This is a genomic window from Emticicia sp. W12TSBA100-4 (assembly GCF_040253585.1).
Lineage (GTDB): Bacteria > Bacteroidota > Bacteroidia > Cytophagales > Spirosomataceae > Emticicia.
This window is the reverse complement of record NZ_JBELAU010000010.1, coordinates 288,358-329,566: the sequence shown is the minus strand read 5'-3', so window position 1 is coordinate 329,566 and position 41,209 is coordinate 288,358. Positions and strand designations below refer to the sequence as shown.

The window sequence follows — 41,209 nt, the reverse complement described above, 5'->3', positions numbered from 1 at the left end:
TAACCCTTGAATACCCTGAATACCTTGTATTCCTTGTATTCCTTGGTCTCCTTTGTCCCCTTTGTCTCCTTTTATGCTTGAGCCGTCATTACCTCTCAATATTTTTTGAAGGTTTTTATCTCCACTAATCGCCTCCTTGATTAATTGTTTTACTTCATCTGTGGGTTTGTTTTCGCCCAAAAAACCTAATGTATTTTGTTGTGTATCAGATTTTTGGGGTTCTTTGCCCAATAATGAAAGGCCTGCATAACCTAAGCCACCAATAATTCCAAGTTTTAAAAGTTTCTTTGCCATATCTATTTTTTTGATAAAATTGCCCCTAAAAATAATGCTCCAAATAGCCAAGTACTGGCCGATGCTGTTTGCGATGCCGAACCACCAGTAAAATACAACTCCGCTTCAAGTTTTCTTCGATTGATTAAGGCTGTTTTGAATTTCGTTGCTGTTCCCCATTCAATCTCGAATTGTTTTCTAATATTGGGGTTGTTTGGGTTCGCTATTACCATATCAAGCAATTTGGTATTTGCGAAACGATACGAGCCACGATTGTACGAATAAGAAACCAGCGAATTAAATTGATTTTGCGTAAGTTGTGCAGGTATAACCAGTTTTGAAACGTCATTTTCAAACTCGACTAATATGTCATTGAAAAGTGTTTCGGCCTGTGCCTGTGTGATTTTATCACCACGCTTTACGGGTGTGCCGTCCTTGTAGTATGTATTGCCATAGCCAATAGTCCACTTATCACCATTGTTGTAGGCTGTTAATCGAAGACCTTCACGGTCTTGTAGGAACTTACGGCCTACGCTGTCCAGTCTTTTGATTGCCATTATGATTTGATAGTTTTAAGTACTGTTACACCTGCCCAAATTCCGACACCAATCAATGCGATGTTTGCAATATCTTTCGCTTTGTCGAAACCATCCTTTTTGCTGTCTTCTTCTTTTTTCTTGTCGAGTTCAATTTGTTCTTTTACAGATATTGCACCTTGTTCTATTAACTTTGAAAGGCTGAATAAATTCGATTCCATTGGTACGTAAAAAGGTATTCCGTAAACATCATCGAACTCTAACCAGTATTTATCACGGTTTGCATTGGGTGAAACCCAAGATTGCAAACGTCCTATTGGCTGCCCTTTCTTTGCTGTATAAAAAACACGTCCGTTGTCGTTTGAAGAACGTCTGAGAACCACGTCTTTTGTTACAAAAAAAGCCTTTCCTAAAAGTTGGTCTAATCTGTATAAAGCCATTATAAAATCATTTTTAACATGGAGGTCATTTTCAGCTTTGGTACGATACTTTCGGGTTTGTTTTTCAACTTATCTATCAAAATATCAAGTACTTCAATGCTTTTTTCTTCTCCTATGTGTTTTAGTAAAAGTTCTTGTAATTCCTGTGTTTTAGTCTGGATTTCCATCTTTCAAATTGTTTTTAAAATATTGCTCTGTTGCCTGCATAATACCTTGCTGTACGGTTTCGTTTGCGGCTACTTTTTCAAGTAAATTTCTAAAACTTACACTTGTATTTGCAAGGTCGAAAACGCCCTTAATCATGTTGGGTAAAATCTGTTTAACGACTTCGGGTGCTGCTTCTTTAAATGCTGCACCGATTAGTTTTCCAAAACCTAAGCCTTCATCTTCTACTGGCTTTTTCTTTAAGTCTTCCAGTTCCTTTTCTTTTTGCAATAACTGCATCTGTAAAGGTTGAATTGCCAATTCGGTTTGGGTTTTGCCAAGTAACATTGCCATTTCAAAACCGTATAAACTTGGGTTGGTTGCCTTGGGAGTAGAAAACGCCTGCATTGTTGGGGTTGTGTCGGGGTTGCCTACCGTAAAAGTTTGCACGTTGTATGCTGTCCCATTTTTTGGGGCTGCATGAATAGTGTAAACTCCGTTAGATTTCATTGTTTCAAGCCTTGTTAGTTCTTTCAACAATCTTTCTCCGTTCGGGTCTGTGTTTTTTCCATCTGATTGTACTGGCATCGAGGCGATGGACTTTAAGTTAGAATTTTCAATTTTCCAATAATTAAAGCCCATCGACTTATACCAGTCTAAAATTTGTTCTTTCATTTGAAAGTGATTTTAGCGTTTTTTCTTCATCAAACTTTCGGGAGTAGCATTGTACAACATTTCTGCTGCCTGCTTCAATTCCTCTTTTTCAACCTTATCTTTCAGTTGTTTACTGCGTTTTTTTACGTATGTTTCAAGCTGTTTTTTGGTTGCGTTTGCCTTTGGCTTTTTGAGGTTTTTTTTGCGTCCTTTTTTGGGTTCGCTTCCAAAACCTAAGCCTTTTGCGATGTCATTTAAAAGTCCCATTGTATAAAAATTAAAGTGTTTTTAGAATCAATTTTGGTTGAAAAAGAAGGTGGTTAAAACACCTTTTTTAACGCTTTGAATAACTTGCCACCAGTTATCACATTGCCAAGTACGCCAACTCCTACAACTTTGACTGCAATATCTGCATTAGGGTTTTCGGCTGCCCAGTCGGTGTAAGCCTTTGGCAAGATACCATCTAAGAAAGGCAAGAAACCGTTTGCTTGTGGTGCAGGTGTATCAAGTTTGTTGTTGATTTTGGTCAACGCTCCAATGATACCATCATCATTGATGTCATAATTGAGCAAACCTTCTACTTCGTTAGCTGTTACGCCACCGCCCAAAATTTCTCCAAATCCTTTTTGTTGGAAACCTACAACTTTAAAAGCTGTAATGTCGTTTGCCCAAACCTCTGCTTTCAGTTGTGCAAATGTTTCAATGATACCCAAAGAATTTGCTTCTTCAAGTGTCAAGATTTCAGAAAGAAGCTCTTCCGGGAACGTTGAAGTTTTTGAAATCAAAACTGCATCACTCAAATACTTTTGAGGTTGCAAATTGATTTTATACACTTCATTTGGTGCAGTTCCTGTTTTGCTGTCGATTGCAAAGGCTGCCAAACGGCCGTTAAGGCTTGGTACGCTTGCTTCTTGCACAATTGCAATATGAATGTTATTCAAAGACGGGTTGTGCGTCCCGATGTTTGTCAAGGCTCTTAATTTTGTTGCCATTGTTATTTGATTGATTTATGAATACAAAAATTTATTACTTTTTGAAAAGTGCGTAACCGAGTGCGGCCAAACCTAAACCACCTACAAAAGTGTTTTGAGATATGCCTAAGATTTTTTTATCCTTTTCGGGGTCAGTTGGTGGTGGCGATTCGGGTGGTAAATCACCTGTGCCGTCCCATTGGTCGGTATATAAATCAGAATCATCAGGAACGTCCAAACCGCTATTTTGCATGGTTGCAATAATTTGAGGTAAGTTTGTATATACACCTTCCCAAAGTTTCTTTAGGAATGTTTTCACCTGTGGAGATTTACTGGCGGGTTGTGAAGCTACGATTTGGGCAATTTCTGCGGCTGAATCTTGTGGAATTCCCTTTGCTTCAGCTATTTCAGTTGTTACTTGTCCCCAGCCGTCATATTCCAGTTCGTAGTTTTCTCCGTTTTCGGTTTTAATTTCGGCTTTTCCTGCTGTCTTAAATCCTAATACAGATTTTAATACGCCCTGTTCGCCAAGTATTCTCAACCCGTTTTTTTGGTCATTTGTAAGTGGTTTTTTGAAGTTTAAAAGGTTTGCTCCTTTTGCTTTCAAGGCTGCGAAACTGCCTGCAAAATTGGTTGGGTCAATTTTAGTAACTGCACCACTTACACCGATTGCAGTCACTACTGCACCGAGTTTGCGAAATTGAGGGTCTTTTGATAGTACGCTTGCACCCAAAGAACCGCCCAAAAGTGCAGGTACAACGTTTCGTTTGAAAAGCTGAAAAGATGCTTTTGTTCTTTCTTTTCGTGATAAGGCTCTCCATTGCTCTTTGGTGTAGCCCATTGCATTTAGTCCTGCCATTAATTTTTATTTTTGAAAAGATTTAAGACTGTTTTAATTGCTGCCACGACTGGCGTAGGTAGCGAAAATTGCAAAGGTTGGTCGTATGGAATCGGGATTGCCAAAAAAGACACATTTCCGACTATGCGAAAATTTAAAGGTTTGGCTATTACTGGCAACATTGCACGCAAGCAACTGATAGTATCGGGCAAATAGGTGTTAAACTGTGCCGTGTAAACGTCCGAATTGTTAGGCTTTACCGTTATTGGTTGAGCGATACTGTACGAGCCAAATTCATAAACACCTGCTTTTCCTGCATCGTAGTTGATTCGACCGCCCAATGATTGCACTGTGTAGGCGGTTGTATCGGTGTTTACGATTCTGAAAGGCATATCAAACGACAAAAACCAATTCTTAATTTTGAAGTTTCGAGGAAACAAGAATTTCGGTACGGCCTTCGATGCTGCAACGCCCTTTCTGACGGCCTGTACTGCCACCAGTGCCACCGTGCCACCTATTAGATATTTCCCTGCCTTATTCATAGATACTTCGATACGTTTTTAAGATTTAATTCAATGGCCGAAACCTCTTGCGTAATTGTGTACTTTCGACTTTTGAAATAGCTGCTTAGGTAGCTGCGTTTCTGCATAAGCGAATTTTTAAAGACGTTTTGCAGTTCGGTTTGAATGAGTTGCATTTTTTCAAATGTCAAATCTGTACCGAGTTGGTTTTCAATTTCAATCTGTACTACATTTAGCCAAGACCGAGTAAATAGGCTTTCATAGGGCTTTGTAGATTGTTGAATCTGAATAGCTACTTTTTGAGCCTGTAAATCTGATAGAACCGATGTAAAAGTATTTTCGATTGTATCAGAAAGGTTGTCCACGTCTTTCGTTACTGATTCTTTAGTAAAACTGCCAACACTGGCAGAACTATTGAGCCAATATAGTGACAAGCCTGCACCGATTAAAAAAGCTATTTTGTTGGGTTTTGCCATTGTTTTACATGATACTGAATGTTTAATTGTTTAGGTTTTTGCCTGCACTTGTTGATACAAATCTATGCTAACTGATAGTATATTACCTATTTTCTTTGTATATTTGGTTAATAAATGTTAATCCAGTACTAAAATGATAACATACATATCTGCAAAAGACTTGGTTCGTGTTCGGTCTATTGGTTCGCAAACGGCTGCAAGACGTATTCAAAAAGTGAAGAAAGAAAAGAAACTTACCAATACTAATTTGGTTTCACTGGCTGATTACTGTGAAGTTTTGGGAGAAAACTATATAGAATTACTCGCACTAATAAACACGAATAGCATAGTAGAATTTGTTAAGCTATATCGTACCCTAAATAGTGCGGTTTAATCGGTGGTTTTATTGTGGTTTAAAATTGGTTATTTCGGTGGTTTTTTAGGTAGTTTTTCTGATTTCAATTTTTATCTGCACAAATAAGCATCTATCTACGCATATATATACAGACAGACGGACGGATATTTATATATAAGGGATTTCATCCGTCCGTCCGTCCTTAAATACTAATTTTTTAGTGCCTAAATATCCGTCCGTCCGATGCCTAAAAAACAAAAACAAGAAATTTGGTTTTTAGGTGAAAAACACAAGAAAAACAAAATATTATTTGGTGAGAACGACGGACGGACGGACGAAAACCCATATATAGGGATATATCTATCCGTCCGTCCGTACGTCTGCATACAAAATATTCTTTGGTTTGTTGTTTACGAGAGTAGGTTTATTTGACTGGCCTTTCGGGAGGGTTCTACGTGTACGTAAATCATGGTTGTTTCTATCTTTTCATGTCCCATAATTTCTTGTAAAGTTTCCACGCTCCCACCATGAGCGAGAAACCTTGTAGCGAATGTGTGACGGGAGTAATGAAAGGTAATATCTTTAGCGATATTCAACTTTTTTGCAATTTGCTTTAATCGTACATTTATTTTTTGTTCGGCTGGCAAATCGAAGAAAATAAGAGTATCTTTCTTTACGTCACCGATTAAATTTAAAGCTACTTCGTGAATAGGTATGATTAAACGCTTTATATTCTTAGTTTCTGAAAACTTTCCTTTGATTGGCTCAAAGTCAATGTTACCATTTTTTATGTTTTTGCCACGTATGGCCGTAATATCCGAAATCCTTAGCGAAGTATAACAAGCAAACAAAAAAGCCCTTAAAACAACCTTTTCGGGGTTTGTCGGTAGGTCGGAGAAATAATAGTTTTTGATTGCTTGAAATTCATTTTCAAACAAAAACTCAATCCTGTTTTCTACTTTGGGCATTTTGAACTGGCCACCGAAAGGATACTCAAAAACTATCTTTTCTTTACGAGCCAAATTCATGTACGTTCTAATATCTTTCAGTCTCGACCAAACGGTGTTTCTTTCATGTCCGAGACCTATCAAGAACGCTTTCCAACCTTCAAGCCATTCAACTGATATTTTGTTGAACGGCAAAACCTTGCAATACTCCTGCACCTTATTGATTGATGCTATTTGTGTTTGATAGGTGCTATAAGTTATTTCTTTGGTCTGCTGTCTTGAAAATGCCTTGTTGATTGAATATTTTATGAAATCAGTAGTTGCGTTTTTTTCTTCGAGTTTATGTTTAACCTCCTTCGCCTGTGTGTTTGGGTCACGCTCAAATACTTTATTGATTTTTGATAGTAGATTATTTATTTTTTCGGTGGCTTCGTTGTGCTGTTTCTGACTGGCCGAACCACGAATAAGTACACAATTTTCGGTGTCTATATCTTCAACGCTCCAAGATACACCAGTATTTATGTAGTCATGGCCACCGTTTGCCGAAACATAAAATCTGATTGATGCCACACCGTTACGGATACGTTGATTATTTGGCAATAATTTTAGTTTATATTTCATAGCAAAAGTTTGAGAATGTTTGAAACAATAAACGGACGTAATTAGCTGATACATAGCTAAGTACATCCGTCTTGGTGTTCCCGAAGGGATTCGAACCCCCATCGTCAGAACCGGAATCTAAAATTCTATCCATTGAACTACGGGAACCTTTGTGCAAAGTTACAAAAAATTTCTGCTTCATTTTAAACCTTTTCGACTCTTATTCATCCAAACAATACAAAGCCAGAAAAACTATTCATCTTAAAACAAAGTTTAGCCATGAAAACCTCAATCAAATTACTCGGATTCGCTCTTGCATTAATTACTTTTTCACATATTGATGCCAATGCACAAGGTCGCCGTGACCGTCGTGAAGATATTCGTGACCGTCGTGAAGATGTGCGTGATAAACGAGAAGACCGAAAAGACAAAGCAGAAGACCGCCGTGACCGTGCCGAAGATATACGAGATGCCAAAGAAGACATCAGAGATGCTCGCCATAATGGTGGAAGAAAAGATAGACTGGAGGATATTCGTGATGCAAAAGAAGACGTACGTGACGCAAAGGAGGATGTAAGAGATAGACGTGAAGACCGAAAAGATAAGGCTGAAAACGTACGAGACCGAAAAGAAGATCGCCGTGACCGTCGTCGTGGCACTTATTGATATATTTAAGTTTTAGGGTTTGTAACGCAAAAAAGACGAGCATTTCTACTCGTCTTTTTCTTTTTAAATAACTGCTCAAAAGGCATTTATACCATAAATATCTCTTTCAACTCTACGGCCTCTTCTGGCTTCATTCTCCCAGCAAGCACAAGTCTCAATTGGCGACGACGCAACGCTCCTGCATAAAATTCCTTTTCTTCATCAGTTTCTGGCTCAACTGGTGGTACCTCAATTGGGCGACCAGTTTGGTCAACTGCCACAAATGTCAAAAAAGCTTTATTTGTATTTACCTTTGTTCCCGCAGGAATATTTTCAGCCCAAACCTCGACCACAACTTCCATTGAAGAATTGAAAGCACGTGTGACTTTTGACTGTAACGTAACGACACTTCCGAGAGGAATGGCTTCTTTAAATTGGACATTATCAACCGAAGCAGTCACTACTATTCGGTTACAATGTTTTTGGGCAGCTATTGCCCCCGCAATGTCGAGTAATCTCATTAAATTTCCTCCCATCAGATTTCCAAGTGTGTTGGTATCATTCGGGAAAATCATTTCGGTCATTACCGTCAATGATTCGTTTGCTTTCTTTGGTTTTGGCATTTTATTGTTAATGAATAATTAAAAATGGATAATTGAGAATGAAACTCAACCCGATTTTTTAGTATTTTTTAAGATTGATAAATAGCTCACTGCCAGCCCGTGGCGGTATTGAATTGGTGCATCTTTCGATAGTTTTTAAATCAAAATATGGACTGAAATAAGGAATATATTCTTCTTTTGTTCCACCAAATGGAGGTCCACCCACAAATTCACGGTCGAACAATAAACCAACTAAATGTCCAGTCGGTTTGAGTAACTCGCTCATTTTTTCTGCGTATTTGGGGCGTAAGGTTGGGTCAATGGCACAGAAAAATGTTTGTTCAACTATTAAATCATAGCTACCCGAATGTTCAAAAAAATCTTGATGAATGACTCGACAAACTCCTTTCTCAATATAATCTTTGAGTTTTTCTTGCAAATTCAGCACTAAAACGCCCGAAATATCTATCAGTATAACATCTGTAAACCCCTGTTGAAGCAAATATTCAGCCTCATAAGCGTTTCCGCAGCCTGGAATCAAAATTGAAATTGATTGAGTGCTTAGCTGGTCGAAGTAAGCTTTCAGAGCTGGGCTAACATTGCCTACATCCCAACCTGTTTGTGATTTTGCGTAGCGTTCGCTCCAATATTGGTCGTTGAGCATAGATTTTTGATTTTTCTGCAAAACAACTAAATATTTCGCAAAAAAACGCCTTTTGCTCAGTTTTGAAGCACTTAATTATGCAATGCTATATAAAAGAAGTCTTTTACTCATAAACTTTTTCACCCTTGTTGCACCAGACGCCCCATTTCCAGTTATAGCCGTGAATTTTATTGGTGGGTTTTCCTGCCATGTCATAAACTGGGTTTCCTTGATTGACCCATTCGAAGATGCTTCCATAAAAATTATGGACGTTTTTATAGCCTGCCTGTATTAATTTTTCACCAATTTTGCCACTTCTCACTCCAATCGAGCAGTAAACTACAATATTAGCGTCTTTCGGAATCGAGGAAACATTTTTCATATCAAACTTATCAAAACCCACCCAACGAGCATCTTTTAGGTGGCTCACTTCATATTCTCGTTTTTCACGGGTATCAAGCAGCACCACGTTTTTCATTTTCTTAATATCTTCACAACCAACCATCGGAACCGATTTTGTGACCATTACATTCAATAAGCTATCAAAAGCTTTACTTTTTACTTGTGCATTGGTTGTTTTCGATAAAAACATAATAAAAATCAAGAAAAGGAATCGATTCATTAGTATAATTTTTTTGATAGATAACAGACTTTTTCACAAAAAAGTCCTAAAAACTCATTAAAAAATAAAATATTCATGCTTTTTTTCTACTTTCGCAATCGTTAAACTTCTAAACATCCTTAACCAATTCAATGAAATTCGTAAAATTTATCATAAGTCTCTTAGCTGCGGCTGGTTTGACTTATGCGTTAAACCGTCCACTCGGAGCAGTTCCCGCTCTTGGCAGGCTATTTAGTCCATTCGAGGGTTTTTGGCAAAACGGAGAATCAAAACTCGACCTCCCTCCGACCGACCTCCAACTCGATGGCGTGCAAGACGAAGTAAATGTAGTGTTCGACGATAACCGAGTACCGCACGTTTTTGCCAAAAATGACCACGACGTTTATTTTACACAAGGCTACCTCATGGCTCGTGACCGACTCTGGCAAATGGAGTTCTACACACTCGCTGCCTCTGGTCGATTAGCCGAAGTTGTAGGCGAGCGTGCCTTAGAACTCGACCGCTATAGCCGCCGAATGGGCATGGCTGATGCCGCAAAAAAAGTCTATGAAAACGGCAAAACCAATAAAATTTTTGATGAAGTGCTAAATGCTTACGCTGCGGGCGTAAATGCGTATATCAAGCAACTCAAATACAAAAACCTTCCTGTCGAATACAAAATCATTGGGTATCAACCTGAAGAATGGTCGCCGTACAAAACCATTCTTATGATGATGAATATGCGTAATGTGCTAAACGGTGGCAGCGATGATTTCCGTATGTCGAATGCTCTTTCAAAATACGGAATGGAAGTTGTGAAAGATTTATTTCCGAATTACCCGAGCAACGAATCTCCAATAATTCCGACTGGCACAAAATGGAATTTTACGCCTGTACCAGTGCCAGCAGTACCTGCTCAAACAACTGCCACCTTATCTACCAGCAAAACTGTGGCGTTTGATGTGCCGCAACATTCGCCCGAAATTGGTAGTAATAACTGGGCTGTTGGTGGCGAAAAATCGGCTACTGGCTTGCCTATTTTGGCCAATGACCCACATTTGCAGCTTACTTTACCTTCGATTTGGTATCAAATGCAACTTTGTACCCCAACCATGAATGTTTACGGTGCTTGCTTGCCTGGAGCTCCTGGAGTTGTGATTGGTTTCAATAAAGACGTGGCTTGGGGCGTAACCAATGTTGGCTCTGATGTAATGGATTTTTACCAAATTAAGTTTAAAGACAATACTAAAAAAGAATATTGGTACAATGGTGCATGGAAACATACTACAATGCGAATCGAAGAATTTGTGGTAAAAGGTCGCCCCGAATCTCTGAAAGATACGGTTTATAGCACGCATCATGGCCCAATTGTTTATAATGCAGCTTCTGATAAAAACTTCAATCAAAACGTACCTGTCGGACACGCCATGCGTTGGGTTGCACACGAAAAAGAAGGCACTGATTTGATGGCCTTTTATTACCTAAATCGTGCAAAAAACTACGATGATTATCGCAAAGCATTGACTTATTACGTTGCCCCTGCCCAAAATTTTGTTTTTGCGAGTAACCAAAATGATATTTCGATTACACCAAACGGAAAATTGCCTTTGAAATGGAAAGAACAAGGCAAGTTTATCATGGATGGCTCAAATCCTGCCCACGATTGGCAAGGTTGGATTCCTGTTGACCAAAATCCGACCGTGAAAAATCCTCCGAGAGGTTTTGTGAGTTCGGCTAATCAGTTTTCGGCTGACCCAACTTATCCTTATTATTTAGGTTGGAGATTTGCCCCGAGCGAGCGTGCGATTAGAATCAATGAACGTCTCGAAAGAATGCAAAAAGCCACCATTGATAGCCTAAGAATGCTACAAAATGATAACTTTAATGTAGAAGCTCGTAGAATTTTACCAGTTTTGATGAAAATTTTGAATGCCGATTCATCAGAAAACAAAAATCCTGCTTACCAAACCTTGGCAAAATGGAATATGAAAAATGATGCCAACGAAGTAGGTGCAACCATTTTTGAGCGTTGGATAAAAGAGCTTCGGTACACAGTTTTTGATGATGAGTTCCCGATGAAAGACCTCAAAGCTCCGATGACTTACCCTTCACGCAACCGAATGTGGGATATGGTTGTGAAAGAGCCAACTGCAAAGTGGTTTGATAACGTTTCGACTAAAAACAAACAAGAAACACTTCAAGATGTGGTAAAACTAAGTTTCAAAGCAAGTATCGACTCTTTGACACAGAAACTTGGCCCGATGAACCCAGAAACTTGGGCATGGAATAAAGTAAAAAGTACGGACATCAATCATTTAGGACGTTTGCCGGGTTTTGGCCGCCAAGATATTCCGAATGGTGGTGGTGCAGGAATCGTGAATGCCACGACCGAACTCAACGGTCCATCGTGGAGAATGGTTGTTCAACTTGACAAAGGCTGGCCAAAAGCTTACGGACTTTACCCAGGTGGACAGTCGGGCAACCCTGCAAGTCCATTCTACGACAACATGATTGATAAATGGGCTAAAGGCGAACTCAATGAGCTACTTTTCATGAAATCGAAAGATGAAAAAAGCAACCGTATTTCGGGAACAGTTAAAATAAGTAAAAAATAGTTCTGAATTCTGAGTTTAGAGTTCTGAGTTGTGTTCGTCTCAGAATTCTGAACTCAGCACTCAGCACTCTAAACTCAGAACTCTAATGAACTACATTATCATATTAATCGTCAGTGCAGTTGCACAATATTTTTTACCGTGGTGGGTGATTGCACCCATTGCGTTTGCCATCGGTGCTTGGAAATCAGAAACCGCTTTCGGAGCGTATGCCGCTGCCGCTGGGGCTATTGCCACACTTTGGGTGGGTTATGCTACTTTTTTAAATTCCAATAACGACGGAATCATCGTGCAAAAAATTGGTGGCTTATTCTCTGAAAACATCAAATTCTTGAAAAATCTACCTGTTGTTCCAACATTTTTTACGATTATGGCTATCATTGGCTCACAAGTAGCAGGCCTATCGGCTACGGCTGGCTACCATTTTAGGCAGCTTTTCAAATAAAACTCTTGAAAATCCCTCCGAATCGGGGGGATTTTTTTATATTTGCGAACTTTATTTATTCAAAAACCATTAAAAAAACATCACGAATAGCTTTCTGAGTCAAAGATTCAACTGTCATTTACTCCTTAGCTTGTTTACTAATTTAATTTCTCATGAAAAATCTTTCTATTGTAGTTCTTTTACTTTCAGTAATTATCTGGGGTTGTGACAAATCTGCTTCTACAGCAACATCTGGTGGCAAGCAAGTGGCCGGTCGTATTGTTTATGTAAATACTGACACACTTTTAAACCAATACGATTACTATAAAGACGTCGTGAAATCTTCTGAAAATAAGCGTTTCCGCCTTGAAACTGATATTTCAAACAAAGCCAAAAATTTCCAAAATAAAGTAGCTTTCTTCCAACAAAAAGTACAACAAGGTGGCATGACGCAAGAGCAAGGACAAACAGCTCAGGCTCAATTACAACAAGAAGAGCAATCAATCATGGCATACCGTGATAAAGCAGCTCAAGATTTAGCAAAAGAAGATGCGAAGAAAACTGAAGATGTATTAAACAACATTCAATCATTCTTGAAAGAATTCAACGCTGGTGATAAGTACGATATGGTAATCGGCTACTCGAAAGGTGGTGGTGTATTATTTGCCAAAGAAGATTTAGACATCACGAAAGCCGTTTTGGAAGGTTTGAACAAAAAATACGCAGACGATAAAAAATCAGGCAAAGTAAAAGTTGATACAACTGCAAGTAAATAATTATTAATTAGTCCACAGTCGATAGACCACAGTCCACAGTTTTTAGATATAATATTATTGTTGACAGTAGTCTATCGACTTCATTTCTAAGCAAAATGCCTTTAGACCAAACACCCTATTTTGATTACGACGACGAAGAAAAGGAATCAGAAGGCAAAGAAATGGGTTTTCTTGACCACCTCGAAGAACTTCGTTGGCATTTAATCCGTGCGGCAATTTCAATAGCTTTATTTATGGTTATTGCCTTTGTTTTCATCGGCGATATTTATAATAAAGTCATTTTGGGTCCCGCAAAAGTTGATTTCTGGACTTACAGAATGATGTGTAAACTGGCCGACTTAGTTGGAGCTCCAGGGCTTTGTGTGAGCGAACTCAAATTTGAACTAATGAGTCGTGAAGTTTCGGGACAGTTTGTAATGGCTCTTACTTCAGCGGCAATCATCGGTTTAGTTTTTGCATTTCCTTATGTATTCTGGGAGATTTGGCGATTTGTAAAGCCTGGCTTAAAACCTACAGAAAGTAAATCTGCCCGTGGAGCTGTTTTTTATGTAACATTCTTATTCTTTTCGGGAGTATTTTTTGGTTACTTTATTGTTTCACCGCTGGCTATCAACTTTTTAGTTAATTTCCAGATTGACCCAAGTATCAAAAATCAGTTTGATATTGGTTCGTATATCTCAATCTTGGCAACCCTTACATTGGCTTGTGGTGTGGCATTTCAGCTACCAGTAGCCATTTTTGTTCTGACAAAAATCGGAGTAATCGGGCCAGAGTTTATGCGTACTTACCGCAAACACGCAGTGGTGGTTATCTTAGTTGTGGCGGCCATTATCACACCATCACCTGACGTAACAAGTCAGATTTTGGTAGCTTTCCCACTCTATATTTTGTATGAAATAAGTATTGTTATTTCAGCAAGAGAAGAAAAACGAAAATTAGCTGAAGAGAAGGCGGCAGGAATTAAGGATTGATTATTTGAAGATACATACCTCCTTAAAAAACATATAATTTGAAGAAGTGAAAATAATATTAAAACAGTAGTAGCGTGAGTTACTACTGTTTTTTTTGCGAGTACATTTGAGAAAGAGAGTTTTATAAATTTGGTCTTTTATTACTGTAAGCTTAAATTGATTTTAGACTTTGTCCAAACCTATCAAACCATTTACTCTACAACTCCGTAATAGCCTAAGATATAAGCGGTTTGGCAATACTTTAAAGTAAGTAAAATTTGCTCCAGAGGAGCTTGAGAGGTAGAGTAGTCATATTTTCTACAGCAGCGGCCGACCGTCGATACTTAACTCCTACTTAGTATTTCTCTATTTTCAAGTCATTGATTATAAATATTTTATGAAAACTTCATAATCCCAAACTCAAATTAAACAACAAACAAGTGTCACCAATGAAAAACTTGATGATACTTGTTTATTGATATAACTTACTGACTATCAAGCAATAACCGTTTGTATTTTTGAAAAATAAAAATTAGAAACGAGTAAAACCACCAACATAACAAGCGGAGGTATAATAGCCGAAGTTGGATCGCCGATATTGATATGGGCAATTGCAGCCGAAATAAAAGTAATGATAAAGCCAGCATAAGCCCATTCTTTGACCTTGCTTGGAATTTGTGGAATAAGTAGCACTAATGCACCAATAATCTTAGCTGTTCCAAGTTCAACTCTAAAGAAATCTGGAAAACCAATGTGTTTGAAAGAATCTGCAATTTGAGGATTTGTAAAATAAGCATATCCGCTAAAAATCATCATCGCTCCGATAATTCCAGTACTAACCCAATAAATAATTTTGTCTTTTTTCATTTTTAACTTTAATTTAGAATATTTCTGCAAACTTATTTATATTTGCTTTACAAAAGATAGTACTATACTAAAGGATAGTGCTATCGTTGAGGATAGCAATAGCAAAATGATAGAATTATGACAGAATCTAAGCAAATACACAACCCAGAAGAATGTACAAAAATGATTGTACCTGTGCGGGATGCTTTAGAAATATTGAATGGAAAATGGAAGTTGCCAATTATTCTTTCATTAACTTTCGGAGCGAAACGATTTAAACAAATCTCGAAAGACATCAACGGCATTACCGATAAAATGCTTTCTAAAGAATTGAAAGATTTAGAAATGAATCAGTTGGTCAAACGAACTGTGCATGATACTTTTCCACCGACGGTTGAGTATGCGATTACAGAGCATGGGAAATCGCTCGAAAAAATGATAAGCGAACTTCGAAATTGGGGTCTTGAACACCGTAAACAAATAATGGGACATTAAAATGAACTTCTTCGATATAAATAATATACTTTTTGATTTTTTGGGCGTAAAAATGAGTCACCTCGAATTCTACGCAACGCTTACGGGTTTGGTGGCGGTCATTTTGTCGGTACGTGAAAATGTGTGGAGTTGGGTGTTAGGCTTGATAAATGTCATGTTGGCGTTTATGATGTTTTATCAGATTCAGCTTTACCCAGATATGTTTTTACAAATTTTCTTTTTCATTACAAATATCATTGGTTTTTGGCAATGGAAATTTCCGAAAGCACAAAAAGCCAATCTGAAGAATGAATTAAAAATCAGTCAGTTATCTCTGAAACAATTCGGCATATATTCATTAACTGGCTTAATTTGCACTTATTTACTTGGTACTTTTGCCAAGAATTTGAGCGAACTAATTCCGCAACTTTTTAGTAAACCAAGTGCATTTCCGTACATGGATTCTTTCACGACTGTCATGAGTATTTTTGCTACATTTTTACTCATCAGAAAAAAAGTAGAAGCATGGTGGATGTGGCTGGCCATTGACATCATAAGTACTTACATGTATTTTGTGAAAGAGGTGAAGTTATATTCATTATTGTATGCTATTTTCTGCGTAATTGCACTTTTCGGAGCAATTAACTGGACAAAAGAGTATAGAAAAACTATGTAAGATCAACAGGCAAGTACAGGATAGTTTTATAATTTTTTAAATAGAAAATTGCATCTGTTTTTTTAAAGAATTAGTAAAACGTAGCACCGAATTAAACATTTATCATTCAACATTAATCATTGACTAAGATGCTCAGTAGCGATATTATTCAACAACATAACGAAAAATTACAGGCCGACCACCAGTTTAGATTGGCATATTTGACCGAACTCCTCGACCGTAAAGGCATTGATATTCAAATAGTTATTGATAAAATTAAAGCTTTTCAAGTAGCCATTCCAAGTTGGGCTTTGGGTACGGGCGGAACTCGCTTCGGGCGTTTCCCTAATGGTGGTGAACCAAGAAATTTAGAAGAAAAAATTGAAGATGTAGGTCTGATTCACCAGTTAAATCGTTCATCAAACTCGATTTCGTTGCATATTCCGTGGGATATTCCATCGGATGCCAATGCTATCAAACAATTATTGAAAGCTAATGATTTGACGATTGACTCGGTAAACTCTAATACTTTTCAAGACCAAAAAGACCAACCATATTCTTATAAATTTGGCTCGCTTTCGCACACCAAAAGCGAAGTGCGTGATTTGGCCATCGAACACAATATTCAGTGCGTTGAATACGGCAAAATGCTTGATTCTAAAGTACTTACAGTTTGGTTGGCCGATGGCTCAAACTTCCCTGGACAATCTCACATGAGAAGTGCCTACCAACGCACAAGCGATTCATTATCGAGTATTTATAAATCAATGCCCGACGATTGGACGATGTTAATTGAATACAAGCCTTACGAACCGCATTTCTACTCAATGGTGATTCCTGATTGGGGAACTTCGTATTCGCTTTGCCAAACGGTGGGAAAAAATGCTCAAGTTTTGGTAGATTTAGGCCACCATTTGCCAAACACTAACATCGAACAAATTGTTGGACGCTTGATGCATTTCGGTCGTCTCGGTGGGTTCCACTTCAATGGTTCAATGTACGGCGATGATGATTTGACAACGGGAAGCATCAAACCTTACCAATTCTTCTTGATTTTCAATGAATTGGTTGATGGAATGCAAGACCCAAGCGTAAAAAATCCGCCATTGGCATGGATGATTGATGCGAGTCACAACACAAAAGACCCAATCGAAGATTTATTGCAGTCGGTAAATGCAATTCTGACGACTTACACAAAAGCACTTTTAGTTGATAGAGTAGCACTGGCCGATGCCCAAGAAAACAACGATGTGTTGCGTGCCGAAGAGTTATTGCGTGATACTTTCTTGACTGATGCAAGAGCTTTGGTAGCAGAGGCAAGTCGCCAAGCAGGTGGAGCAATCGACCCAATTGCCACTTTTCGTGGAGCACAAATTAGAAGTGGTTTAGTTAATAAAAGAGGCTTTAGCGTGGCTACGGGGCTGTAAGTTTCGGTCTGTACCGAAGGTCTGACCGTATTGTTATAGAGATAAATTTCAACATGAAATAAAAAGGTCAGACCTTCGGTACAGACCTTTAGACCTTAAAAATATGAAAGTAGCCCTATTTATACCTTGTTACGTTGACCAATTTTATCCGAATGTGGGTGTAGCAACCTTGCAATTATTGGAAAAATTGGGTGTGGATGTAGTGTTTCCGATGAAACAAACGTGCTGTGGACAACCGATGGCCAATGGTGGTTGCGAGCAAGATTCTAAAGATGTTTACGAACATTTTGTTAATACATTTTCAGAGTTTGATTATATCGTTACACCTTCGGGAAGCTGCACTTATCATATCAAAAAACATTATGATATAATAGAGCAAACGCCCGCCGTTCAGAGAGTCAGAAAGTCGGTGTATGAATTAGTCGATTTTATTGAAAATGTGCTAAAAATAGAAGAAATTCCTGTCAATTTCCCACATAAAGTTGGTTTGCATTTGAGTTGTCACGGTCAGCGTGGACTTCGCCAGGCCAATGCTTCCGAAATTACAAGTGTGAGAGATGGACAAATTTCAAAATTACTTCGTAAACTAAAAAGCATCGAGCTCACAGAGCTCGACCGAAACGACGAATGTTGTGGCTTTGGCGGAATGTTTTGTGTAACCGAAGAAGCAGTTTCGGCACGTATGGGAAAAGACCGAATCGCTGACCACCTTCGCAACGGAACGAAGGTTTTGACAGGGGGTGATGTATCATGTTTAATGCACCTCGAAGGCATTGTAAAACGCCAAAACGCACCAATAAAAGTAATGCACATAGCCGAAATTTTGAACGGAAATCAACCATGAACCACCAAAATCACCCAAAATTAGCCGAAGCTTTCAATAAAGATTTTGAGCGTACGACTTGGCACGATGAAACGCTTTGGTTTGTGCGTCAGAAACGAGATAAAGCGGTTTATCCAATTCCCGAATTTCAAGATTTACGCACTCTTGCGTCCGAAATCAAAGACCATACACTGAGCAATCTTGATAATTACCTCATCGAATTTGAGCAGAATGCCATAAAAAATGGCGTAAAAGTGCATTGGGCTGCAGATGCCGCCGAGCACAATCAAATTGTGATGGAGATTATCAAAAACTCGTGCAAAGTTGAAGGAAGAAATCCTCGTTTGGTGAAAAGCAAATCAATGCTTACCGAAGAATGCCATTTGAATGGTTTTCTCGAAAAAAATAATATTGATGTAGTAGATACAGACTTGGGCGAACGCATCGTACAGTTTAGAAACGAGCCACCAAGCCATATTGTATTGCCCGCTATTCACCTAAAAAAAGAAGATGTTGGCGAAACTTTCCATGAACATCTTGGTACAACTAAAGGCGAAAAAGACCCTCAAGTTCTGACCGAAGCGGCTCGTCAGCATCTAAGAGAAAAATTTGTAGCGGCCGACGTGGCTCTTACAGGCGTAAACTTTGCAATTGCCGAAACTGGTAGTTTTGTGGTTTGTACCAACGAAGGGAATGCCGATTTAGGCGTAAATTTGGCAAAAGTTCACATTGCTTGCATGGGTATAGAAAAGATTATTCCAAAGCTTCTTCATTTATCAGTTTATACTCGATTGCTTGCCAGAAGTGCTACTGGTCAACCGATTACAACTTATACTTCGCATTTCACAAAGCCAGCCGAAGGCAAAGAAATGCACATCGTGATTGTGGATAATGGCCGAACCCAACAACTCGGCAGAGCCGATTTCAGAAATTCATTGAAGTGTATCCGTTGTGGGGCTTGTATGAATACTTGTCCAGTTTATCGCCGAAGTGGCGGGCATAGTTATGATTTTACCGTTCCTGGCCCAATTGGTGCAATTCTTTCTCCTAATATTGATTTACACAAACATAAAAGTTTGCCTTTTGCCTCTACGCTTTGTGGTTCGTGTTCATATGTTTGCCCTGTAAAGATTGATATTCACGTTCAACTTTATAAATGGCGACAAATTGTTGGTCAAGCAAATGAACTTTCTACGACAAAAAAATGGGGTATGAAAGGTATGGCAAAAGTGCTTTCGATGCCGAAAGTGTATGATTTGAGTGGAAAATTGGCTCGTGGAGCTTTGCGGATTTTACCGCATGGACTCACGCATAATCAAAGCATGAATCCATGGGCAAAAGCAAGAGAATTACCCGACGCTCCAAAGCAGAGTTTTAAGGAATGGTATGAGGAAAATAGGAAATAAAACCTCATAAAATACCAATAACTAATTACCAAATAACTAATATCTACTTGTGACCAGCAGAGAAAAAATATTAAATAGCATCGCCAGCAATAAACCAGCCTTGACTACATTGCCAAATGTGCCAATCTTTGAAGGTGATGGAAGCATTGAGCGATTCAAAACTGTATTGGAAGGTATCGGTGGTAGAGCCATAGAAGTGGCTTCAAAAACTGATTGTCAAGCAGCTATCGACAAGTATTACAGCGATTTAAAAAATGTGGCCTCTGATATTGTCAAAGCAAACGTTGCCGTAAATCTTGATACAACTAAAGAGATTTTAGAACAAGTCGATTTAGCAGTAATTCAAGGAGAAATTGGTGTTGCCGAAAACGGTACCATTTGGGTGCCTGAGAGCAACATGCTCAACCGTGCCTTGCCGTTTATTACCCAACATTTGGTTTTAGTGCTTGACAAAAACAATATCGTTGCCAACATGCAGCAAGCCTACAATAAACTTGAAGATGTAGGTAACTATGGCGTTTTTATAGCTGGGCCATCAAAAACTGCCGATATTGAACAATCTTTAGTTATTGGGGCTCACGGAGCAAGAAGTATGATGGTGTTGATTTATTGAAGCCAATCGACTTTCAAACACTACCGCTTACTAAGTTTATGACTCGCATCATGATTTGGACTCTTATTTGTAGGTATATTAGATTTACTTTACTGATAACATTAAAGAATCCTTCAAATGAGCGAAAGGTTTACCCGCATGTTCTTTACATCGGTTCTTTTAGTCAATATCTACTTTTTTATAAAGATTGAGCCTAACGAACTAAAAAATCAAATGGATAGATTGCTGGCTCTATTCCTATTTCAATTCGACTACTTTTTTTTATTTGTATATATTTTCTCCAAGATTTTAAAAAACTTTCATAAACCTTTAGTGTTATTGGCTGTTTGCTACGGAGGACTTTTCTGTATCGGACTTTCTTCGTTTATTATTGTTGATGAAAAAGAATTTGATGTCGTTTATTCTTATGTCCAACCGATTTTAAGATTTATATTGGTTTGGGTTTTCTTTGAAATGGGCGTTAAAAAATTTGCTTTATCCTACACCAAGAACGCACTTCTACCCATTTTAGGCCTAACTGGGGGAGTATTTTTCTTGTATCTTCTGAATCTTCACCCGAGAACGTCCATGTTTTCTTTTAATTTCTATTGGGTAGGAATAATGGTCTTTCTTCTTGTTGGAATTCAACTTAGGATTCATCAATTCAAAATTAGAATATTCTTTCTTGTGGGCTTGTTTTTTACGGTTACAGCCGATTTATATTATATTCTGCCACCAGAAGCACGAGTTTATGAACTCACCTATATGTTCATAAGAGTCATCAATACTTTCGGTGAGTTTCTAATCGTAAATCACATTCTACGATTCTATGCTTTTAAAGGAAAAGAACACCTTTAGGATTTATTTCACCATCCAAATTTTCTTCAAAACTTCCATCAAATCATCACGATAATTGGCGGCGATTGGAACTGCTTCTGTGCCTACCCAAACTTGATGACGCTCGATTTTTTTGACGTGGTTGAGATTAATCACAAATGATTTATGTACTCTGAAAAAGTCAGACTTTGGAAGCATTTCAATGGCTTCGGTCATAGTCATGCGAGTGACGGTCTTTTTATCCGATTCCTTAAAAGTCAGATAATTACCTTCAGATTCGACAAAAAGTAAGTTTTCGATGCTAATTCTCACCAAATCATAGCCATCTTTTACAAATAAATATGGGATTTTTGGAGCTTCTTCGTTGATATTCTCATACGCTTTCTGGCAGGCTTTCATAAATCTACTAAAATCAATCGGCTTGAGCAGATAATCAAGTGCATTGATATTGAAGGCATCTACTGCATATTGAGAATATGCCGTTGTGAAAATAACCGATGTATTTTGTGGTAAAAGCTGCGAGAAATCAAGGCCAGTAATATCTGGCATATTGATGTCGAGAAAAACCAAATCACAAGGATTCTTCTTCAAGAAATCAAGTGCTTCCATAGCACTAACGAAGGTTTCTTGCAAATCAAGAAACGTTACTTTTTTGGCATGGGCTTTGATTACTTCCAGAGCCATTGGCTCGTCATCGATGGCAATTGCTTTTAGCATTTTAGGTGGTTGGTTGCGTGTAAAACTACTTCAAATTCACTTCCAAAGCTACTTCAAAAATATTATTTTCATTAGAAATTTTCAATGAATGTTTGTGCGGATAGTTTAACATAAGGCGGCGTTTGGTGTTTTCCAAACCTGTTGAAGTACCAACTTCGAGTTTATCAAATTGCTTAATGATGCTATTTCGGCACGAAAAACTGAGTTTCTGGTCTTTTATCTTAAAATTGAGGTCGATAAAACTTTCCTGTGTAATACTGATGCCATATTTGAAGGCATTTTCGATGTACGGTATCACCAAAAGCGGAGCAATTTGGGTTGGTTGCTCATCCCAGTCGATGTTGATATTGATTCTAATATTGTCTCGTTTCGGAATCCTCATTTTATTCAATTCCACAAAATCGTACAGAAACTGTACTTCTTTTTCAGCAGAGATTCGTTCGTTTTTTGTTCCTTCAACTACGTGTCGCATGATGCTCGAAAGCTGTTGGATTCCTTCGGCGGTTTTTGGGCTATCTTCTACGATAGCCGTTCCGTAGAGATTATTTAGCACATTAAACAAAAAATGCGGGTTTATTTGAGCTTTTAAGGCCGAAAGCTCAACTTTTGTTTTCTGAATCGCCATTTCTCGCAATCTTTTATGCGACTCTGAAACGTATTGAATAACTGAATAAATGACCGAAAAGCCAATCCAGACATTCGTAATAAATGTATGTAAACCAAGAGGTTCTGCTTTTACTCCAAAAGTGCTAAGCAAGATTATTAGAATAAAAAAATAGAAAAATAGCAATACTAAGAAGTAAAAAAACTTGCCTTTACGACCTTCGTCAACGAATAGGTTTTTGAATAAAAATTGAAAGTTGAATTCGGCAATTAGGATAGTGGTACCTACTAAACTAAAAATAAAACTTTTAGATTTTAGAATGGCTCCATACAGATACCCTAATTTGTACCAAAAAGCATTTACCTTGAGTTTAGTCCCTTTTCTTGCTAATTCTAATGATTGAAATTTAGTAACAAGTTCGGGTAGGGTCTTAACAGTAGTGAAATACCAAATCGTATGAGCCACACTTATTGCTGTCAGAACTGCCAAGATGATTATCCAATGTTTTTTTGCGAAAGGAATAATTGTTTCTTTCCAGTATGCTTTAGTAAAAATATGTCCAAACGAAAACTCCATTGGTCGATTAATTGGTTTTGAGGCGAAATTAAGGCTTTTTTCCATGTCATAGTGTGGATTTAGTAGCTTATTTATCAGATTTTCTAAAAAAGCCTACCCAATTGATAATGGCAACAATTGTAAATAATGAAGCGATAACCCAGTCGAAAGTATCTTTATTGAAATACTTTACCCATTTCATTATTGCCAAAGTACTCCAAATAATGCCTGAAATTAGATTCGGATTGATGCTTTTATACTTTGACGATATTTTAGTAAAGTCATATTTCAAAAAAGTAATGATGCCTGCCATCAAGGCGGCCAAAAGAAAAATGTATATTAATCCAAAACCTGTAATCGGATTTACGTAATTGATAATGAATATAAAAGCCGCCAGTGCAGCAAACGTGATTCCGAAGAAAAGTAGTTTATCTTGTTTTGTAGTGGTTTCCATATTCTAAAATTTGATATTTATGAAATTATCAATGTAAGAGTATCTACGGTGTTTTCTTCGGCAATAGGCTTGAAAATGTACCAACAAATAGCTAATAGATAAGGGTTTATCGGATTTCCGATAAGTGTGTCCCCTAAATTTATTACTGTTTCGGTCATACCTTTTTTATCGGGTTTTAAGCCACAAGAAAGCAGTAGATTTTCTTCGGCTTCAGTAAAAAATACTATTTCTGTTAATGGATTATTTCGAAACTTGAACTTGATTTTTTGTCCATTTATTTCCAAAGTGCTGAGGCTGCTGTACCATTTATCTGTCGTAGTTTTGGCAATAATGATTTCATTTTCTTTAATGAGAATATTGCTTTTCCAAAAACTTTCAGTTTCAATAACAAATGTGTTAGAAATACTTTGGCACTTTGCTTTTAATCCTTTTTTGTCATAGTCAAAGTGCATTTTTAGAATAACCTCGTCGTTATGTTTTAGTACATAATTTGTTTCCGAATTGTCTTTAAGCCATTTCATAGTATGCTTAATTTAAAAGAATTGCTTGATTATTTCTAAAAATATCGAAAGTCACGCCCTTAAACATATTCAGGCCTACACGAACTTCATATTTTGCTAATTCTCCATTTTCGGACTTTTCAAAGTTATGAATTGCCCCCAGAATGAACTTTTCTCTGAAACTATCTCGTCATTATATTTGATTGTTTCTTTTCCCCAAATACTATTGTCGATGTCGATTCGGGTGTTTGGATTGATGTTGAGTGTTAAATATCTCATTACAGTAAATTTTTTAATGATTCAAATTTGTTTAAAATAGCTTTTTCATAAAAAACGTTGTGATGAACTCCCCGAAATGTGGGATGAACTACCACGGCTTTGTGATGGTGATGTAGGCTGATACTTTCATCCAAACACTAAAGCCAAATGAAATACTGACGATTTCGTAGCCTTCTTGGCTTTTTTGGTTAGCTACATTTTCTGCTTTTTCGATTAACGAATCAGTTGACCACCAATCTGATACTCTGATAATTTCAAACTTTTTCATGTCTTTTGTTTATTTAGGTAAGTGTCCAAATTTTACTTTACATCATCGCTATCAATTTGCATGATATTGGTCGGTATAGTAGATTTTGGTTGATTCGATTTTGCTACATTTTCATGATTCTGTGTTTCTAAAATTACATTCCCTTCTGCATCTGTCTCTTTGCCATCAATACTTATGGTTGTACTTGGATTTTTATTACTTGAATAATAACCAACATTGGGCATAATATTTTCTTCTTTTTGGCAAGAAGCAGTGGCGAATGAGATTGAAACTAAAGCGGCAAATAAAAGTGATTTCGTTTTCATAATTTTGTTGGGCGGTGAACCGCATTTTTTGAGTTGTTTAATAATTGTTTCTGTTTTGATGATTCAAAGATATAGCACCAAAAACAGTGTAGAAAACAGATGTGACCAACTCACAGAACCGTGTGATGAAATATTGAAACCATGGGAAATAAAAAAACTCATGATTGCTGAATCATGAGTTTTGAAAATGTTTTTGTATTACTTTTCTTATAAAAACGCCAAATCTTCATCTTCGTCGGGGCGTTTCCATACAATCGGATTAGTGTTTTTTCGGATTAAATAAAGACCGATTACGATGATTAATACTGCCACCAAAAGCCCAATTTGATAGAGAACTGGATTCGGAACAAAGTATATGCGAATATAGTTCTGGGTAGTGATATTATGCCCCCATGTGAGTTTACAAGCGTATTCTACCAGACTAAATGAAAGAGTCATGAGCAATGGCAATTGGAATGAAGCCGTACGATAGTAAATATAAAACATAATAGCTGTCTGGAAGATAAGCCCAATGACGGCTTGTGGAATCACCATGACGATACTGACGGCAACTACGGTGAAAATCACTTGTTTGAATAAATAATTTTTGAGCAACCCATGTCCGATAACTCCAATTTGCAGAATCGTAAAAAGCAATGATAATATTATTCCTAATAAAAGTTCAATCTCGACTCGTTCAAGGCTTTCTGCTTCTACGGTATTGAACGGCAGAAAATCAAGTACTAAAGGGCTGATATAAGACCATGATAAGGCAATAAATAAGCAAAGCAGATAAATTAGCAGAGATGTTTTATGAAATAAAGGCGATGTTTTTTTATTAATAAAATAGCCCCAAATACTTGAGAGACTAATAATGAGTAACATTATCAGGAAGATGCCATTTTCTAAATATGTTGCAGGTTCAATATTATTCATACTTGCCACTGCCCCTAAAATGCCTCCACCTAAAAATAATACCACAACACAAATAATCATCAGCATCCAAGCTTTGGCAATCGTCATTCCTGTTTTTTTGCGTAGTAAATCTAATTCGTCCATAAATTGATAGGTAGTTTTTGTGTGATTTTGGTCAAATTTACCACAAGAGTTTTTCAAAACAAAAACCCCTACCAAAATAGTAGAGGAATCTGCATGTATGGTTTAGTAGAGATTTTTAGAATAATAACCGCAAAACATCAATAACTTGAATGATTCCTAAAAATCCCCAGACACCAACCAAAATTTTATGTAAAGTTGGGTTATATTTTTCGGGTTGATTGATTTTCTGATAAAGCATACTAAAATGAAAAGTCAGAGCCAAAAACAGTTGAAAAATACCTTTTGCAAGTTTATAATAGAGTCCTTCGTAATCAAGTTGCCAGTCCATATACATATAAGTAATAGCCGATACTATCATTATACTTCCACAGATAGCTTGAAAGATTTTTAGTTTTTGAGTTGTCATTATGGTAAGTTTTGATTGATTTTTTTAAAATTAGAAAAACTTAGCCAACAACACAACCAACATACCAAACGATGCAATAAAATTCCACGCTGAGTGCAAAGCCACACCGTAGCCAAAGCCCAGTTTCATACGTACAAAGCCCAACACATAACCCGAAATTATTTGACTTATAACCAATGGAATTGCAAATAAATAATTGTTGATATCTGAATAATTTGAAAGGTGTACCAAACCAAAACCAACCGCCACCAAGTGAAAGATATACTTGAAGTTTTTTACCCAAAATGCTTCAAAAGTATCATCAAAACGTTTAGTAAAAACGTAAATAAGAGGAATTGATGCAAAACAAGCCAAATAAGTAAAACCAATGTGCCAGCCAATTCGGTCGAAAGTCCCTGTATATTTTGCAAGCGTCATCAATACAAAAGAAAATACGAAGGCTATAAACCAACGGCTATAATGCAATATTCCTCTAAAAAGTAGTTCTTCAATGAGTGGAACAATCATCACAATTGCCACATAATAACCCCAAGTCTGTGGCATATCAGCAGATTTTGCACCAGTCAATTGTTTTGTAAAATAGATAATCGGAATAAAAATCGGTAAAAGTGCCAATTTGCAAAGTAAGACCTTAAACAAGTATTGAAATTTTTCGGTTTTGCTTATTGTGGCATCTTCTGCAATGTATAGCGGCTTGCGTACATAAGTGAGGAAATCGTTGATAATTTGTTTTGCTTTGAAAGTTCTTTTTGTGCCGAAAGTAAGTGTTGCGTTCATAATTTTGTAAAGTTTAGGAATGATTGAAATATTTTTGATTTTGTGTTATTTGCCTTGTTTGATGATTCAAAAGTAGCTGGTGTTTTTCTCAGCCGAAAACAGATGTGACGAACTCCACAAGCTTTGTGACCAATTATTCAATCCATGTGATTTGCTTTGGCATAATAATTGGCATTTAAACTTAAAAGATGATGATTTATTGAAAGTATTTTCAGACTTTTACGTTAGATATAAGGATTTTGATCATTTGGCTTTTAGCGATTTGCTATTTTTAAAAACTAATTTTAAATTCCCCTTTAGGGACGGTCCGCCGCTGCGGTTAGGGTATATATGCAATTTCTTTTTCCGACTTTTCTTTGGGGTTTAGCGGCACTTTCGGTGCCTTTGATAATTCATTTATTCAATTTTCGTCGTACGAAGAAGGTTTTCTTTACCAATGTGGCATTCTTGAAGGCCGTCGAAACCCAAACGTCTTCGTTTCGTCGTATCAAGCAATGGCTCATTTTGGCCTCACGATTGTTGTTTTTGTTGTTTTTGGTTTTGGCATTTGCACAACCTTTTTTGCCCGCCAAAAATGCTTCTGCAAATCGTAGTTCGGGTTTGGGTGTAAATAGCCTTTACCTTGATAATTCGTTGAGTATGCAAAACACCACCGAAAACAAACGTTACCTCGATTTAGCCGTTACGAAAATTGATGAATTGCTTACGCTGTTTCGTCAATCTCCTAATATTCAATTAATCACCAACGATTTTTCGGGAGAAGACCAAGCCGTTACCAATGCCACAAAAGTAAAAGACCGCCTTACTTCGGTAGGTTTTTCGTCGAATCCACGTACGTTTGAAAGTATTTATAAACGTCAGAATAATCTTGCTCAAAAACATAACCCAAGTGCCAATAATCAATTCTTTTGGTTTTCTGATTTTCAGAAAAGTACATCGGGCGATTTACGTAAAATCAAGACCGACACACTCAATAAATTATTTTTAGTACCAGTTCAAGGCAAGAAAAACCAGAATGTTTTCACTGATTCGGTTTGGTTGGCATCGCCATTCATTCGTGAAATGCAGAATAACATTCTCTATGTAAAAGTGTTTAATTCAGGAAGCGAAGAAGTTGAAAAACTACCCGTAAAATTATTTATTGACAACGCCCAAGCCTCAACGGCTTCGGTGGATATCGCTCCGAATGGTTCGGCAACGGCAACGTTTAATTTTACGGTAAAAGATAAAGGTTTTCATCGTGGAAAAGTCTCGTTCGATGACCAACCAATTACTTTCGACAACGATTATTATTTTGTTTTGAATGCTTCGCCAACAATCCAAGTTTTGCATCTTTACCAAGAACGCAGTGCGGCTGATTACATCGGAAAAGTTTTTGATAACGATAGCCTTTTCAATTACCGAGCATACAGTGCCACGAATGTCGATGTTGGACAATTTAAAAACGCCAATTTGATAGTTTTGGAAGGCGTAGAAGCCGTAGCAGGAACGTTCCGTGCGAGTCTCGAAGAATTTGTGAGAAATGGTGGAAATCTATTGATTTTCCCTTCGGCCAGACCCGACGTTACGTCATACAGTCAGTTTTTAGGTGGATTTGGTATTCAAGGCATTAACCTCAATAATCAACCAGTTTTGGCACAAAGCCAACAGGCAATTGCTGAGCCTAACCGACAAAATCCGTTTTATATTGATGTGTTTGAACGCACAACTTCGCAAGGCGTAGTAAACACGCCAACAATGCAACCCGCATGGACGTGGAGTGGCGTAGGTGAGAAGATTTTGACTTTCAAGAATATGCAAAACTTCATTACATCTACGCAGGCTTCACAGGGACGTGTGTATGTGTGTGCATCACCACTCGATAAGCCTTACGGAAACTTCGCCGAACACGCATTTTTTGTGCCAACGATGTTTAAAATTGCCTCGATGAGTACCAAACAAGAGCGTGCAGCTTATAATTTCAGTGAAGGAAGCATCAACTTAGATTTGCCAAACGTCAAAAAGAACGCTACTTATAAACTCAAAAATGTTTCGGCTCCGAACAATAAAATTGAGATAATTCCAGTGCAACGAATCGTAGGAAACACACTTACTTTAGAATTGCCGAAGTCTTCTCAACTATCAGATAATCAAGTACTTGAATCGGGTTATTATGAGTTGCAATTAGATGGAAAAGCAGAAAAATTATTGGCTCTCAATCACGATAACGAAGAATCAAAAATGGATTTTTACTCGCCCGAAGAACTAAGAACATTCTTTGCAGGACAAAAAAATATCACCATTTTCGATAATCTACTCGACGGAGATTTCGTGAAAACCTTCCAAGAAAGCAACGTAGGCACGCCGCTCTGGAAATATTGCGTAATGCTCGCTTTAGCCTTTTTATTGATCGAAATTTTGTTGATTCGATTCATGAAGGGTTAGAGGAATGCTGGTACAAGTGACGCTTTGCTTAACACTTGTACCACACAATGAAATGCAGTCTGAGAGACTGCCAGCGATGATTATGGTACAAGTCAGTGAAGACTTACACCAGTAGTGAAGAAAGCTAATTTCATTGCCGTTGGTTTTAACCAACGGATGCAGTAGTAAAATTTGTTTTTTAGCCTAATTCTCGGTATTTTCGCTAACAAACAAAACTACACCTATGAAGAAACTACTCGTCCTACTATTCGTATCAAATTTGCTTTTTGCCCAAAACGGAACCGAAATTTTTCTATTAGATATTTCAGAATCGAGTGTAAATATCACACTTTCAAACCCTAAAAATATCACTAATCGTCGAGGCTACGATAATCAGCCGTTTTTTCATCCAAATCAACCATTGCTTTATTATACAGCCATGCAAGATGGGCAAACTGACATTTGGTCGTATAATCTCAAAACTGGCGTTGGGCTACAAATAACCAATACCATTGATTCAGAATATTCACCAACCGTTACGCCCGATAAAAAGTACATATCGTGCATCGTTCAGCGAAAATCAAACGGCGATCAAGACTTGGTAAAATACACTATCAAGAATCCGACTGAAACGCAGATGATTTTTGAATCTCAGACAACTGGTAAGATTGGTTATCAAGCATGGTTGAACCCAAATGAACTTGTTACTTTCGTATTGGGTGAGCCACAAACGCTTCACTATCAAAATCTTACTACAAATAAAGATATTGTTGTCGTTCCAAACATTGGGCGTTCGCTACATCTCATTCCCAAACAAAAATCATTTAGTTTTGTACAGCAAATTGACAAAAAATGGCTGATTCGCTCATTTAATCCTCAAAAAAATACCATTACTGATATTGCAGAAAGTAGTCCAGATTCGGAGCATTATAATGCTTGGTTATCTGAAAGTATCATTTTTGAAAGTCGCAATACCGATATTTTTAGCTATAATTTAACGACTAAAGAATGGAAAGCGGTCATTTTGCCTGATATGCTTCCGAAAAGAAAAATCAGTCGAATGGCCATCAAAGGCAATAAAATCGCCATTGTGATTGAAGAATAAAAAAAATGGTGCAAATTGTCAAGATTTACACCATTCTTTTCAATTACTTTGCAACAACTTCAAAAGGCAGATTCAACGACATAATTGTATTTTCCAATGCACTGAGTTCTTCCTTCATTTCTTCAATATATCGCTCAGTTTCGTTTTTGAAAGACGAAACCAGCGATTTGTAGTAATCAATTCCAGATAATAGGTTAGTATGAAAAGCTTTAAGTGTCCGCACTTGTGCCGTTGAAAGGCTTTCAACTTGCTTATTGAGTTGGTTTTTGTAATAATCTACATACAAAGCCAATTCATTCACAAACATATTTGGACGTTTCAATGAGTTCAAAATATTGGTTCGGCCATAAATGTGGTCAACCATTTGTTTCAATGAGAATACTCCCGAAAAGTAAGCCAAATTTGGCCCTGGGCAAATCGTTACTGCTGTAAGTTTATGAGCAGGATTTATGTCGTGTTTCAACAAGGCCGAAACTCCCAAACCTTCGCACAAACAATCTCTTTGATTAAGAAAATTGATTTTTTCTGCCTTCTGTTCAGCGGTCATTTCGCTTGCTTCAATTTGCTTTATTTTGGCGTGTAGATATTCACGGGAAGACTCACAAATTGGTTCTTTTGTAAATTCCGTATTGGTAGAAAGAAACTTTTTATAGCACGGACTGCCCGCACGATTTTTATTGATACGCATCAAACGTTGCTCTTCGCCACTTGTATGTTTAAAATTATTGAATGGAACGCCCAATGGTGAAGCATTACTCAAAAAATAATCCTCTTTTTGGGCATTTGCCATTTTATTGAGCGTGGCATCATCGACATTGGTAGCTTCTGGAACTAACAAAAATGGACTCGCCCAGCCAGTGCCGTCGGCATCATAATATTCGAGCAAGAAATTATCTTCGTTGGCTGTTCCGATGCCACCTTGTACCGTAATTTTCATGGTTGGAATTGATGGAAACGGTGGCATTTCTCGACTAATCAATGCTTGATTACAAATATCAAATACTTCTTTTTGTAAAGTTGCCCGATTTTGCTTGAATTCTTCCATGATTGGACCAAGCAAAAGCCCATCAGTAGCAAAGGCGTGTCCACCGCAGTTTAATCCCGACTCAATTCTAAATTCCGAAACCCACAAACCTTTTTTTGCCAAGATTTTTCCTTGCGTAAGAGCCGAACGATAATCGCTTACTTTCAAGATGATTTTCTTTTTCAAGAAACCTTTTTCATCAGGGAAAAAGTCGTTGAAAGCATCTATATAACCATACAAACGTGGGTTATAGCCAGCCGAAAAAACAATACTCGAAGTCAAATTGCTTTGTGCATAACCACGAAACGACGAAAGAGCATCAGAAAATTCTTTTGGTAACATTTCACCGTTTTCATCGTAATGTGTTCTATCCACTTTCGACATCACGTTTACATCAATCGAACCCGCCACAATCGCATTGCGGAGTTCATCTTGTACTTGTTTTTTTACCGAACTGTCTTCCAGTTGTAACATTCCGATGTACATCTGCTTAATGGGTGACGTTTCGGGCAGTAACTCAAAATATTTTGTAATTTCTGAGCCTTCTACGAAAGGTTCTAAGCGTAGTTTTTCTACTTGCTTATTTATCAATCTGTCCAAAAGATTCAGATATTCTGTAATTCTTTTGGCTCTGTAATCTTCCACTTTTTCGGTGATTGGTTCATAAATTTCACCGTTTTCTCGGCAGTGAAATTCTCGCATTTTTTCGATGAGTTCGTGTTCGATAATCGAAATTACCGAAGAAATGCCAAATCGAGCTACTTTTAGTGGCGTATCAATCGTGAAACCCAAGCCCATTACGGGAATATGGAAGGTATGTGCAGGTGTTTGTATCATTGCTTAGTAAGAAAATTTGACAAAGCAACATAAAATCTGGCAACTGAAACATGACGTTTGTCATGGATTGGATTTTTGAAAGAATAAACAGATTATGAGCGGGTAAAAGGTCAAATAAAGCATCGCTTTTACCTATAAATGAAAAGCAATCAAAGACTGGAAGCCATGAGTTTGAAAGCAGTCAAAGAAAGTTAGTTATTGAAAAAGAATGGTACATAGCAAAACAAATAATGACTATTTTGCTATGTATTAAACTAAGAAATTGAGATTAGATGACCGTTTAGTAAATTTTCATACCCTATTAGTAAAGAAATTAGAGGAAAAAATATTTATTCAAATAGATTTGTGGTTTAAAAACATAAATTTTAAAAACATGAAAAAATATTTTTTAAGCATACTAACTTTTCTCTCTTTTTTCGCAAATGCACAATACCCCAATGATATTATTCATTCAGGCTCTACGGGTATTCGTTCAAAATCTACAAGTAGTTTTTCGGTTGTTGATATTGATGGCTTTTCTGGAGATGCTGCTTTGCGTTTTGCCAAAGCAGGCGTGAATCAGTGGAATATCCGAAATAGACCTGCTGATGATTATTTAGAAATATTTGAATTAGGAGGCGGCGGTAGTCGTTTTGTTATTCAAGACGGAACAGGGAATGTTGGTATCGGAGAAACAACATCGCCTTCTTATAAATTAGACGTGCTGCATGGCGGTTCTACGGGTATCCGTAGTCGGTCAAGTGGTAGTTTTTCGGTTGTTGATATTGATGGTTTTTCTGGAGATGCTGCTTTGCGTTTTGCTAAAGCAGGAGTTAATCAATGGAATATACGTAATAACCCAGCAAATGATGATTTGCAATTCTTTGAGTTAGGCGGCGGTGGTGAACGAATGGCTATACAAAATTCAACTGGAAATTTATTAGTAGGTGGAGTAGTAGAAGGAGGTAAAGTTTCAATTGGAAACTTTAATGCTGCTAATAATACAACCACCTCTGTTTCGGGTTTTACTGAAATTCATGGATTAGATGTTAGGAGTGCTACGACTGAATCTACTGGTAAAATAGGTGGTTATTTTAGTGCCGATGGAAGTTCTAGTTACAACCACTCAATTTTTACAGAAGCAGGAACAGTAGGTACCACAAATTCGGGAATTAATGGTAGAGTAAATACTGCTCCTGCCGTTAGCTCATTATCAATTGGTATTCGTGGCAATGATGCAATAGGGGCGTCTAATACTTATGCGGGTTATTTTATAGGAAAAGTTTATGTAGGTGGTACACTGACAACCACTGGCCCTAAACCTTTTACCATAGATCATCCATTAGACCCAGAGAATAAAGTGCTTCATCACTTCGCCATAGAAAGTCCTGAAGTGCTTAATATGTATAGTGGTAATATAACAACCGATGCTAATGGTAAGGCAATTGTAGCACTTCCAGACTATTTTGCAGCCATAAATAAAGATTTTCGTTACCAATTAACGGTTATTGGTACTTTTGCTCAGGCAATTGTTAGTGAAGAAATAAAGGGAAATAAGTTTGTGATAGAAACAAGTAAACCAAATGTAAAAGTAAGTTGGGAAGTAAAAGCAACTCGAAATGATGGCTATATGAAGTATGTCAATACAATGGCTGCTGAAGAAGAAAAACCTACTTATGCTAAAGGAAAATACTACACACCAGAGGCACATCAGAAACCAGTTTCGATGGGAGTTAATTATATTGAAAACGAAAAAACTAATATTAGTAATATTCGTAAAGCTGATGCTAAGCGAGTCGTTGAAGGCCCAAGTTCAATTGATGATATGCCAATACAAAAAGTATTACCTAAAAAAGTCGTTGAAGGTAAGCAATCAACCGATAATTGATATTAAAAAGGTACGAGTGGAGACTGCTTGCGATAAATTTGGTACAAGTTAGAGACTTGCACCAGCGGGGGATATGAGGGTTTATCCATACTTAAAGTATTTATCAATGACCAACTGTGATTTTTTGTTTACTCTTTGATGAGCCATCCTGCAAATGGTTTTACTGTGGCACAATTTGGACTACCATCTTTTCCTGTACCTGGCACATAAGTTTCTAAAACTGCATCAGGATTATTGTATAATTGTTCTACTTGCTCCCAAGTAATTCCAGTCAGAGGAACTTTGAGCCTTCTTGACCAAGCAGAATCGAATTGACCAACAAAAGCTCCAATACCGATGTAAACGAACTTATCACTTGAACCTTGAACAAAATCACCCGAAAGTTTCGGTGGTTGCTTTTTCTCGGCATCATCTTTTATTAAAACTGAAAACTCAAAAATCAAATCATTAGTAGTAGCACGCTGCTTTTGGATAATTGTGTAATTATTTCCAGAACCTTTTTGTAAGCCAAAATCAACTCCAATAGGTGGATTTATTAGATTAATCCGAAGATTCAAAGCTTTTTTCATTTCCTTAGTTAGTCATTTCACTAAAATATAAAAAACGCTCAAGAAATCAAAATCTCCTGAGCGTTTTCAATCTATCTTACAATATTTCTTACCTCAAACTCTGATTCAAAGCCTCCAAGGCATCAACACCTGGGCAAAGAAGGTCTTCTTTGAGGGTATTCAATGGAGTTTTGGTTGTTTGAAGTACATCGTGCAAAGCATTGGTATTTGGCTCTATATAAATCAATCCTGTCAAGATTTCGCCTTTTTCTTTTGAATTTTGAATGGCATTCATTGCCGAAAGTTTATCCTCTGGATTCCATCCTTGATGTAATTTTTGCAAGTGCAAAGCCGAACCATCGTGAAGCGTTACTTCCTTCGCATCATCATAACTTGCCGTAATTTCTTCCATTACTGGCACAAAATCTACGGTTGAAGTAGCTTCGATATGTTCACGCACATAATCATAAGATTTTGTAGAACCTACGTTATTATTGAAAGTTACGCAAGGAGAAATCACATCAATCAAAGCAAATCCTGGGTGAGAAATAGCGGCTTTGATGAGCGGAATCAACTGCGTTTTATCGCCCGAGAAACTACGAGCTACAAAAGTTGCTCCCAGTTCGAGTCCTAAACCTACTAAATCAATGGCATTGAACATATTGGTTGAGCCAGCTTTACTTTTCGAGCCATTATCTGCCGTGGCAGAATCTTGTCCTTTCGTAAGACCGTAGCAACCGTTATTCATTACGACATAAACCATGTTAAGGTTACGGCGAATGGCGTGGACAAACTGCCCCATACCAATAGAAGCAGAGTCACCATCACCCGAAACTCCGAAGTAAACCAAGTCACGGTTAGCCAAGTACGCACCAGTAGCTACCGAAGGCATACGTCCGTGTACGGAGTTAAAACCGTGCGAGTTTCCGAGGAAATAAGCTGGAGTTTTTGATGAACAACCAATGCCCGAAAGCTTGGCGATTCGGTGTGGCTCAACCGATAACTCAAAACAAGCTTGGGCGATTGCTCCACTGATAGAGTCGTGTCCGCAACCAGCACAAAGCGTTGATAAAGCTCCTTCGTAGTCTTTTTTAGTAAAATTTATTTTGTTTTTTGGCAAATCAGGATGCCTAAAGGTCGGACGAACGTATGTCATATTTTTAATTTACGATTTGTGAATTACGATTTACGAATGTTAGTTCGTTTATAGGTAATTCTTTATGTAAAATTTAGACGCTTTAATGAATGTTTGATAAACTGTTTTTAGATGCAATCCAAACCTAAGCAATAGCCAGATTCTTACTAATTTCTTTCACAATTTTATCAGCCGTAATTGGCATTCCATCATAATTTAAGATACGAATCAATTTCTTAGGATTGATTTCGAGTTCATTGATAAGTAACGAACGCATTTGGGCATCACGGTTTTGCTCAATAACAAAAACAACTTCGTGGTCTTCGATGAATTGTTCCACGTCTTTATTGAAAGGAAAAGCTTTGAGTTGCATCGCATCAAGAACAACATCTTGTTCACGCAATAAGTCGATTGCTTCTTCCGAAGAATAAGTAGAAGTTCCGAAGAAAATCACACCCAACGGACTCATATTTTTCTCTTGGTAGAAATGTGGTTTCGGCACAAGGTCTTTGGCTGTTTCCCATTTTTTCTCCAAACGCTGCATATTTCTTACATAAACAGCACTATCTTCGGTATAAACTGCGTATTCGTCACGAGAAGTACCACGAGTAAAATACGAACCTTTGGTTGGGTGCGTACCTGGGTAAGTTCGGTACGGAATACCGTCGCCATCAGAATCTAAGTAACGCCCGAAACGCCCCATATTTTCTAAATCTTCGGCAGTATAAACTTTGCCTCGGTCGTATTTACGTTCAGGATTCCACACGAAAGGCTCGCTCATGTGGTCGTTCATACCTAAATCTAAATCAGTCAAAACGATGATTGGTGTTTGTAGTCTTTCTGCTAAATCAAAGGCATCGGCTGTTAGCTCAAAGCAATCTTTTGGATTACTCGGGAAAAGCAAAACGTGTTTGGTATCGCCATGCGAAGCATAAGCTGAAATCGTAATATCTGATTGTTGTGTACGAGTTGGCATACCCGTTGAAGGGCCAGTACGTTGCACATCAATCAAAACTGCTGGAATTTCAGCAAAATAGCCTAAACCTAAAAATTCATTCATCAACGAAACACCTGGGCCAGAAGTGGCAGTAAAAGACCTCGCTCCGTTCCAGTTAGCACCGATAACCATACCGATGGCGGCCAGTTCATCTTCTGCCTGTACGATTGCGTAGTTTTTCTCGCCAGTTTCTTTATCCGTACGAAATTTCTTGGCGTATTTTTCAAACTTCTCAACAACCGAAGTTGATGGCGTAATTGGATACCAAGCTGCTACGGTTGCTCCTGCATAAACAGCACCGAGTCCGCACGCACCATTTCCATCAAACATGATTCGATTGCCTACTAAATCACGTCTTTCTACTCGAATATCAAGTGGATAACTGAAGTTTTCTTGCACATATTTTACGCCCAATTGCAAAGCTTGAACGTTGGCTGGAATGAGTTTTTCTTTACCTTTGAATTGTTCGGCTAAGAGTTGTTCCAAAACCGCAAACTCAATATCCAATAGAGCTGATAACGCTCCTACATATATGATATTTTTGAATAATTGGCGTTGGCGAGGGTCGGTGTATTGTTCCATACAAATACCCATCAACGGAATTCCGAGATAAGTAATGTCTTCACGAATATATTCTTTGTGTAGCGGCTTGGTGCTATCATACATAAAATATCCGCCCGAACGCACACTTTGTACATCTTTCAACATACTTTGTGGATTGACCGAAACCATCAAATCAATGCCTTCACGGCGGCCTAAATAGCCTTTTTCGCTTATCCTTACTTCATACCAAGTAGGTAAGCCTTGTATATTAGATGGAAAAATATTTTTTGGTGTAACAGGAATTCCCATTCTAAATATAGCTTTGGCAAACATGCCATTGGCACTGGCCGAACCAGTTCCGTTGACATTCGCAAAGCGTACTACAAAATCGTTGACTTTTGTCATATTAACATTCTCAAAAAAGAGGAAATTTCGTTTAATTTATTGCAAAGGAACAAGTCGGAGACTTGTTCTACATCAATGACTTCCGCACCCATGATGTGCTTTTGTTGTATTATAGAAAAACTTCTGCATATCCCAAGCTGAGGTAGGGCAACGCTCGGCACACAAACCACAGTGTAAACATACATCTTCGTCTTTTACCATCACTCGGCCTGTTGCAGCCAAAGTATTAGATACGAGAAGCGATTGGTCTAAGTGCAAAGATGGTGCTTTGAGACGTGTGCGAAGGTCTTCTTCGGTGCCATTGACCGTAAATGTAATACAGTCGGTTGGACAAATATCCATACAGGCGTCACACTCGATACAGCGGTTTTCGGTGAAAACAGTTTGTACATCGCAGTTTAAGCAACGTTGTGCTTCTTTGAAACCAACATTTTTATCGAAACCGAGCTCTACCTCTTTTTTGCGGTCGATAAGGGTTACTTTCTTTTCGGCTTGCGGCACTACATAACGGTCGTCATTAGCTACGATGCTATCATAACTCCACTCATGGATTCCCATTTTCTGAGAAACCAAGTTTGTCATAGGGTCAGGACGCACATCCAATGGTTTTCCTTGACAATATAAGTCGATAGAAACTGCGGCTGAATGGCCTTGTGCTACGGCCGTGATTACGTTTTTAGGGCCAAGGGCAGCATCTCCACCAAAGAAAACTTTTGGATTTGTTGATTGGAAAGTAGTGCTATCGACATTTGGCATATCCCATTTGTCGAATTCAATGCCTAAATCACGCTCAATCCAAGGGAAATAATTTTCTTGTCCGATTGCTACTAAGACATCGTCAGCTTCGATGAAAACGTGCGGTTCGCCCGTTGGAACGAGTGAACGTTTGCCTTTTTCATCATAAACTGCATGAACTTTCTCGAAAGTCATACCTTTTAGTTTGCCATTTTCTGAAACAAACGAAACAGGAACGTGATTATCAAGAATTGGAATATCTTCGTGTTGAGCATCTTCTTTTTCCCACGGAGAAGCTTTCATTTCAGAATATGGACTACGAACAACTACTTTTACGTCTTCTCCACCCAAACGGCGAGAAGTACGGCAACAGTCCATAGCAGTATTTCCACCACCTAAAACGATAACTTTTTTACCGATTGCTTTTGTATGTTCAAAAGCCACACTTGCCAGCCATTCGATACCAACGTGGATATTTGCTCCGCCTTCGGCACGACCTGGGAGATTTGTTAAATCACGCCCACGAGGAGCTCCCGTTCCGATGAAAACTGCATCATAACCATCATTTAAGACACTTTTTAGACTCGAAACGTAGGTTTTGAAGTGTTGGTGAATGCCCAAATTGAGGATGTTGTTTACTTCCTCATCTAAAACTGATTCGGGCAAACGGAAAGATGGAATTTGACTACGCATCATGCCACCGCCTTTGATTTGCTCGTCAAAAACGTGAATTTCGTAGCCCAAAGGAGCTAAGTCACGAGCAACGGTGAGTGAGGCAGGGCCAGCACCAATCAATGCAATGCGTTTTCCATTTCCTTTTGAAGGAATCTTAGGAAGCAAATGAGTAATATCGCCTTTGTTATCAGCAGCTACACGCTTCAAACGACAAATAGCAACAGGTTCTTCATCAACTCTACCACGACGACACGCTGGTTCGCAAGGTCTATCACAAGTACGGCCTAATACGCCAGGGAAAACATTTGATTCCCAATTGACCATATAAGCCTCGGTGTATTTTTCGGCAGCAATGAGTCTGATGTACTCAGGTACAGGTGTATGAGCTGGGCAAGCATACTGACAATCTACGACCTTATGGTAATACTCTGGGTCGTGTACATTTGTTGGTTCCAATGGTTGAATAGTTTTAAATTGAAATCGGTAGGTAAAACTACTTAATTTTAAAAAGTATTGCCAAATATTATTTTGTTAAATATTGAAAATGGCAATTATTATATAGTTTTTTGTTAATTTAATACAAGTTTTACATCTGCTTCAACTCGCTTACCAACTTTGCCAAAACGCCTTTGGCATCACCAAAAAGCATACTTGTTTTTGGTTGGTAGAAAAGAAGGTTGTCTATGCCTGCGTAACCTGCATTCATGCTTCGCTTATTGACAATGATATTTGTTGCATTTTCAACATCCAAAATTGGCATTCCGAAAATTGGCGATGAAGGGTCAGTTTTAGCAGCTGGATTTACCACATCGTTTGCTCCTACCACCAAAACCACATCGGTTGTGGCAAATTGTGGGTTAATATCTTCCATTTCCACCAATTTATCGTATGATACATTACTTTCGGCCAAAAGTACATTCATGTGGCCAGGCATACGTCCAGCTACTGGATGAATGGCATATACTACTTCCACGCCACGCTCTTCGAGTAATAATTCTAATTCGTGAATGACGTGTTGGGCTTGTGCAACCGCTAAGCCGTAGCCAGGTACGATTACTACTTTCTTGGCATAATTCATCAATATGGCGGTATCTGAAATAGAAATATCTTTGATGCTTCCATTTACTTCTGCACCCGAACCAGCGGAAGCTCCGCCACCAAATGCTCCGAAGATTACATTGCTCAATGGGCGATTCATGGCTTTGCACATCGCTAAAGTCAAGATTGTTCCTGCCGAGCCTACCAAAATTCCACCTGTGAGCATTACTTGATTTTGGTAGAGAAACCCACCAAAAGCAGCCGCCAAACCCGTGAATGAATTGAGTAACGAAATAACTACGGGCATATCTGCCCCACCAATCGGAATCACGAATAGAACGCCATAAACCAAAGCAAAAACGAATAATAAAACTACTAAAAACAGATGCTCAGGTTGTGCGTAAACAATGTACGCTCCGAATAAGATGAGAGCGATCATCACAACCGTATTCAGAATATTATACGAAGGAATTCTAATTGGTTTTTTCATGGTTTCGTTGAGTTTCAAGAAAGCAATAACGCTTCCGCTGAACGAAACCGAACCAATGATGAGTCCTGCAATAATTGTGGCTAATGCACCAGTTTTGCCCAGATTATGCTCATATTCCATTAAACCGATGATGGCGGCACAAGCTCCACCCATTCCGTTGAAGAGGGAAACGAGTTCGGGCATTTTGGTCATTTGAACTTTGCTTGCTGTCAGCCAACCTGCCACTGTTCCGACTCCGATTGCGGCTAAAATCAAAATGATTTTGATTGGTTCACGAGTAGTATAACCGTCGGCATGATTGTATAAGAAAATAGTGCCGACAATTGCCAATGCCATACCAAAAGCCGCATAAAGATTGCCTTTTCGAGCAGTATCTGGGTGACTGAGCATCTTTAAACCAATCACGAAAGTTACCGAAGCAACTAAATAAATAATGTCAAGAATATATTTTATTTCC

General features: G+C 38.0%; 47 protein-coding genes and 1 tRNA gene (1 of these 48 cut by a window edge). 16 read left to right on the top strand and 32 right to left on the bottom strand.

The features are described 5' to 3' along the window. From ABR854_RS16890 to ABR854_RS16845, 10 genes are all read right to left on the bottom strand, one after another. Positions 1 to 294 (bottom strand): hypothetical protein (locus ABR854_RS16890; protein ID WP_350266742.1); only part of this gene is annotated, 294 nt, incomplete at its 3' end. Positions 295 to 296: 2 nt separating this feature from the next. Further along, on the bottom strand, positions 297 to 830 hold the full coding sequence (locus tag ABR854_RS16885; protein ID WP_350266740.1) for a lysozyme: 534 nt from the start codon (positions 828 to 830) through the stop codon (positions 297 to 299). After that, entirely contained in the window at positions 830 to 1,249 is a 420-nt protein-coding gene (locus tag ABR854_RS16880; protein ID WP_350266738.1) for a hypothetical protein, read from the bottom strand. The genes ABR854_RS16885 and ABR854_RS16880 overlap by 1 nt, the downstream gene beginning before the upstream one ends. Next, a complete protein-coding gene (locus ABR854_RS16875) occupies positions 1,249 to 1,416 on the bottom strand; it encodes a hypothetical protein (protein ID WP_350266737.1) in 168 nt (55 codons plus the stop codon). Before ABR854_RS16875 ends, ABR854_RS16880 begins: the two co-directional genes overlap by 1 nt. Next, positions 1,400 to 2,068, bottom strand: coding sequence for a hypothetical protein (locus ABR854_RS16870; protein WP_350266735.1), 669 nt, complete (start codon positions 2,066 to 2,068; stop codon positions 1,400 to 1,402). Before ABR854_RS16870 ends, ABR854_RS16875 begins: the two co-directional genes overlap by 17 nt. Before the next feature lie 12 nt (positions 2,069 to 2,080). Continuing rightward, on the bottom strand, positions 2,081 to 2,314 hold the full coding sequence (locus tag ABR854_RS16865) for a hypothetical protein (RefSeq protein ID WP_350266733.1): 234 nt from the start codon (positions 2,312 to 2,314) through the stop codon (positions 2,081 to 2,083). 53 nt (positions 2,315 to 2,367) lie between these two features. Further along, entirely contained in the window at positions 2,368 to 3,039 is a 672-nt protein-coding gene (locus ABR854_RS16860) for a hypothetical protein (RefSeq protein WP_350266731.1), read from the bottom strand. A 34-nt stretch (positions 3,040 to 3,073) separates the two neighbouring features. Continuing rightward, positions 3,074 to 3,877 carry a hypothetical protein gene (locus ABR854_RS16855; protein WP_350266729.1) on the bottom strand — a complete coding sequence of 268 codons (804 nt, stop codon included), beginning with the start codon at positions 3,875 to 3,877 and terminating at the stop codon, positions 3,074 to 3,076. Beyond that, positions 3,877 to 4,398 carry a hypothetical protein gene (locus tag ABR854_RS16850; RefSeq protein ID WP_350266727.1) on the bottom strand — a complete coding sequence of 174 codons (522 nt, stop codon included), beginning with the start codon at positions 4,396 to 4,398 and terminating at the stop codon, positions 3,877 to 3,879. The genes ABR854_RS16855 and ABR854_RS16850 overlap by 1 nt, the downstream gene beginning before the upstream one ends. Next, positions 4,395 to 4,853, bottom strand: coding sequence for a hypothetical protein (locus ABR854_RS16845; RefSeq protein ID WP_350266726.1), 459 nt, complete (start codon positions 4,851 to 4,853; stop codon positions 4,395 to 4,397). The genes ABR854_RS16850 and ABR854_RS16845 overlap by 4 nt, the downstream gene beginning before the upstream one ends. Positions 4,854 to 4,986: 133 nt before the next feature. Here ABR854_RS16845 and ABR854_RS16840 point away from each other — a divergent pair, with 133 nt between their 5' ends. Beyond that, positions 4,987 to 5,226 (top strand): hypothetical protein, encoded by a 240-nt coding sequence (locus tag ABR854_RS16840; RefSeq protein WP_350266724.1) that lies wholly within the window; start codon positions 4,987 to 4,989, stop codon positions 5,224 to 5,226. 371 nt (positions 5,227 to 5,597) lie between these two features. Here ABR854_RS16840 and ABR854_RS16835 read toward each other — a convergent pair whose 3' ends face one another. Continuing rightward, complete coding sequence (locus ABR854_RS16835) at positions 5,598 to 6,755, bottom strand: site-specific integrase (protein WP_350266723.1); 1,158 nt, start codon at positions 6,753 to 6,755, stop codon at positions 5,598 to 5,600. 72 nt (positions 6,756 to 6,827) lie between these two features. After that, a tRNA-Arg gene (locus ABR854_RS16830) sits at positions 6,828 to 6,902 on the bottom strand. Positions 6,903 to 7,013: 111 nt separating this feature from the next. Here ABR854_RS16830 and ABR854_RS16825 point away from each other — a divergent pair. Next, positions 7,014 to 7,400, top strand: a complete 387-nt coding sequence (locus ABR854_RS16825) for a hypothetical protein (protein ID WP_350266722.1) — start codon at positions 7,014 to 7,016, stop codon at positions 7,398 to 7,400. A gap of 86 nt (positions 7,401 to 7,486) precedes the next feature. Here ABR854_RS16825 and ABR854_RS16820 read toward each other — a convergent pair whose 3' ends face one another. From ABR854_RS16820 to ABR854_RS16810, 3 genes are all read right to left on the bottom strand, one after another. Further along, entirely contained in the window at positions 7,487 to 8,002 is a 516-nt protein-coding gene (locus tag ABR854_RS16820; protein ID WP_064197983.1) for an acyl-CoA thioesterase, read from the bottom strand. A 58-nt stretch (positions 8,003 to 8,060) separates the two neighbouring features. Beyond that, positions 8,061 to 8,645: a methyltransferase gene (locus tag ABR854_RS16815; protein ID WP_350266720.1), complete on the bottom strand. Its 585-nt coding sequence runs from the start codon at positions 8,643 to 8,645 to the stop codon at positions 8,061 to 8,063. Positions 8,646 to 8,748: 103 nt separating this feature from the next. Further along, positions 8,749 to 9,246 (bottom strand): rhodanese-like domain-containing protein, encoded by a 498-nt coding sequence (locus ABR854_RS16810; protein ID WP_350266718.1) that lies wholly within the window; start codon positions 9,244 to 9,246, stop codon positions 8,749 to 8,751. 131 nt (positions 9,247 to 9,377) lie between these two features. Here ABR854_RS16810 and ABR854_RS16805 point away from each other — a divergent pair, with 131 nt between their 5' ends. The 4 genes from ABR854_RS16805 (at position 9,378) to tatC (ending at position 14,008) form a co-directional block, all read left to right on the top strand. After that, entirely contained in the window at positions 9,378 to 11,840 is a 2,463-nt protein-coding gene (locus ABR854_RS16805) for a penicillin acylase family protein (RefSeq protein WP_350266717.1), read from the top strand. Positions 11,841 to 11,925: 85 nt separating this feature from the next. After that, on the top strand, positions 11,926 to 12,282 hold the full coding sequence (locus ABR854_RS16800) for a hypothetical protein (protein WP_350266716.1): 357 nt from the start codon (positions 11,926 to 11,928) through the stop codon (positions 12,280 to 12,282). Positions 12,283 to 12,434: 152 nt separating this feature from the next. Next, positions 12,435 to 13,037 (top strand): OmpH/Skp family outer membrane protein, encoded by a 603-nt coding sequence (locus ABR854_RS16795; RefSeq protein WP_350266715.1) that lies wholly within the window; start codon positions 12,435 to 12,437, stop codon positions 13,035 to 13,037. 95 nt (positions 13,038 to 13,132) lie between these two features. Beyond that, positions 13,133 to 14,008, top strand: a complete 876-nt coding sequence (tatC, locus tag ABR854_RS16790; RefSeq protein ID WP_064197977.1) for a twin-arginine translocase subunit TatC — start codon at positions 13,133 to 13,135, stop codon at positions 14,006 to 14,008. A 474-nt stretch (positions 14,009 to 14,482) separates the two neighbouring features. Here the strand turns inward: tatC and ABR854_RS16785 are convergent, their stop codons facing one another. Next, complete coding sequence (locus tag ABR854_RS16785; protein ID WP_350266713.1) at positions 14,483 to 14,854, bottom strand: DoxX family protein; 372 nt, start codon at positions 14,852 to 14,854, stop codon at positions 14,483 to 14,485. Positions 14,855 to 14,971: 117 nt separating this feature from the next. Between ABR854_RS16785 and ABR854_RS16780 the strand changes: the two genes are divergently transcribed. The 7 genes from ABR854_RS16780 (at position 14,972) to ABR854_RS16750 (ending at position 21,068) form a co-directional block, all read left to right on the top strand. Further along, positions 14,972 to 15,328, top strand: a complete 357-nt coding sequence (locus tag ABR854_RS16780; protein WP_064197975.1) for a winged helix-turn-helix transcriptional regulator — start codon at positions 14,972 to 14,974, stop codon at positions 15,326 to 15,328. Position 15,329: 1 nt separating this feature from the next. Continuing rightward, positions 15,330 to 15,983 (top strand): nicotinamide riboside transporter PnuC, encoded by a 654-nt coding sequence (gene pnuC, locus ABR854_RS16775; protein ID WP_350266710.1) that lies wholly within the window; start codon positions 15,330 to 15,332, stop codon positions 15,981 to 15,983. A gap of 128 nt (positions 15,984 to 16,111) precedes the next feature. Next, positions 16,112 to 17,389, top strand: a complete 1,278-nt coding sequence (locus ABR854_RS16770) for a sugar isomerase (protein ID WP_350266709.1) — start codon at positions 16,112 to 16,114, stop codon at positions 17,387 to 17,389. A 103-nt stretch (positions 17,390 to 17,492) separates the two neighbouring features. Then, positions 17,493 to 18,233 (top strand): (Fe-S)-binding protein, encoded by a 741-nt coding sequence (locus ABR854_RS16765; protein WP_350266707.1) that lies wholly within the window; start codon positions 17,493 to 17,495, stop codon positions 18,231 to 18,233. Continuing rightward, complete coding sequence (locus ABR854_RS16760) at positions 18,230 to 19,618, top strand: lactate utilization protein B (protein WP_350266705.1); 1,389 nt, start codon at positions 18,230 to 18,232, stop codon at positions 19,616 to 19,618. The genes ABR854_RS16765 and ABR854_RS16760 overlap by 4 nt, the downstream gene beginning before the upstream one ends. A 49-nt stretch (positions 19,619 to 19,667) precedes the next feature. After that, positions 19,668 to 20,231: a LutC/YkgG family protein gene (locus ABR854_RS16755; RefSeq protein WP_350266703.1), complete on the top strand. Its 564-nt coding sequence runs from the start codon at positions 19,668 to 19,670 to the stop codon at positions 20,229 to 20,231. A 318-nt stretch (positions 20,232 to 20,549) separates the two neighbouring features. Next, positions 20,550 to 21,068, top strand: a complete 519-nt coding sequence (locus ABR854_RS16750) for a hypothetical protein (protein ID WP_350266701.1) — start codon at positions 20,550 to 20,552, stop codon at positions 21,066 to 21,068. 3 nt (positions 21,069 to 21,071) lie between these two features. On the opposite strand, the gene ABR854_RS16745 is transcribed toward ABR854_RS16750, so the two are convergent. The 10 genes from ABR854_RS16745 to ABR854_RS16700 form a co-directional block, all read right to left on the bottom strand. Then, a complete protein-coding gene (locus ABR854_RS16745) occupies positions 21,072 to 21,764 on the bottom strand; it encodes a LytR/AlgR family response regulator transcription factor (RefSeq protein ID WP_064197968.1) in 693 nt (230 codons plus the stop codon). Positions 21,765 to 21,789: 25 nt separating this feature from the next. After that, positions 21,790 to 22,989 carry a sensor histidine kinase gene (locus tag ABR854_RS16740; protein ID WP_350266699.1) on the bottom strand — a complete coding sequence of 400 codons (1,200 nt, stop codon included), beginning with the start codon at positions 22,987 to 22,989 and terminating at the stop codon, positions 21,790 to 21,792. Between the two features lie 22 nt (positions 22,990 to 23,011). Further along, positions 23,012 to 23,377: a hypothetical protein gene (locus ABR854_RS16735; protein ID WP_350266697.1), complete on the bottom strand. Its 366-nt coding sequence runs from the start codon at positions 23,375 to 23,377 to the stop codon at positions 23,012 to 23,014. A gap of 17 nt (positions 23,378 to 23,394) precedes the next feature. Beyond that, positions 23,395 to 23,898 carry a hypothetical protein gene (locus tag ABR854_RS16730; protein WP_350266695.1) on the bottom strand — a complete coding sequence of 168 codons (504 nt, stop codon included), beginning with the start codon at positions 23,896 to 23,898 and terminating at the stop codon, positions 23,395 to 23,397. Between the two features lie 96 nt (positions 23,899 to 23,994). After that, positions 23,995 to 24,156, bottom strand: a complete 162-nt coding sequence (locus ABR854_RS16725) for a hypothetical protein (protein ID WP_350266693.1) — start codon at positions 24,154 to 24,156, stop codon at positions 23,995 to 23,997. Between the two features lie 88 nt (positions 24,157 to 24,244). Then, entirely contained in the window at positions 24,245 to 24,424 is a 180-nt protein-coding gene (locus tag ABR854_RS16720; protein WP_350266691.1) for a hypothetical protein, read from the bottom strand. Positions 24,425 to 24,456: 32 nt separating this feature from the next. Beyond that, positions 24,457 to 24,729, bottom strand: coding sequence for a hypothetical protein (locus tag ABR854_RS16715; RefSeq protein ID WP_350266689.1), 273 nt, complete (start codon positions 24,727 to 24,729; stop codon positions 24,457 to 24,459). Between the two features lie 207 nt (positions 24,730 to 24,936). After that, complete coding sequence (locus ABR854_RS16710; protein ID WP_350266687.1) at positions 24,937 to 25,767, bottom strand: hypothetical protein; 831 nt, start codon at positions 25,765 to 25,767, stop codon at positions 24,937 to 24,939. Between the two features lie 115 nt (positions 25,768 to 25,882). Beyond that, positions 25,883 to 26,173, bottom strand: coding sequence for a hypothetical protein (locus ABR854_RS16705; RefSeq protein WP_350266685.1), 291 nt, complete (start codon positions 26,171 to 26,173; stop codon positions 25,883 to 25,885). A 30-nt stretch (positions 26,174 to 26,203) separates the two neighbouring features. Then, positions 26,204 to 26,950, bottom strand: coding sequence for a CPBP family glutamic-type intramembrane protease (locus ABR854_RS16700; protein ID WP_350266683.1), 747 nt, complete (start codon positions 26,948 to 26,950; stop codon positions 26,204 to 26,206). Positions 26,951 to 27,280: 330 nt separating this feature from the next. Here ABR854_RS16700 and ABR854_RS16695 point away from each other — a divergent pair, with 330 nt between their 5' ends. After that, a complete protein-coding gene (locus ABR854_RS16695; RefSeq protein WP_350266681.1) occupies positions 27,281 to 29,374 on the top strand; it encodes a BatA domain-containing protein in 2,094 nt (697 codons plus the stop codon). A 223-nt stretch (positions 29,375 to 29,597) separates the two neighbouring features. Continuing rightward, positions 29,598 to 30,458 carry a TolB family protein gene (locus ABR854_RS16690; protein WP_350266679.1) on the top strand — a complete coding sequence of 287 codons (861 nt, stop codon included), beginning with the start codon at positions 29,598 to 29,600 and terminating at the stop codon, positions 30,456 to 30,458. A gap of 43 nt (positions 30,459 to 30,501) precedes the next feature. On the opposite strand, the gene ABR854_RS16685 is transcribed toward ABR854_RS16690, so the two are convergent. After that, positions 30,502 to 32,319 carry a hypothetical protein gene (locus ABR854_RS16685; RefSeq protein WP_350266677.1) on the bottom strand — a complete coding sequence of 606 codons (1,818 nt, stop codon included), beginning with the start codon at positions 32,317 to 32,319 and terminating at the stop codon, positions 30,502 to 30,504. Between the two features lie 373 nt (positions 32,320 to 32,692). On the opposite strand from ABR854_RS16685, the gene ABR854_RS16680 reads away from it, so the two are divergent. Beyond that, a complete protein-coding gene (locus ABR854_RS16680; protein ID WP_350266675.1) occupies positions 32,693 to 34,186 on the top strand; it encodes an autotransporter outer membrane beta-barrel domain-containing protein in 1,494 nt (497 codons plus the stop codon). Positions 34,187 to 34,314: 128 nt separating this feature from the next. Here ABR854_RS16680 and ABR854_RS16675 read toward each other — a convergent pair whose 3' ends face one another. The 5 genes from ABR854_RS16675 to ABR854_RS16655 all read right to left on the bottom strand — a co-directional run. After that, a complete protein-coding gene (locus tag ABR854_RS16675; protein WP_350266674.1) occupies positions 34,315 to 34,755 on the bottom strand; it encodes a DUF5990 family protein in 441 nt (146 codons plus the stop codon). Positions 34,756 to 34,843: 88 nt separating this feature from the next. Beyond that, complete coding sequence (locus ABR854_RS16670) at positions 34,844 to 35,890, bottom strand: 2-oxoacid:ferredoxin oxidoreductase subunit beta (protein WP_350266672.1); 1,047 nt, start codon at positions 35,888 to 35,890, stop codon at positions 34,844 to 34,846. A gap of 124 nt (positions 35,891 to 36,014) precedes the next feature. Further along, positions 36,015 to 37,814 (bottom strand): 2-oxoacid:acceptor oxidoreductase subunit alpha, encoded by a 1,800-nt coding sequence (locus ABR854_RS16665; RefSeq protein WP_350266670.1) that lies wholly within the window; start codon positions 37,812 to 37,814, stop codon positions 36,015 to 36,017. Positions 37,815 to 37,886: 72 nt separating this feature from the next. Continuing rightward, complete coding sequence (locus ABR854_RS16660) at positions 37,887 to 39,680, bottom strand: FAD-dependent oxidoreductase (protein ID WP_350266668.1); 1,794 nt, start codon at positions 39,678 to 39,680, stop codon at positions 37,887 to 37,889. Between the two features lie 130 nt (positions 39,681 to 39,810). Beyond that, positions 39,811 to 41,209: the 3' portion of an NAD(P)(+) transhydrogenase (Re/Si-specific) subunit beta gene (locus tag ABR854_RS16655; protein ID WP_350266667.1), read on the bottom strand. It continues 2 nt past the right edge of the window; only the last 1,399 of its 1,401 coding nucleotides appear in the window; the start codon is cut by the window's right edge — 1 of its three bases falls inside, at position 41,209; the stop codon is at positions 39,811 to 39,813.

Coding starts and splice junctions, on each gene's coding strand:
- ABR854_RS16885 (WP_350266740.1), bottom strand. CDS start 830: ATGGCAATCAAAAGACTGGACAGCGTAGGCCGTAAGTTCCTACAAGAC.
- ABR854_RS16880 (WP_350266738.1), bottom strand. CDS start 1,249: ATGGCTTTATACAGATTAGACCAACTTTTAGGAAAGGCTTTTTTTGTA.
- ABR854_RS16875 (WP_350266737.1), bottom strand. CDS start 1,416: ATGGAAATCCAGACTAAAACACAGGAATTACAAGAACTTTTACTAAAA.
- ABR854_RS16870 (WP_350266735.1), bottom strand. CDS start 2,068: ATGAAAGAACAAATTTTAGACTGGTATAAGTCGATGGGCTTTAATTAT.
- ABR854_RS16865 (WP_350266733.1), bottom strand. CDS start 2,314: ATGGGACTTTTAAATGACATCGCAAAAGGCTTAGGTTTTGGAAGCGAA.
- ABR854_RS16860 (WP_350266731.1), bottom strand. CDS start 3,039: ATGGCAACAAAATTAAGAGCCTTGACAAACATCGGGACGCACAACCCG.
- ABR854_RS16855 (WP_350266729.1), bottom strand. CDS start 3,877: ATGGCAGGACTAAATGCAATGGGCTACACCAAAGAGCAATGGAGAGCC.
- ABR854_RS16850 (WP_350266727.1), bottom strand. CDS start 4,398: ATGAATAAGGCAGGGAAATATCTAATAGGTGGCACGGTGGCACTGGTG.
- ABR854_RS16845 (WP_350266726.1), bottom strand. CDS start 4,853: ATGGCAAAACCCAACAAAATAGCTTTTTTAATCGGTGCAGGCTTGTCA.
- ABR854_RS16840 (WP_350266724.1), top strand. CDS start 4,987: ATGATAACATACATATCTGCAAAAGACTTGGTTCGTGTTCGGTCTATT.
- ABR854_RS16835 (WP_350266723.1), bottom strand. CDS start 6,755: ATGAAATATAAACTAAAATTATTGCCAAATAATCAACGTATCCGTAAC.
- ABR854_RS16825 (WP_350266722.1), top strand. CDS start 7,014: ATGAAAACCTCAATCAAATTACTCGGATTCGCTCTTGCATTAATTACT.
- ABR854_RS16820 (WP_064197983.1), bottom strand. CDS start 8,002: ATGCCAAAACCAAAGAAAGCAAACGAATCATTGACGGTAATGACCGAA.
- ABR854_RS16815 (WP_350266720.1), bottom strand. CDS start 8,645: ATGCTCAACGACCAATATTGGAGCGAACGCTACGCAAAATCACAAACA.
- ABR854_RS16810 (WP_350266718.1), bottom strand. CDS start 9,246: ATGAATCGATTCCTTTTCTTGATTTTTATTATGTTTTTATCGAAAACA.
- ABR854_RS16805 (WP_350266717.1), top strand. CDS start 9,378: ATGAAATTCGTAAAATTTATCATAAGTCTCTTAGCTGCGGCTGGTTTG.
- ABR854_RS16800 (WP_350266716.1), top strand. CDS start 11,926: ATGAACTACATTATCATATTAATCGTCAGTGCAGTTGCACAATATTTT.
- ABR854_RS16795 (WP_350266715.1), top strand. CDS start 12,435: ATGAAAAATCTTTCTATTGTAGTTCTTTTACTTTCAGTAATTATCTGG.
- tatC (WP_064197977.1), top strand. CDS start 13,133: ATGCCTTTAGACCAAACACCCTATTTTGATTACGACGACGAAGAAAAG.
- ABR854_RS16785 (WP_350266713.1), bottom strand. CDS start 14,854: ATGAAAAAAGACAAAATTATTTATTGGGTTAGTACTGGAATTATCGGA.
- ABR854_RS16780 (WP_064197975.1), top strand. CDS start 14,972: ATGACAGAATCTAAGCAAATACACAACCCAGAAGAATGTACAAAAATG.
- pnuC (WP_350266710.1), top strand. CDS start 15,330: ATGAACTTCTTCGATATAAATAATATACTTTTTGATTTTTTGGGCGTA.
- ABR854_RS16770 (WP_350266709.1), top strand. CDS start 16,112: ATGCTCAGTAGCGATATTATTCAACAACATAACGAAAAATTACAGGCC.
- ABR854_RS16765 (WP_350266707.1), top strand. CDS start 17,493: ATGAAAGTAGCCCTATTTATACCTTGTTACGTTGACCAATTTTATCCG.
- ABR854_RS16760 (WP_350266705.1), top strand. CDS start 18,230: ATGAACCACCAAAATCACCCAAAATTAGCCGAAGCTTTCAATAAAGAT.
- ABR854_RS16745 (WP_064197968.1), bottom strand. CDS start 21,764: ATGCTAAAAGCAATTGCCATCGATGACGAGCCAATGGCTCTGGAAGTA.
- ABR854_RS16740 (WP_350266699.1), bottom strand. CDS start 22,989: ATGGAAAAAAGCCTTAATTTCGCCTCAAAACCAATTAATCGACCAATG.
- ABR854_RS16735 (WP_350266697.1), bottom strand. CDS start 23,377: ATGGAAACCACTACAAAACAAGATAAACTACTTTTCTTCGGAATCACG.
- ABR854_RS16730 (WP_350266695.1), bottom strand. CDS start 23,898: ATGAAATGGCTTAAAGACAATTCGGAAACAAATTATGTACTAAAACAT.
- ABR854_RS16725 (WP_350266693.1), bottom strand. CDS start 24,156: ATGAGATATTTAACACTCAACATCAATCCAAACACCCGAATCGACATC.
- ABR854_RS16720 (WP_350266691.1), bottom strand. CDS start 24,424: ATGAAAAAGTTTGAAATTATCAGAGTATCAGATTGGTGGTCAACTGAT.
- ABR854_RS16715 (WP_350266689.1), bottom strand. CDS start 24,729: ATGAAAACGAAATCACTTTTATTTGCCGCTTTAGTTTCAATCTCATTC.
- ABR854_RS16710 (WP_350266687.1), bottom strand. CDS start 25,767: ATGGACGAATTAGATTTACTACGCAAAAAAACAGGAATGACGATTGCC.
- ABR854_RS16705 (WP_350266685.1), bottom strand. CDS start 26,173: ATGACAACTCAAAAACTAAAAATCTTTCAAGCTATCTGTGGAAGTATA.
- ABR854_RS16700 (WP_350266683.1), bottom strand. CDS start 26,950: ATGAACGCAACACTTACTTTCGGCACAAAAAGAACTTTCAAAGCAAAA.
- ABR854_RS16695 (WP_350266681.1), top strand. CDS start 27,281: ATGCAATTTCTTTTTCCGACTTTTCTTTGGGGTTTAGCGGCACTTTCG.
- ABR854_RS16690 (WP_350266679.1), top strand. CDS start 29,598: ATGAAGAAACTACTCGTCCTACTATTCGTATCAAATTTGCTTTTTGCC.
- ABR854_RS16685 (WP_350266677.1), bottom strand. CDS start 32,319: ATGATACAAACACCTGCACATACCTTCCATATTCCCGTAATGGGCTTG.
- ABR854_RS16680 (WP_350266675.1), top strand. CDS start 32,693: ATGAAAAAATATTTTTTAAGCATACTAACTTTTCTCTCTTTTTTCGCA.
- ABR854_RS16675 (WP_350266674.1), bottom strand. CDS start 34,755: ATGAAAAAAGCTTTGAATCTTCGGATTAATCTAATAAATCCACCTATT.
- ABR854_RS16670 (WP_350266672.1), bottom strand. CDS start 35,890: ATGACATACGTTCGTCCGACCTTTAGGCATCCTGATTTGCCAAAAAAC.
- ABR854_RS16665 (WP_350266670.1), bottom strand. CDS start 37,814: ATGACAAAAGTCAACGATTTTGTAGTACGCTTTGCGAATGTCAACGGA.